Origin of the sequence: Chachezhania antarctica, assembly GCF_003646465.1 — a bacterium.
GTDB classification, from domain to species: Bacteria; Pseudomonadota; Alphaproteobacteria; order Rhodobacterales; family Rhodobacteraceae; genus Chachezhania; species Chachezhania antarctica.
In genome coordinates this window covers 55669-110455 of the sequence record NZ_QZEX01000004.1, presented here as the reverse complement: position 1 = coordinate 110455, position 54787 = coordinate 55669, and the positions used below count along the sequence as shown (strand labels likewise).

The 54787-nt window shown below is 65.6% G+C and carries 59 protein-coding genes (2 of these 59 running past the window's edge); 27 read left to right on the top strand and 32 right to left on the bottom strand.

The window, feature by feature from the left end; all coding sequences use genetic code 11:
* The 3 genes from D4754_RS09585 to D4754_RS09575 all read left to right on the top strand — a co-directional run.
* Positions 1–289, top strand: partial view of an adenylate/guanylate cyclase domain-containing protein gene (locus D4754_RS09585; RefSeq protein ID WP_240453824.1) — the final stretch only. Its footprint begins 1397 nt before the window's first position; the window shows 289 of its 1686 coding nt (coding positions 1398–1686); its start codon lies off the left edge, out of view; its stop codon occupies positions 287–289.
* Positions 290–478: 189 nt separating this feature from the next.
* Positions 479–2206: a bifunctional sulfate adenylyltransferase/adenylylsulfate kinase gene (locus tag D4754_RS09580; protein WP_121062902.1), complete on the top strand. Its 1728-nt coding sequence runs from the start codon at positions 479–481 to the stop codon at positions 2204–2206.
* Between the two features lie 132 nt (positions 2207–2338).
* Positions 2339–3166 (top strand): hypothetical protein, encoded by an 828-nt coding sequence (locus D4754_RS09575; protein ID WP_121062900.1) that lies wholly within the window; start codon positions 2339–2341, stop codon positions 3164–3166.
* Between the two features lie 5 nt (positions 3167–3171).
* Here D4754_RS09575 and D4754_RS09570 read toward each other — a convergent pair whose 3' ends face one another.
* The gene (locus D4754_RS09570) at positions 3172–3396 is read right to left on the bottom strand and encodes a DUF1150 family protein (protein ID WP_121062898.1); all 225 of its coding nucleotides are present in this window, start codon (positions 3394–3396) and stop codon (positions 3172–3174) included.
* A 3-nt stretch (positions 3397–3399) separates the two neighbouring features.
* Positions 3400–3813 carry an Hsp20 family protein gene (locus D4754_RS09565; protein ID WP_121062896.1) on the bottom strand — a complete coding sequence of 138 codons (414 nt, stop codon included), beginning with the start codon at positions 3811–3813 and terminating at the stop codon, positions 3400–3402.
* Between the two features lie 171 nt (positions 3814–3984).
* Between D4754_RS09565 and D4754_RS09560 the strand changes: the two genes are divergently transcribed.
* From D4754_RS09560 to D4754_RS09550, 3 genes are all read left to right on the top strand, one after another.
* Positions 3985–4209: a YdcH family protein gene (locus D4754_RS09560; RefSeq protein ID WP_121062894.1), complete on the top strand. Its 225-nt coding sequence runs from the start codon at positions 3985–3987 to the stop codon at positions 4207–4209.
* A 76-nt stretch (positions 4210–4285) separates the two neighbouring features.
* On the top strand, positions 4286–4774 hold the full coding sequence (gene purE, locus D4754_RS09555; protein WP_121062892.1) for a 5-(carboxyamino)imidazole ribonucleotide mutase: 489 nt from the start codon (positions 4286–4288) through the stop codon (positions 4772–4774).
* Complete coding sequence (locus tag D4754_RS09550; protein ID WP_121062890.1) at positions 4767–5837, top strand: 5-(carboxyamino)imidazole ribonucleotide synthase; 1071 nt, start codon at positions 4767–4769, stop codon at positions 5835–5837. Before purE ends, D4754_RS09550 begins: the two co-directional genes overlap by 8 nt.
* Here D4754_RS09550 and D4754_RS09545 read toward each other — a convergent pair.
* From D4754_RS09545 to D4754_RS09530, 4 genes are all read right to left on the bottom strand, one after another.
* Entirely contained in the window at positions 5834–6988 is a 1155-nt protein-coding gene (locus D4754_RS09545) for an alpha-D-ribose 1-methylphosphonate 5-triphosphate diphosphatase (protein WP_121063381.1), read from the bottom strand. The genes D4754_RS09550 and D4754_RS09545 overlap by 4 nt on opposite strands.
* Positions 6989–7102: 114 nt before the next feature.
* Complete coding sequence (locus tag D4754_RS09540) at positions 7103–8233, bottom strand: polymer-forming cytoskeletal protein (protein WP_163025863.1); 1131 nt, start codon at positions 8231–8233, stop codon at positions 7103–7105.
* 184 nt (positions 8234–8417) lie between these two features.
* Positions 8418–10067, bottom strand: coding sequence for a chaperonin GroEL (gene groL, locus D4754_RS09535; protein WP_121062887.1), 1650 nt, complete (start codon positions 10065–10067; stop codon positions 8418–8420).
* A gap of 48 nt (positions 10068–10115) precedes the next feature.
* Entirely contained in the window at positions 10116–10427 is a 312-nt protein-coding gene (locus D4754_RS09530) for a co-chaperone GroES (protein ID WP_121062885.1), read from the bottom strand.
* Positions 10428–10665: 238 nt separating this feature from the next.
* On the opposite strand from D4754_RS09530, the gene D4754_RS09525 reads away from it, so the two are divergent.
* Positions 10666–11073, top strand: coding sequence for a hypothetical protein (locus tag D4754_RS09525; protein WP_121062883.1), 408 nt, complete (start codon positions 10666–10668; stop codon positions 11071–11073).
* Positions 11074–11150: 77 nt separating this feature from the next.
* Here D4754_RS09525 and D4754_RS09520 read toward each other — a convergent pair whose 3' ends face one another.
* A complete protein-coding gene (locus D4754_RS09520; protein ID WP_121062881.1) occupies positions 11151–11822 on the bottom strand; it encodes a DUF2161 domain-containing phosphodiesterase in 672 nt (223 codons plus the stop codon).
* Between the two features lie 170 nt (positions 11823–11992).
* On the opposite strand from D4754_RS09520, the gene D4754_RS09515 reads away from it, so the two are divergent.
* Complete coding sequence (locus tag D4754_RS09515) at positions 11993–12913, top strand: manganese-dependent inorganic pyrophosphatase (protein ID WP_121062879.1); 921 nt, start codon at positions 11993–11995, stop codon at positions 12911–12913.
* Positions 12914–13139: 226 nt separating this feature from the next.
* Here D4754_RS09515 and D4754_RS09510 read toward each other — a convergent pair whose 3' ends face one another.
* From D4754_RS09510 to D4754_RS09500, 3 genes are read right to left on the bottom strand one after another with little or no spacing between them, the layout of a single operon-like run.
* Positions 13140–13910: a LamB/YcsF family protein gene (locus D4754_RS09510; protein WP_121062877.1), complete on the bottom strand. Its 771-nt coding sequence runs from the start codon at positions 13908–13910 to the stop codon at positions 13140–13142.
* Positions 13907–14962 carry a 5-oxoprolinase subunit C family protein gene (locus D4754_RS09505; protein WP_121062874.1) on the bottom strand — a complete coding sequence of 352 codons (1056 nt, stop codon included), beginning with the start codon at positions 14960–14962 and terminating at the stop codon, positions 13907–13909. The genes D4754_RS09510 and D4754_RS09505 overlap by 4 nt, the downstream gene beginning before the upstream one ends.
* Positions 14959–15711: a 5-oxoprolinase subunit B family protein gene (locus D4754_RS09500; protein WP_121062872.1), complete on the bottom strand. Its 753-nt coding sequence runs from the start codon at positions 15709–15711 to the stop codon at positions 14959–14961. The genes D4754_RS09505 and D4754_RS09500 overlap by 4 nt, the downstream gene beginning before the upstream one ends.
* A gap of 155 nt (positions 15712–15866) precedes the next feature.
* Between D4754_RS09500 and D4754_RS09495 the strand changes: the two genes are divergently transcribed.
* The 6 genes from D4754_RS09495 to D4754_RS09470 all read left to right on the top strand — a co-directional run bounded on the left by D4754_RS09495 (position 15867) and on the right by D4754_RS09470 (position 21004).
* Positions 15867–16742 carry a TIGR01459 family HAD-type hydrolase gene (locus D4754_RS09495; RefSeq protein WP_121062870.1) on the top strand — a complete coding sequence of 292 codons (876 nt, stop codon included), beginning with the start codon at positions 15867–15869 and terminating at the stop codon, positions 16740–16742.
* A gap of 103 nt (positions 16743–16845) precedes the next feature.
* Positions 16846–17289, top strand: coding sequence for a MaoC family dehydratase (locus D4754_RS09490; protein ID WP_121062868.1), 444 nt, complete (start codon positions 16846–16848; stop codon positions 17287–17289).
* A 90-nt stretch (positions 17290–17379) separates the two neighbouring features.
* Positions 17380–18312, top strand: a complete 933-nt coding sequence (locus D4754_RS09485) for a bifunctional riboflavin kinase/FAD synthetase (protein ID WP_121062866.1) — start codon at positions 17380–17382, stop codon at positions 18310–18312.
* Positions 18309–18797, top strand: a complete 489-nt coding sequence (locus tag D4754_RS09480) for a YcgN family cysteine cluster protein (protein ID WP_121062864.1) — start codon at positions 18309–18311, stop codon at positions 18795–18797. The genes D4754_RS09485 and D4754_RS09480 overlap by 4 nt, the downstream gene beginning before the upstream one ends.
* Positions 18797–19837: a threonine aldolase family protein gene (locus D4754_RS09475; RefSeq protein WP_121062862.1), complete on the top strand. Its 1041-nt coding sequence runs from the start codon at positions 18797–18799 to the stop codon at positions 19835–19837. Before D4754_RS09480 ends, D4754_RS09475 begins: the two co-directional genes overlap by 1 nt.
* Before the next feature lie 147 nt (positions 19838–19984).
* Positions 19985–21004 (top strand): ribose-phosphate pyrophosphokinase, encoded by a 1020-nt coding sequence (locus tag D4754_RS09470; RefSeq protein ID WP_121062860.1) that lies wholly within the window; start codon positions 19985–19987, stop codon positions 21002–21004.
* Positions 21005–21276: 272 nt separating this feature from the next.
* Here the strand turns inward: D4754_RS09470 and D4754_RS09465 are convergent, their stop codons facing one another.
* The 5 genes from D4754_RS09465 to argH all read right to left on the bottom strand — a co-directional run bounded on the left by D4754_RS09465 (position 21277) and on the right by argH (position 27809).
* Complete coding sequence (locus D4754_RS09465; protein ID WP_121062858.1) at positions 21277–23847, bottom strand: TIGR02302 family protein; 2571 nt, start codon at positions 23845–23847, stop codon at positions 21277–21279.
* A gap of 85 nt (positions 23848–23932) precedes the next feature.
* Positions 23933–25198 (bottom strand): diaminopimelate decarboxylase, encoded by a 1266-nt coding sequence (gene lysA, locus D4754_RS09460; RefSeq protein WP_121062856.1) that lies wholly within the window; start codon positions 25196–25198, stop codon positions 23933–23935.
* A gap of 244 nt (positions 25199–25442) precedes the next feature.
* Positions 25443–25874, bottom strand: coding sequence for a L,D-transpeptidase (locus D4754_RS09455; RefSeq protein ID WP_205589613.1), 432 nt, complete (start codon positions 25872–25874; stop codon positions 25443–25445).
* 107 nt (positions 25875–25981) lie between these two features.
* Positions 25982–26302: a DUF2834 domain-containing protein gene (locus D4754_RS09450; RefSeq protein ID WP_121062854.1), complete on the bottom strand. Its 321-nt coding sequence runs from the start codon at positions 26300–26302 to the stop codon at positions 25982–25984.
* A 115-nt stretch (positions 26303–26417) separates the two neighbouring features.
* On the bottom strand, positions 26418–27809 hold the full coding sequence (argH, locus tag D4754_RS09445; protein WP_121062852.1) for an argininosuccinate lyase: 1392 nt from the start codon (positions 27807–27809) through the stop codon (positions 26418–26420).
* Positions 27810–27837: 28 nt separating this feature from the next.
* Between argH and D4754_RS09440 the strand changes: the two genes are divergently transcribed.
* Positions 27838–28401: a TlpA family protein disulfide reductase gene (locus D4754_RS09440; RefSeq protein ID WP_240453823.1), complete on the top strand. Its 564-nt coding sequence runs from the start codon at positions 27838–27840 to the stop codon at positions 28399–28401.
* Positions 28402–28514: 113 nt separating this feature from the next.
* Here the strand turns inward: D4754_RS09440 and D4754_RS09435 are convergent, their stop codons facing one another.
* Entirely contained in the window at positions 28515–29087 is a 573-nt protein-coding gene (locus D4754_RS09435) for a DNA-3-methyladenine glycosylase I (protein ID WP_121062848.1), read from the bottom strand.
* 164 nt (positions 29088–29251) lie between these two features.
* Between D4754_RS09435 and D4754_RS09430 the strand changes: the two genes are divergently transcribed.
* The 4 genes from D4754_RS09430 to yddG all read left to right on the top strand — a co-directional run bounded on the left by D4754_RS09430 (position 29252) and on the right by yddG (position 33457).
* Positions 29252–30145, top strand: a complete 894-nt coding sequence (locus tag D4754_RS09430; protein ID WP_121063377.1) for an EAL domain-containing protein — start codon at positions 29252–29254, stop codon at positions 30143–30145.
* Positions 30146–30348: 203 nt separating this feature from the next.
* Entirely contained in the window at positions 30349–31524 is a 1176-nt protein-coding gene (locus tag D4754_RS09425) for an acetyl-CoA C-acetyltransferase (protein ID WP_121062846.1), read from the top strand.
* A 147-nt stretch (positions 31525–31671) separates the two neighbouring features.
* Positions 31672–32394, top strand: a complete 723-nt coding sequence (phbB, locus tag D4754_RS09420; protein WP_121062844.1) for an acetoacetyl-CoA reductase — start codon at positions 31672–31674, stop codon at positions 32392–32394.
* A gap of 160 nt (positions 32395–32554) precedes the next feature.
* Positions 32555–33457, top strand: a complete 903-nt coding sequence (gene yddG / locus D4754_RS09415; RefSeq protein WP_121062842.1) for an aromatic amino acid exporter YddG — start codon at positions 32555–32557, stop codon at positions 33455–33457.
* Here the strand turns inward: yddG and D4754_RS09410 are convergent.
* The 3 genes from D4754_RS09410 to D4754_RS09400 all read right to left on the bottom strand — a co-directional run bounded on the left by D4754_RS09410 (position 33426) and on the right by D4754_RS09400 (position 34652).
* Positions 33426–33590 carry a DUF465 domain-containing protein gene (locus D4754_RS09410; RefSeq protein WP_121062839.1) on the bottom strand — a complete coding sequence of 55 codons (165 nt, stop codon included), beginning with the start codon at positions 33588–33590 and terminating at the stop codon, positions 33426–33428. The two genes, yddG and D4754_RS09410, sit on opposite strands and share 32 nt — an antisense overlap.
* Before the next feature lie 67 nt (positions 33591–33657).
* Positions 33658–34440, bottom strand: coding sequence for a tRNA1(Val) (adenine(37)-N6)-methyltransferase (locus D4754_RS09405; protein WP_121062837.1), 783 nt, complete (start codon positions 34438–34440; stop codon positions 33658–33660).
* Positions 34437–34652 carry a putative signal transducing protein gene (locus D4754_RS09400; RefSeq protein ID WP_121062835.1) on the bottom strand — a complete coding sequence of 72 codons (216 nt, stop codon included), beginning with the start codon at positions 34650–34652 and terminating at the stop codon, positions 34437–34439. Before D4754_RS09400 ends, D4754_RS09405 begins: the two co-directional genes overlap by 4 nt.
* Positions 34653–34772: 120 nt before the next feature.
* On the opposite strand from D4754_RS09400, the gene D4754_RS09395 reads away from it, so the two are divergent.
* A complete protein-coding gene (locus D4754_RS09395) occupies positions 34773–35771 on the top strand; it encodes a polyprenyl synthetase family protein (RefSeq protein WP_121062833.1) in 999 nt (332 codons plus the stop codon).
* A gap of 23 nt (positions 35772–35794) precedes the next feature.
* On the opposite strand, the gene D4754_RS09390 is transcribed toward D4754_RS09395, so the two are convergent.
* The 3 genes from D4754_RS09390 to D4754_RS09380 form a co-directional block, all read right to left on the bottom strand.
* Positions 35795–36619, bottom strand: a complete 825-nt coding sequence (locus tag D4754_RS09390; protein ID WP_121062831.1) for a 4-(cytidine 5'-diphospho)-2-C-methyl-D-erythritol kinase — start codon at positions 36617–36619, stop codon at positions 35795–35797.
* The gene (locus D4754_RS09385) at positions 36603–38309 is read right to left on the bottom strand and encodes a tetratricopeptide repeat protein (RefSeq protein ID WP_121062829.1); all 1707 of its coding nucleotides are present in this window, start codon (positions 38307–38309) and stop codon (positions 36603–36605) included. Before D4754_RS09385 ends, D4754_RS09390 begins: the two co-directional genes overlap by 17 nt.
* Positions 38310–38594: 285 nt before the next feature.
* The gene (locus D4754_RS09380; RefSeq protein ID WP_121062827.1) at positions 38595–40247 is read right to left on the bottom strand and encodes an electron transfer flavoprotein-ubiquinone oxidoreductase; all 1653 of its coding nucleotides are present in this window, start codon (positions 40245–40247) and stop codon (positions 38595–38597) included.
* Positions 40248–40687: 440 nt separating this feature from the next.
* On the opposite strand from D4754_RS09380, the gene D4754_RS09375 reads away from it, so the two are divergent.
* Entirely contained in the window at positions 40688–40996 is a 309-nt protein-coding gene (locus D4754_RS09375; RefSeq protein WP_121062825.1) for an EthD family reductase, read from the top strand.
* Here the strand turns inward: D4754_RS09375 and soxR are convergent.
* Positions 40993–41463: a redox-sensitive transcriptional activator SoxR gene (gene soxR / locus D4754_RS09370; protein ID WP_121062823.1), complete on the bottom strand. Its 471-nt coding sequence runs from the start codon at positions 41461–41463 to the stop codon at positions 40993–40995. The genes D4754_RS09375 and soxR overlap by 4 nt on opposite strands.
* Positions 41464–41545: 82 nt before the next feature.
* Between soxR and D4754_RS09365 the strand changes: the two genes are divergently transcribed.
* The 4 genes from D4754_RS09365 to D4754_RS09350 all read left to right on the top strand — a co-directional run bounded on the left by D4754_RS09365 (position 41546) and on the right by D4754_RS09350 (position 45236).
* Positions 41546–41923: a VOC family protein gene (locus tag D4754_RS09365; protein ID WP_121062821.1), complete on the top strand. Its 378-nt coding sequence runs from the start codon at positions 41546–41548 to the stop codon at positions 41921–41923.
* Positions 41924–42142: 219 nt separating this feature from the next.
* Positions 42143–42613 carry a transcription elongation factor GreA gene (gene greA, locus D4754_RS09360; RefSeq protein ID WP_121062819.1) on the top strand — a complete coding sequence of 157 codons (471 nt, stop codon included), beginning with the start codon at positions 42143–42145 and terminating at the stop codon, positions 42611–42613.
* Positions 42614–42626: 13 nt separating this feature from the next.
* Positions 42627–43739, top strand: a complete 1113-nt coding sequence (locus D4754_RS09355; protein WP_121062817.1) for a hypothetical protein — start codon at positions 42627–42629, stop codon at positions 43737–43739.
* A gap of 174 nt (positions 43740–43913) precedes the next feature.
* Positions 43914–45236, top strand: a complete 1323-nt coding sequence (locus tag D4754_RS09350) for an MFS transporter (protein WP_121062815.1) — start codon at positions 43914–43916, stop codon at positions 45234–45236.
* Positions 45237–45423: 187 nt separating this feature from the next.
* Here the strand turns inward: D4754_RS09350 and D4754_RS09345 are convergent, their stop codons facing one another.
* From D4754_RS09345 to D4754_RS09330, 4 genes are all read right to left on the bottom strand, one after another.
* Positions 45424–47580 (bottom strand): molybdenum cofactor synthesis domain-containing protein, encoded by a 2157-nt coding sequence (locus tag D4754_RS09345; RefSeq protein ID WP_240453821.1) that lies wholly within the window; start codon positions 47578–47580, stop codon positions 45424–45426.
* Positions 47577–48068 (bottom strand): molybdopterin-guanine dinucleotide biosynthesis protein B, encoded by a 492-nt coding sequence (gene mobB, locus D4754_RS09340; protein ID WP_121062813.1) that lies wholly within the window; start codon positions 48066–48068, stop codon positions 47577–47579. Before mobB ends, D4754_RS09345 begins: the two co-directional genes overlap by 4 nt.
* The gene (gene mobA / locus D4754_RS09335; RefSeq protein ID WP_121062811.1) at positions 48065–48682 is read right to left on the bottom strand and encodes a molybdenum cofactor guanylyltransferase MobA; all 618 of its coding nucleotides are present in this window, start codon (positions 48680–48682) and stop codon (positions 48065–48067) included. The genes mobB and mobA overlap by 4 nt, the downstream gene beginning before the upstream one ends.
* A gap of 90 nt (positions 48683–48772) precedes the next feature.
* Positions 48773–49660: a formate dehydrogenase accessory sulfurtransferase FdhD gene (locus tag D4754_RS09330; protein WP_205589612.1), complete on the bottom strand. Its 888-nt coding sequence runs from the start codon at positions 49658–49660 to the stop codon at positions 48773–48775.
* Between the two features lie 55 nt (positions 49661–49715).
* Between D4754_RS09330 and D4754_RS09325 the strand changes: the two genes are divergently transcribed.
* Together D4754_RS09325 and D4754_RS09320 are read left to right on the top strand one after the other, a co-directional pair.
* On the top strand, positions 49716–50435 hold the full coding sequence (locus tag D4754_RS09325; RefSeq protein WP_121062807.1) for an AzlC family ABC transporter permease: 720 nt from the start codon (positions 49716–49718) through the stop codon (positions 50433–50435).
* On the top strand, positions 50432–50788 hold the full coding sequence (locus D4754_RS09320; RefSeq protein ID WP_121062805.1) for an AzlD domain-containing protein: 357 nt from the start codon (positions 50432–50434) through the stop codon (positions 50786–50788). Before D4754_RS09325 ends, D4754_RS09320 begins: the two co-directional genes overlap by 4 nt.
* A gap of 9 nt (positions 50789–50797) precedes the next feature.
* Here D4754_RS09320 and D4754_RS09315 read toward each other — a convergent pair whose 3' ends face one another.
* The 5 genes from D4754_RS09315 to D4754_RS09295 all read right to left on the bottom strand — a co-directional run.
* On the bottom strand, positions 50798–51445 hold the full coding sequence (locus tag D4754_RS09315) for a hypothetical protein (protein WP_121062803.1): 648 nt from the start codon (positions 51443–51445) through the stop codon (positions 50798–50800).
* A gap of 2 nt (positions 51446–51447) precedes the next feature.
* Positions 51448–51588: an aa3-type cytochrome c oxidase subunit IV gene (locus D4754_RS09310; RefSeq protein WP_121062801.1), complete on the bottom strand. Its 141-nt coding sequence runs from the start codon at positions 51586–51588 to the stop codon at positions 51448–51450.
* Positions 51589–51817: 229 nt separating this feature from the next.
* Positions 51818–52258, bottom strand: coding sequence for a DUF6173 family protein (locus tag D4754_RS09305; RefSeq protein ID WP_240453820.1), 441 nt, complete (start codon positions 52256–52258; stop codon positions 51818–51820).
* A complete protein-coding gene (locus tag D4754_RS09300) occupies positions 52255–53298 on the bottom strand; it encodes an MBL fold metallo-hydrolase (protein WP_121062792.1) in 1044 nt (347 codons plus the stop codon). The genes D4754_RS09305 and D4754_RS09300 overlap by 4 nt, the downstream gene beginning before the upstream one ends.
* A gap of 4 nt (positions 53299–53302) precedes the next feature.
* Positions 53303–54787, bottom strand: partial view of an acyl-CoA dehydrogenase gene (locus tag D4754_RS09295; RefSeq protein WP_121062790.1) — the 3' portion only. It continues 240 nt past the right edge of the window; the window shows 1485 of its 1725 coding nt (coding positions 241–1725); its start codon lies off the right edge, out of view; it ends in the stop codon at positions 53303–53305.

Below are 54787 nucleotides of genomic sequence, written 5' to 3'. Positions count from 1 at the left end.
CCTGGGCCTTCTGGTGCTGGGCGAGATCGGGGCGGCAGGCAACGCGCCCCGCACCCTGATCGGCGACACCGTCAATACTGCCAGCCGGCTGGAAGCGCAGACCAAGGTCGAAGAGGTCGAGCTTCTGATTTCGGACGACGTCCTGACCGCCGCGGGCATCGACACCAGCGGCCTGCCGCTTCAGGACTTCGACCTCCGGGGGCTGGACACGCCGCTGCGCGCGCTGGCCGTGCCGCAGTGCAGCAATCTGGACGCAAATCTGGCGATTGACGCCCGGAATGAGGAATAATTTCCGAGAATCTTGGAACCCAGCCTTCGCAGTGGCAGCATTTTTGACACTTCAGGCAGGACAAAAGCACGCATTCGTGGCCTTTCCCGCCTCCCGTGCTGGACATATGCGCGACGAGAGGTCTAAGGCACACTTGGCCGCGTCTCGACCCACCGGCCGCTACGTAACATGCATTTATCGAGAGACGTAATGACTATGCTGAGCAATCTGGCCCCGGTACCCGAACTATATGTTTCCTACGATTCCGCGCAGAAACTGAAGGTCGAGGCTGCAAGCCTGAAAAGCCATGATCTGTCTCCGCGCCAGATTTGCGACCTCGAACTGCTGATGAACGGCGGCTTCGCCCCGCTCAAAGGCTTCCTGACGGAAGACGATTACAACGGCGTCGTCGACAACATGCGCACCGCCGACGGTTCGCTGTGGCCGATCCCGATCACGCTGGACGTGACCCAGGAATTCGCCGACAGCCTCGAGCTGGGCGAAGACATCGCGCTGCGCGACCGTGAAGGCGTGATCCTGGCCACCATGACCGTGACCGACCGCTGGACGCCGGACAAGTCGAAGGAAGCCGAAAAGGTCTTCGGTGCGGACGATGAAAAGCACCCGGCCGTCTACTACCTGAAGCACCAGGCCGGCCCGGTCTACCTGGGTGGCCCGGTTGTCGGCATCCAGCCGCCCGTGCACTACGATTTCCGCGGCCGCCGCGACACGCCCAACGAACTGCGCAGCTACTTCCGCAAGCTGGGCTGGCGTCGCGTCGTTGCGTTCCAGACGCGCAACCCGCTGCACCGCGCGCACCAGGAACTGACCTTCCGCGCCGCCAAGGAAGCGCAGGCCAACCTGCTGATCCACCCCGTTGTCGGCATGACCAAGCCGGGCGATGTCGATCACTTCACCCGCGTGCGCTGCTACGAGGCGGTGCTGGACAAGTACCCGGCATCCACGACCACCATGTCGCTCCTGCCGCTTGCCATGCGCATGGCCGGCCCGCGCGAGGCCGTGTGGCACGGTCTGATCCGCAAGAACTACGGCGTGACCCACTTCATCGTCGGCCGCGACCATGCCGGCCCCGGCTCCAACAGCCAGGGCGAAGATTTCTACGGCCCCTACGACGCACAGGACCTCTTCCGCGAGCATCAGGAAGAAATGGGCATCGAAATGGTCGACTTCAAACACATGGTTTATGTGCAGGAGCGCGCCCAGTACGAACCCAATGACGAGATCGAGGACAAGGACAACGTCACGATCCTGAACATCTCGGGCACCGAGCTGCGCCGCCGTCTGGCGGAAGGCCTGGAGATCCCGGAATGGTTCTCGTTCCCCGAAGTCGTGACCGAACTGCGCCGCACCAAGCCGCCGCGCGCGCAGCAGGGCTTCACCGTCTTCCTCACCGGCTTCTCGGGTTCGGGCAAGTCGACCATCGCCAACGCGCTGATGGTCAAGCTGATGGAAATGGGCGGCCGCCCGGTGACGCTGCTCGATGGTGACATCGTGCGGAAGAACCTCAGCTCGGAACTCGGCTTCTCGAAAGAGCACCGCGATCTGAACATCCGCCGCATCGGCTATGTCGCCTCCGAGATCACCAAGAACGGCGGGATCGCGATCTGTGCGCCCATCGCGCCCTACGCAACCACCCGCCGCGCCGTGCGCGAGGATATCGAATCCTACGGTGCCTTCGTGGAAGTGCACGTCGCCACCTCGATCGAGGAATGCGAACGCCGTGACCGCAAGGGCCTCTACAAGCTGGCCCGCGAAGGCAAGATCAAGGAATTCACCGGGATCTCGGACCCCTACGACGTGCCGGAGAACCCGGAACTGCGTCTGGAGACCGAAAACGTGGACGTCGACAACTGCGCCCACCAGATCGTGCTGAAGCTGGAATCCATGGGCCTGATCGGCGCCAGCCTGAACTCCTGATCCTGATCTGATCACCAACTGATCTGATCGCTATCTGATTTGAACCGCCCCGGCCCTGCGTCGGGGCGGTTTCTTTTATTCGGCGCGCGTCTCGGCTAAGTCACGTCTCGGTACCATCACGGGCGGGACGACATGAAACTGGCAAGCTTCTGGCATTCGGGCCGCATCCACAACCTGGGCGCGCTGTGCCTTGCCTCGTGGCTGGAAAACGGGTTCGAGGTCGATCTTTATGCCTTCGAGCCGCCCGAAAACGTGCCCGATGGCGTGACGGTGAAGGACGCCGAACCGGTCCTGTCGGCGGCCTATGTCGACCGGTTGAAGCCGATCCTCCACGCCCACCGCGCCGGCCCGCAATCCATCGCCAATTTCAGCGACCTGTTCCGCATCCGCATGATGGAGCTGGACCTGGGCCTGTGGCTCGACACCGATATCCTGCTGTTCCGCCCGTTCGACGTAGACTCGTCAAAGCCCTTCTTCGCGTGGGAGGACAGCCACCGCATCGGCTCGCCCGTGTTCTACCTGCCGAAGGACAGCCCGATGATCGCGGATTACAACCGTGTCTACGACGATCCCGACCTTATGCCCCATTGGCTGGGCTGGCGCCGCCGGGTGCTGAAGCCGCTGGTCTGGCGGTTGCAGGGCAAGGCGTTTTCCCCCCGCGATCTGGGCATCACGATCTATGGCAACGACGCGTTCACGCAGCTTGCCAAGACGCATGGGCTGACGAAATACGCGCTTGGGACCAAGCCGTTCTACATCTGGAACGGGAAGGAAACCGAACGTTTCTACGACCCGGCAGAGCCTTCACGGATCGACGAGGATCCGGAGGTGCTGGGCCTGCATGTCCATCACAAGATCAACATTCACAGGCGCCCGCCCGAAGGCAGCCTGTTTGCCCGCGCACTGGCGCGGTACGAACACAGGCTGCCGGCCGATATCGTGTGGGAGGACGCCGTTTAGCGGCGTCAGTGCACCGTCACGGGTGAAAAGTCGTGCTGGCGGGCCAGGTCGAACGCCAGGTTGCGGTCGGCGACAAGCGCCAGCTGCTGGCCTTCGGCATCGTGCACGGCATAAACCCGGTCAAGGTCCTGCATCTGCGATTGCACTTCGTCCGGCAGGTCTTTCGCGTCCACGGCTTTCACGTAGACGATAGCCTTGCCGCCGGCATTGAAATCGAATGGCGTATTCATGGCTTACCCCTTCCTGATATTGATCGTCTGAACGACGGGTTCCGGCACGGCGCGGGTCAGATCGACATGAAGAAGACCGTTCTCGATCACTGCTTCGCCCACTTCGACGCCATCGGCCAGCACGAAACTGCGCTGGAACTGACGGGCGGCGATGCCGCGATGCAGGAAGATCCGGCCTTCGCTGTCATCGGTCTGCCGTCCCCGGATCACCAGCTGGCGGTCCTCGACGACGATCGACAAGTCGCTTTCGGAAAAGCCGGCAACCGCCAGCGTGATCCGATAGGAATGATCCGAGGTCTGTTCGATATTGAACGGCGGATACCCTTCGTTGCCGGTCTTGGCCGTGCGTTCAAGCAGCCGTTCCAGCTGTTCGAAGCCAAGCAGGTGCGGATACGCGCCCAAGGTAAGTTTCGACACCTTTTTCGTCCTTCATGTCCAAAGCGACGGTTGGCACGGTCCCGTTTCGGCAACCGCGCTTGTGTTAATATGGGTAGAAATCATGTCGGTCACAAGGGCTAGGCGGAACCGGGTTCGCCAAGTATCATGTCCCTTACCGAAATCGCTTCACCGTTCTTGCCGAGGATTGGAATGAACGCTCCGACAGATCTATCGATGAAGACGGACGATGTGCTGGCCGTGGAACTGGAAGTGTTCCGCCGACAGCACCGCGATCTTGACGAGGCCATCATGGCGCTGACCGAACGCGGCACGGCCGACCAGCTGACGGTGCGCCGCCTGAAAAAGCAGAAGCTGGCGCTGAAGGACAGGATCGCCCTGATCGAAGACCGGCTGACCCCCGATATCATCGCCTGATCCCCGTCCTCCCATTGCGCCGCTGCCGCATTTGCCGTAAGCGAACCGCCTGATTTTACCCGAGCGAGTGACGTGTATGGCCAATCCGGACGTAGGGATCATCATGGGCAGCCAGTCCGACTGGCCGACCATGCGGGAAGCCGCGCGCATGCTCGACGAACTGGGCGTGTCCTACGAATCCCGCATCGTGTCCGCCCACCGCACGCCCGACCGGCTGTGGGAATACGGTAAGACCGCCGCCTCGCGCGGGTTGAAGGTGATCATCGCCGGCGCCGGCGGGGCCGCGCATCTGCCGGGCATGATGGCATCCAAAACCCGCGTGCCCGTGATCGGTGTGCCTGTGCAGACGAAAGCGCTGTCCGGCGTCGATTCGCTTTATTCCATCGTCCAGATGCCCCGCGGCTTTCCCGTGGCCACCATGGCCATCGGGGCCGCCGGTGCCGCCAATGCCGGGTTGATGGCCGCCGGAATCCTTGCGATCAGCGATCCCGCCCTGGCCGAACGGCTGGACGCGTGGCGCGATGCGCTGTCGGCCTCGATCCCCGAGACACCGCAAGATGACTGAGCCGCTCCCCCAAGGCGCCGTGATCGGCATTCTGGGCGGTGGCCAGCTGGGCCGCATGCTGTCGGTCGCCGCCTCCCGTCTGGGCTATCGCTGCCATATCTTCGAACCCTCGGCCAACCCGCCCGCGGGCCACGTGGCCGACAAGGTCACGACGGCGTCCTATGCCGACACCGACGCGCTGAGGGCCTTCGCCAAAGCCGTCGACGTCATCACCTACGAATTCGAAAACATCCCGACCCAGTCGCTGGACCTGCTGGAAACGCTCCGCCCCATCCGTCCGGGGCGCGAGGCGCTGCGCGTCAGCCAGGACCGGCTGGTCGAAAAGACTTTCCTGAAGGATCTGGGCCTCTCCACCGCGCCCTTCGCCGACATCGCGTCGACCGCCGACATGGACGCCGCGATGGAGAGCATCGGCGCCCCCGCCATCCTGAAGACCCGCCGCTTCGGCTATGACGGCAAGGGCCAGGCACGGATCACCGATCCGGCACAGGCGGCCGATGCACTGGCCGCCCTTGATGGCGCCGCGGCGATCCTCGAAGGCTTCGTCGATTTCGACCGCGAGATCTCGGTCATCGCCGCCCGCGGGCTCGACGGCTCCGTCGCTTGCTATGACCCGGGCGAGAACGTCCACAGCGACGGCATCCTGCGCACCACCACCGTTCCGGCCACGCTCAGCCCCGCGCTCCGCACCGATGCGGTGCTGCTGGCCGCGCGCATCCTCAACGCGCTCGATTATGTCGGCGTGATGGGGGTGGAGCTCTTCGTGACCAAATCCGGCCTCGTCGTGAACGAAATCGCGCCGCGGGTCCATAACTCTGGCCACTGGACGCAGAACGGCTGCGCCGTGGACCAGTTCGAACAGCACATCCGCGCCGTGGCGGGGCTGCCCTTGGGCGACGGCCAGCGCCATGCCGATGTGGTTATGGAGAACCTGATCGGCGAAGACATGGCCCGCGTGCCCGACCTGCTGACCGCGCCCGACACCGGCGTGCACCTATACGGCAAGGCCGAGACGCGGCCCGGCCGCAAGATGGGCCACGTGAACCGGATCGTGCGCGGCTAGGCCAGGAAGCGCGTCGCCAGTTCCCCCGACAGGTAGCTGACCTGCCCGCCGGCAATCGTCCCACACACGCGGCGGGTTTTGGGATCGACGATGGTGATATCCGCCCGCAGCCCGGCCCGCAGGCTGCCTCGGTCGTCCAGCCCCAGTGCCTTCGCAGGACCGGAGGAAAGAAGCCCCCAAGCGTGCTCGAACGAGCAGACGCCCCTGTCGGCCAGCATGAACGCCGCCCGGCGCATGGACGGGTAGTGGTAGTCCGATGCCAACGCATTGACGATTCCCGCCGCCACAAGGTCATCAACCCCTACGTTCCCTTTATGTGACCCGCCCCGCACCACGTTAGGAGACCCCCCGACAACCGTGCCGCCACTGTCCATCGCGGCCTGAGCGGCCTCCATCGTCTCCGGGAACTCCGATATCTGCGCCCCGCGGGACGCCCACAGCGCCCGGTCGGCAGCCGTGTGTTCGTCATGACTGCCCAACCGGACCCCCGCTGCGGCCAGCGTGGCCATCAGCGCCTCCACAGCCTCCGGGATCTGCAGGCCGTAACCGTGCAACTTCTGCAGCAAGGCCCAATGATCCTCCGGGTTCCGGCCCGCTTTCAGCGCCTGCCCGGTCAGCTGCTTCGGGCGACGGCCTTCGGCCAGACGGTCGTGCTGCAGGTGGTCGTTGAAGACGACGTAGGGCACCTCCCACCCGGCGATCTTCTCGGGCAGGCCGGGGTAGTCGTCCAGCATGTTGAACTCGAACCGCAGCTGCGGGATCAGGTCGGACGGCACGGCGCGCTTCACGCGCTTGATCGCTTCGAACACGGTGCCCGCGAATTCGGGGCCGCGCAGGCCGCCTTCCCACGAATAGAACTGCGCCAGCACGGCGGTCGTCACCCCGGCGGCGGCAAGCTCGGCCTCGGCCGCGACGATCCCGTCATCGACATTCGTGTTGGCCCCGCGCCGCGGCGCGACATGGCGTTCGAACGCGTCGCCGTGCATGTCGACCATCCCGGGCAGGACCCAGAAGCCCGACAGATCCACCGCCCGGCCCACCGGCGCATCCACGATCAGGCCATCCGCGATCGACAGCGTTCCGGGCGCCATCCCGGCGCCGTCGGGCAGAAGAATCGGGGCACGGGTCAGGTCCAGGGCAAGCGCAGTCATCGGCATAAGGTCCATCCGGGGGCGTTGGCGGTGCCATACCCAAGGCAGCAGGCAAGAGCTACCCAAAGAAAAGGGGCGCCCCGAAGGACGCCCCTGAAATGGTGCTGGATCGGCTCAACCGTGGCGGCGTGTCTTGCCGGGGAACAGCCACGCGATGATGCCGCCGATGCCCACAAGGAACAGCGCCATGTAGAACAGCCAGCCCACGAACGGGATGGCAAAGATCAGCCCGGCGATCAGCGCACCGACAAAGGCCGACAGCGCGCGGTCCTTGAAATCCGCCGGTTCGCCCTTGCCCGCGAAGGCCAGCAGCCGCACGCCCAGCGCATAGGCGCCCACGACGTGACCCAGGAAGGCCGCAAGGAACGCCAGGACGATGACGGCGGGCAGCAGCAGGATGCCGATCAGCGTCATGACCAGCAGCACGCCGCCGCCGATGATGGTGCTTTCCGCAATGAAGCCCCGGATGAAGGCGCGGCCCGGCTGGTTGACGATGGCCCGGCGCATCTTGGCCATGCTGTCGGGCATGAAGCCCGCGATCAACGCCGCGATAACGGCAATGGTCAGAACCCCGCCAAGGAAGGACAGGACAACCGACGCCGTGGACGGCAGCACATCCGACGCCCCGGGCATGCTGTCCTCATCCAGCGGCACGCTTTCGACATCGCCGCGATCCCGCAGGCGTTCGGGCAGGTGCACATCGCCCGGGTCCTCTTCGTGCAGGGTCACCTTGCCGGTCACCTCTCCATCCGGCCCGAAATCGAGCGTCCGCCCCCCGAAGACCAGATCGCCCGAGACCACGCCGTTGATCGTCAGCGTTTCGGCAAAGACCATCGCGTAACCGCCGATATCGCCCTGAAGCACGACCTCGCTGCCGGTCGCGCGGACGTTGCCCGCGACATTGCCTTCGATGTCGACATTCATGGCCATCGTGGTGACGTTGCCGGCCACGTCGCCCGCCACGGTCACGTACTGGCCCGCGGCATAGACGTCCTGCCCGACCGCGCCCTCGACCGTGACCCGCCGCGCGAAGATATGCGCCCCGCCCGTGATGTCGGCGGTGGAAACGGCGGTTTCGCCGAACAGGAAGATGTCTGCCTTCCCGGTCTGGGACTGGTCGATGGACGACCCCGCCTCGAACACGTCGCTGCCGATGTCATAGATCTTCGGCGCGTCGTCATCGTCCTGCGCCAGGGCCGCCGTGCCCAGAACGCCTGCTAACAGAATACCTAAGAATACACGCATATCGTCGTCCCCCAGAACGGTTTGCACCATGAATGGATGCCCTTACCATTGCCGCCCTGCCCCCCGTGACGCAAGCCGAACCTTTGCCGCGGGTGCACAACGACGGCGCCCGCAAGGGGGGACCGCGCAAAAGAAAAGGGAGCCCGAAGGCTCCCTTTCCCGGATCTCTGGAGTGCAGAGCAGCTTACATCATGCCGCCCATGCCGCCCATGCCACCCATGTCAGGCATGCCGCCGCCGGCGCCGGACTCCTTTGCCGGGAGGTCCGCCACCATAGCCTCCGTCGTGATCAGGAGGCCGGCGATGGAAGATGCGTCTTCCAGGGCGGTCCGAACGACTTTGGCCGGGTCGATGACACCGAAGGCAAACATGTCGCCATATTCGCCGGTCTGAGCGTTGTAGCCGAACTTCACGTCGTCCGATTCACGGATCTTGCCGGCAACGACGGACCCGTCGACGCCTGCGTTTTCCGCGATCTGACGCAGCGGAGCTTCCAGCGCGATGCGCACGATCGCGATACCGCGGTCCTGATCGGCGTTCACGCCTGTCACGCCGTCCAGCGCCTTCGCACCCTGGATCAGGGCAACGCCGCCGCCAACGACAACGCCTTCCTGCACAGCAGCGCGGGTCGCGTTCAGGGCGTCGTCGACACGGTCCTTACGCTCTTTCACTTCCACTTCGGTCATGCCGCCCACGCGGATGACGGCAACGCCGCCCGCCAGCTTGGCAACACGTTCCTGCAGCTTCTCGCGGTCGTAGTCGGACGTGGTTTCTTCGATCTGGTTGCGGATCTGGGCCACGCGGGCTTCGATCTCGGACTTTTCGCCAGCGCCGTCGACGACGGTGGTTTCGTCCTTGGTGATCGAGACCTTCTTGGCGGTGCCAAGCATGTCCATGGTCACCGATTCCAGCTTCATGCCCAGATCTTCCGAGATCACCTGGCCGCCGGTCAGGATAGCAAGATCCTGCAGCATGGCCTTGCGGCGATCGCCGAAGCCCGGTGCTTTCACGGCTGCGATCTTCAGGCCGCCGCGCAGCTTGTTGACCACGAGGGTCGCCAGCGCTTCGCCTTCGACATCTTCAGCAATGATCAGCAGGGGTTTCTGCGACTGGATCACCTGTTCCAGCAGCGGAACCATCGGCTGCAGCGACGAGAGTTTCTTCTCGTGCAGCAGGATCAGGCAGTCTTCCAGCTCGACGGTCATCTTGTCGGCGTTGGTCACGAAGTACGGCGACAGGTAGCCGCGGTCGAACTGCATGCCTTCGACGACATCGGTCTCGGTTTCCAGACCTTTGTTCTCTTCGACGGTGATGACGCCGTCGTTGCCGACTTTCTGCATCGCGTCGGCGATCTGCTGGCCGATGGCTTCTTCGCCGTTGGCCGAGATGGTGCCGACCTGTGCCACTTCGGCCGAATCGTTGACTTCACGCGAAGCCGCCTTGATCGCTTCGACGACCTTCAGGGTCGCCAGATCGATGCCGCGCTTCAGATCCATCGGGTTCATGCCAGCCGCAACGGCTTTCATGCCCTCTTTCACGATGGCCTGGGCCAGCACGGTGGCGGTGGTGGTACCGTCGCCGGCTTCGTCATTGGTGCGGGAAGCAACTTCCTTCACCATCTGCGCGCCCATGTTCTCGAACTTGTCTTCCAGTTCGATTTCCTTGGCAACCGACACACCGTCCTTGGTGATGCGCGGGGCGCCGAAGGATTTGTCGATCACGACGTTCCGGCCCTTGGGGCCCAGCGTGACCTTGACCGCGTCGGCCAGGATGTTCACGCCTTTCAGCATGCGATTGCGCGCATCTGTGTTGAACTTGACGTCTTTAGCAGCCATGTTCCGTTCTCCTGTTATGTCTGGGATCTATCAAACGAAGCGAGGCGTTCAGGCTGCTTTCGCAGCTTTCGCGTCACCCATGATGCCCAGAATGTCGCTTTCCTTCATGATCAACAGCTCTTCGCCGTCGATCGTGACTTCGGTGCCCGACCATTTGCCGAACAGGACGCGGTCGCCCGGCTTGACGGCCATGTCGATCAGCTCGCCCGAATCCTTGCGCGCACCTGCGCCGCAAGCCACGACTTCGCCTTCCGAAGGCTTTTCTTTTGCGCTATCGGGGATGATCAGACCACCAGAGGTCTTTTCTTCGCTTTCCACGCGGCGCACGAGCACCCGGTCATGAAGCGGAGTAAATGCCATCTTTGCAGCTCCTTAAGGCTCAAAGTTTCTCCCTAGGTCCCGGTTTGGCCCCGGGAATTAGCACTCACACCCGGTGAGTGATAACGAGCCGTAAGTAGGGAGATGGCATCCGTCTGTCAACGATTCAGTTCGCAAAATTTTTTCCGACCGCGGACGTTAGCCTTTTCGGGCCTCGCTGGGGACGGGACCGTTAACCTGTGTTAACGTGGGGACTGATTTCACCAGTGAAACCGGTCCCATGAACGAACTTGCCCTTGCAGCGATCTATTGCGTGCTCATGCTCGGCGGCGAAACCGAGCAGCGTCACACCTACAGCGTTGCCGACGAAACCCGCCACATCGTGATCGACTGCGAAACACCCACGCAGGTGGTCGAGGTCGGCTGGGACAATCGCGGCGCGCTCGACAGTATCCAGCAGGCCCTTTTCGCGGCCGAGCTCAGCGGCAAGGCGCCCGCGATCCTGCTGATCGACACCGATGGGCGCATCGGCCCGTACGAGACCCGCATCCGCACCGTCGCCAAGCGCACCGGTGTCGAGTTCAAGACAATCGAGATGGACCGCCTGATCCGCTGGCAGATGACAAGCTGGCTGCGGGAAAGGCGGCTTTCCGGGCCGGGCAGCGAAAACACCGAACCCGGGTTCTGACGGAGGAGCAATGGCGAACCGGATCACAAGTGATCCGGGGGGCTGCGTTTTCAGTGTCCGTCCAGGATTCGGAGTATTCAGGTTGCATCGTCCCAACTGTAGGCCCAGTGCTTCAGCCCGTCGCGACCCACGTCGGTGATCCCGTAGATCCCCTTTTCCACCCGTTCGAACCAGCCATAGTGGTTGTCGGCCATGACCCGCGTCGCCGCCTTCACGCCCGTGGCCTTCGCCACGACGGCGCCCTTGGTCGGCCCCGCCTCCACCAGATGCGCCGCGCAGCGCAACGCGTCCTGCCGGTAGGCCGTGACGATCCCGTGCCGCGTGGCGCCGCCTGCGTTGGGATCGCCCTCCAGCCGTTCGAACTCGCGCAACAACCGCGCCGCCTTCACCTTCGACTTCCGCGGCGCATAGGGTCCCGGATCGCACTGCACCTCGGTCCGGCCGTCCGCCAGCACCGTGATCAGCCCCAGCCCCAGCCGCCGGCACAATGCGATGTTGTCCTTCAACGCCCGCCGCGCAGTCCTTCCCTTGGGCTTCGGCACGGCGATATACACCAGTTCCGTCACCTTCAGCCGCTCGACCGCCTGATGGTACAGCGCCAGCGCAAAGCCGCGCTTCAGCTCTACGATCACCGGATCTTCAGTACCGCGGCACGCCATCACGTCGGCGGCGCCGACCTCTCCCTTCACGACATAGCCCTGCCGTTCCAGAAGGGCCTTGACCGGGGCATAGAGATCCTGTTCGCGCATGGCCCGGGATCCTAACGGCAAAGCCCCGCCCGTCCAGTGGGCCCGCACCGAACCAGGCCAGCCGGTCGCGTCTATTTGACACCGCCAGCGCCCAAGCGCGCCGCGTGACAAGGTGATACCCCGCTCCTATAACGCGCCAAATTTCCGCATGTGCGAATAGGACCTCTGCCATGACCACTCTCATTCTGGGCCACAAATCGCCCGACACCGATTCCACCGGCTCGCCCATCATCTGGGCCTGGTACCTGAACAACGTGAAGAACGTGCCGGCCAAGCCCGTGCTGCTGGGCGAGCCCAACACCGAAGCCGCCTTCATGCTGAGCCACTGGGAGCTCGACAAGCCCGAGATCGTCTCGGACGTCGCCGCCGACACGCCCGTCGTGATCGTCGACACCAACAACCCGGCCGAACTGCCCGCCGGCATCAACGATGCCGACATCCAGGGCATCATCGACCACCACAAGCTGGTCGGCGGGCTGGAAACCAAGGGCCCGATCGACATCACGATCAAGCCCGTCGCCTGCACCGCCACGATCATGTACGATCTGATCGGCGACGCCTATGCCGACATGCCCAAAGCCGTGAAAGGCGCGATGCTCACCTGCATCCTGTCCGACACGCTGGCCTTCCGCTCGCCCACCACGACGGACCACGACACCGCCGTCGCGAAAAAGATCGCAGGCGATCTGGGCGTCGATATCGATGCCTACGCGTCGGACATGTTCGCTGCCAAGTCGGACGTCTCGGCCTTCTCCGAAGCCGAACTGATCCGGATGGACAGCAAGGAATACGAAGTCGGCGGCAAGAAATTCCGCGTCTCCGTGCTGGAAACCACGTCGCCCCAGACGGTGCTGTCCCGCAAGGAAGCGCTGATCGCCGCGATGCCCACCGTTGCCAACGAAGACGGCGTCGATGACGTGCTTCTGTTCGTGGTCGACATCCTGCGCGAGGAAGCCACCCTGCTGATCCCGGGCGAACTGACCAAGACCGTGGCCGAGAAAAGCTTCGGCGCCAGCGTCACCGGCGACGAAGTCGTCCTGCCGGGCGTCGTCAGCCGCAAGAAGCAGATCGTCCCTGTCCTGACGCTCTGATTACGGGCCGCGCCGGTCCGTCCGGCAGTCCCTTCGATCCCGAACGTGCCCGTCCTTCGGGCACGTTTCGCTGAACCAACGGTTCAGACCCGACACCGCGACACGCCACGAAAGCCCATCCCGACCTGGCCCCGCCTTCGGGCCGGCAAGGAGGATCGCGCCAGCGATCCGACGGGGGTGGGCGGGCGGGCCGGCCCGAAGGCGGGGCCCGGCGTTGGGCCGGTCCTCAGGTCGCGCGCCCCAAAGGCGCCACCACGACGCCCGATGCTTCCAGTCCCGAACGGACCGCGCGGGCCAGCTCCACCGCTTCCGGCGTATCGCCATGGACGCAGATCGTGTCGATCGAGGCTTCGATCTGGACACCCTTGTCCGTCATGATCGCATCCGCCTTCACCATCTCGACCATCCGTGCCGCGGCAATCTCGGGATCGTGGATCACCGCGCCCGGATCGCGCCGGTCCACCAGCAGCCCGTCCTCGCGATAGGCGCGGTCGGCAAAGATCTCGCCCGCCCAGGCGCAACCAAGGTCGCGCGCGGCCTGCTCCATCGGGGTCGCCGCCAGCACCATGATCACGATATCCGGATCGACAGACAGCGCCGCATCGAACAGCCCCTTGGCCATCTCGATATCTTCGCAGGCCATGTTCGAAAGCGCCCCGTGCAGCTTCAGATGCCGCACCTCGGCGCCCACGGCCTTCGCCATGCCGATCGACGCCGCAAGCTGGTACCGCACCCAGTTCTTCAGCGTCGCCATCGGCACGTCCATGCGGCGGCGCCCGAAGCCCTGCACATCCCGGAACCCGGGGTGCGAGCCGATGCCCACCCCGTTCAGATGCGCCGTGCTCATGACATGGGCCATCACGTCCGGATCGCCCGCATGAAACCCGCAGGCGATATTGGCCGAGGTCACGATCTCCAGAAGCGCCGCATCATCGCCCATTGTCCACGCGCCAAAGCTTTCGCCCATGTCCGCATTCAGATCGACCGTTCGTGTCATGTCGCGTCCCCCGTGTTGAAGCCTGTATCGTAGCCCCATGTCTGGTCGTCGGGCGCGGAAACCGCGCCGCCCACCAAGCGATAGGCCAGAAGATCGGGAATGTCGTGCACATCCCGCACCAGTGGCCGCACCTTGCCGGGCAGCGTCTTCAGATGCGCGCGGCGCGCCGACTCGATCTCCAGCGCCGTGTCCATCCCCACGAACCGGAACCGGATCTCCGCCCCCGGCGGCGTCTGCGCCACTTTCGGCAGATCAGACGGGATCACCGTCCCGATCCGGGGATAGCCCCCGGTCGTCTGGCTTTCCGGCAGCAGCACATAGGGCTGCCCCGACCCGGTCATCTGGATATCGCCGGGCACGATCACCTCCGACAGGATATCAAGCTGGCCCGAGGCCGAAAACCCGTCGCCCTCCGACAGCATCTCCACCCCCATCCGGTTGGCGCGACCGCCGCGCTTGAATGCCGTCGCCTCGAACCGCGCCAGAGTTTTGTCATCGAACAGCGCCGTCTGCAGACTGGCTACAACGCGGACCTCCCCGCCGAAAAAGCGGTCGTCCACGTCCAGCACCAGCCCGGACTTGCCCGCAGCCCCGGCCCCGGCTGCCAGCCGCGCGCCGCGCTCCACCGGTTTGCCCAGACCGGCCGCCAGATGCGCGGCACGGGCGCCCAGAACGGGCGCGGCATCGATCCCGCCCGCCAGGTGCAGGTAGCCATAGACGCCCGCCTTTGCCCCGCCGATCTGCAGGATCTGCCCGGCCGAGACGGCGTGCGAGGCGTTCCACGCAATCGGCCGGTCTTCCAGCGTAGCCATCATCGGCGCGCCGGTCAGGGCGATCCGCAGATCGCCTTCCGCTTGAAACTTGCCCCCGGTCGCGGGCATCTCCAGCGCGGCAAGGTCGGCCCCCTGCCCCAGCAAGGCCGCCCCTTCCGCCAGCGCCAGCAGATCCGCCGCCCCGCTGGGCGACAGGCCCTGATCGCGGTAGCCGGGACGGCCTTGGTCCTGAATGGTCGCGGCGGGGCCGATGGATTGAACGATCAGGGCCGGTGTCATGCGATATCCTCGACCCGTGCGCCGCCCATGCCGTCTGCATTGTCCGCGCGGATAGTTTCCAGATCTTCGGGCGTTATCGGCTCGAACCGCATCTCATCCCCCGGCAGCAGCGCAAAGGGCGCGTCCGCCTCGGGCCGGAACCCGCGGAAGGCCGTCTGGCCGACATGACGCCAGCCGGTGGGCGTTTCGGCGGTGAAGACGATCACCTGCCGGATCGCCAGCACCAGCGCACCTTCGGGCACGCGCGGCGTCACGGCCTTCAGCCGCGGAATGTCCCACGCGGATTTCAGCGGCCCCATGTAGGGCTGCCCCGGCGCGAAGCCGATGGTCAGGACGCGCACGCGCGACGACGTCAGATCCTCGATCGCCTCGGCCTCGCTCATCCCCGCCTCGGACGCGGCCTCCGCCAGTTGCGGCGCAAGCTCGGTGCCGAAGACCGTCGGCACGGTCCATAGCCTGCGGCCCTCCGGCAGATCCGCCTCCATCCAGTCCTGCTCGGCCAGCAGGTCCTGCAACCGATCCTGCAACGCGTCATGCGACAGCGCGAGCGGGTCGAACCGCAGGTAGACCGACGTCAAAGTCGTCGCTGTCTCGAAAATATAGTCCACCCCGGACCTATCCACCGCGGCGCGGAACGCCAGCGCGGCCCGGTTGGCGCGGTCTTCCAGCACCGGCGCGAAGGTCACCAGCATGCCGTCGATGCCGACGGTCCTGATCTTCGGAAATGTGTCGCCGGTCCCGTCCGCCATGGTCCGCCCCCTGTTTCAGGGGCCGACTCTGCGTCCCCTCCGGCGCAGAGACAACCGCCAATCGCCGCACGATGTTCCGGAGGTTTGCCGCGGCTGCGCCACCGCGCTAGAAGGCAGCGAACGACAGTGCGCCCCCCGCGCCCCGAAAGGACGCCATGACCCGGATCATCTCATCGCTCAGCGACATCTCCGACCGTTACGACGTGCTCTACGTCGATCTGTGGGGGTGTCTTCATAACGGGATCGAAGCATTCCCCGATGCGGTCGCCGCGCTTCAGGGCTACCGCCAACGCGCCGGCACGGTGGTGCTCGTCACCAACTCCCCCCGCCCGCGCGACAGCGTGGCCGAACAGATCCGCGGCTTCGGCGTGCCCGACGATTCCTATGATGCCATCGCCACGTCGGGCGACAGCGCCCGCGCCGCGATGTACCAGGGCGCCGTGGGCCGGAAGGTCTATTTCATGGGCGAAGAGGACCGCGACGAAGATTTCTTCAAGCCGCTCCAGATCCTCGACAACCCCGTCGAAATCGAACGCGTGCCGCTGGACGAGGCCGAGGGAATCGTCTGCTGCGGCCCCTTCGATCCGCTGGCGGACCCGGCCGTGAACCGGGCCGATTTCCTGTATGCCAAGACCAAGGGGCTGAAACTGCTCTGCGCCAATCCCGACATCGTGGTCGACCGCGGCGAGGAACGGCAATGGTGCGCCGGCGCGCTGGCGCAGCTTTATACCGAGATGGGGGGCGAGAGCCTGTATTTCGGCAAGCCCCATCCGCCGATCTACGATCTGGCGCGGCGGCGGCTTCTGTCGCTGGGCAAGGACGTGAACCCGTCGGCCATTCTGGCCATCGGCGACGGCCCCCATACGGATATCGACGGCGCGATGGGCGAGGACATCGATTCGCTCTTCATCACCGGCGGTCTGGCGGCGGCCGAGACGATCACGAAGGAACAGCCCGACGCGGACGCGCTGAAAGAATATGTCGCGAAGGAAATGATTTCGCCGACCTTTGCCATCGGTTTCCTGCGGTAGGTGCATTTCCCTCTTGATTTTCTGCAGCTGCGAAGTAATAAAGTTACGCACTGTAGCCGGGTGAAGGCATTTTATTACCCGGCGGTGATCTCAAGAGGATGCCATGCTGGATAATCTGCCGCGCGGAACGATCTGCATCGAAGACATCGAAATGGGCATGTCGCGGTACCTGCAGAAACAGGTGACCGACGAGGATATCGAGCTGTTCGCCAAGGTATCCACCGATCATAACCCGGTGCACCTGGACGAGGACTACGCCCAGGACACGATCTTTCACGGCCGCATCGCCCACGGCATGCTGACCGCGGGGCTGATTTCCGCCGTGATCGGCGAACAGCTTCCCGGGCATGGCACCGTCTACATGGGCCAGTCGCTGAAGTTCCTGGCCCCCGTCCGCCCCGGTGACATGGTCCATGCCGAAGTCACCGTGACGGCCATCGACCACAAGAAACGCCGGGTGACGCTGGATTGCGTCTGCCGCGTGGGCAACACCAAGGTCCTGGTGGGCGAAGCGACGGTCATGGCGCCTTCGCGCAAGTTCGACTGACGGTCTTCAGGGCACGCGCTGAACGCCGTCCCCTGAATGCCCTTTGAGTCCCGCTTGAACCTTCCCCGCAGTGCCGCTACGGACGGGCCCATGCGCATCATCCGGGACTATCGTTACGTCGCCCCCGAAGATCGCGGCGCAACAGTCGCGATCGGTAACTTCGACGGGGTGCATCTGGGCCATCGCTCGGTCATCGACCTGGCCCGCCAGGCGCGTCCCGATGCGCCTTTGGGCGTTCTCACGTTCGAACCCCATCCCCGCAGCTATTTCGCCCCGGATGCACCGCCCTTCCGGCTGATGAACGCGGATGCGCGTGCCAGCCGGCTGGAAAAGCTGGGTGTCGACAGGCTGTATGAGCTGAACTTCAACGCGGCCCTCGCCGGCCTGACGCCCGAGGCCTTCGCCCGGGATATCATCGCCGGCGGGCTGGGGCTGACGAACGTTGTCGTCGGCGCCGATTTCCGCTTCGGCAAGGACCGGGCCGGCGGGGTCGAGGATCTGGTTCGCTTCGGGGAGGAGATGGGCTTTGGCGTCACCATCGCCCCGCTGCTGGAGCAATCCGACGAAACCGTCTCCTCGACCGCGATCCGCACCGCGCTGAGCGAAGGCCGCCCTAGGGATGCCGCCGCGATGCTGGGCCACTGGCACCGGATCGAAGGCACCGTGGTCGGCGGCGAACAGCGCGGGCGCGAACTGGGTTATCCCACCGCCAACATCTCAATCGCCGGGCTGCACCGCCCGGCCTTCGGGGTCTATGCCGTGCTGGTCGACGTGCTGACGGGCCCGAATATCGGGTCGTATCATGGCGCTGCCTCTCTTGGCATTCACCCGATGTACGGCGTCGAAACGCCAAACCTGGAACCGCATATCTTCGATTTCTCGGGCGATCTCTATGGCGCGCGCGTCTCGGTCGGACTGGTGGAGTTCCTGCGCCCCGAGCAGAAATTCGACGGAATCGAGCAGTTGATCGCCCAGATCGAGGCCGACTGCGCCCGTTCGCGCGACATACTGGTCGCGCTATGACCGCCCGCAGGTCCGACGACGATCCAATAGACCGGACCGGCCTTGGCCGCCGGTTCTGGGAAAAGAAGTCGCTGGACCGGATGAACCGCGACGAATGGGAAGCGCTGTGTGACGGCTGCGGCAAGTGCTGCCTCAACAAGCTGGAGGATTTTGAAACGGGCGAGGTTGCGCTGACCCGCCTGGCCTGCCGGCTGTTCGACGATTCCACCTGCCGGTGCAGCCAGTACCCGATCCGCCACAATTTCGTGCCCGAATGCATCGTGCTGTCGCCCGAGACGATCGAACAGCACGCCTACTGGCTGCCGCGCACCTGCGCCTACCGGCTGCTGCACGTGGGCGAGCCCTTGCCCAAGTGGCACCCTCTTTTGACCGGCACCGCGCAATCGGTGCACGATGCCGGCATTTCGCTGCAAGACCGTACCATCCCGGAGTTCGACGTCGACGAAGACGACTGGGAGGACTTCATCATCGAGGAGCCCGTCTGATGTTCTTTGCCTCTGACAATTCCGGCCCCGTCCATCCGGAGGTTCTGACGGCGCTCGCCGCCGCCAACGAAGGCTATGCGATGGCCTATGGCGCCGATGCCCAGATGGCCGAGGTGACAGACCGCATCCGGACGCTTTTCGAAGCGCCCGAAGCCGCCGTTTACCTTGTGGCCACCGGAACGGCCGCGAATGCGCTGGCGCTGGCGACGCTTGCGCAGCCCTGGCAAACGGTCTTCTGTTCCCCCGTTGCCCATATCCACGAAGACGAATGCAACGCGCCCGAATTCTTCTCGGGCGGGGCAAAGCTGACACTGGTGCCCGGAACCGACAAGATGGACCCGGACGCCCTGCGCACCAGCATCGAGGGCGAAGAAACCCGCGGCGTCCACGGCCCCCAGCGCGGGCCGGTCTCGATCACGCAGGTGACGGAACGCGGCAGTGTCTACACCCTGGCCGAGATCGAAACGCTGTGTGCGGTGGCCAAGAACTTCGCCCTGCCCGTCTACATGGATGGCGCAAGGTATTCGAACGCATTGGCGCGGCTGAACTGTTCTCCGGCCGAGATGACATGGAAAGCTGGCGTCGATGTCGTGTCCTTCGGCGGCACCAAGAACGGGCTGATGGGGGTCGAGGCCGTGATCTTCTTCGATTCCGCCCACGCCTGGGAATTCGAACTTCGCCGCAAGCGGGGCGCGCAGCTGTTTTCCAAGCACCGCTACCTGTCGGCGCAGATGCTGGCCTATCTGGAAGACGATCTGTGGCTGCGCTCGGCCCGGAAGGCCAACGCGGCGGCGGCGCAACTGGCTGACGGGCTGCGCGCGCGCGGCGTGACCTTTGCCCATTCGCCCGATGCCAACATGCTGTTCCCCGTCTTCCCCCGCCGCATCCACCAGCGCCTCCACGACGCCGGAGCCGCCTATCACATCTGGGCCGGCAGCCTGGACGGCGACGACCCGGAAGAAGGCCTGACCGCACGGCTGGTCTGCGACTGGTCGGTCACGCCGGACGCGGTCGACACGTTCCTGGGCCATTTCGACTGACTTGCAGCGGCCCGGGCCCGCATGCGACACCTGCCATGCAACCGGCGTTTTCCGCACCGCAGCAGCTTTGCCCCTGCAGGCCACCATGCTAAGCGGAACCCACATCACGAATCTGTCACAGACGGCACGAGACAGGGGCCCCATCGCATGACCACCTTGACCGAACCCAAGCTGATTGCTGGGAACGCCAACCTGCCTCTCGCCGAAGCGATCGCGCGGCGGATGACACTGCACCGCGGCGTGCATACCGGGCTCGTCAACGCCCGGGTCGAACGCTTCAATGACGGGGAGATCTTCGTCGAGGTGTTCGAGAACGTCCGCGGAGAGGACATGTTCATCGTCCAACCGACGTCGAACCCCGCCAACGACAACCTGATGGAACTCTTGATCATCGCCGACGCGCTGAAACGGTCATCGGCCTCGCGGATCACGGCCGTCATCCCCTATTTCGGCTATGCACGGCAGGATCGACGCACCAAGGCGCGCACGCCGATTTCCGCAAAGCTGGTGGCGAACATGCTGACGGGATCGGGCATCGAACGGGTCCTGACGATGGATCTGCACGCCGCCCAGATCCAGGGATTCTTCGATATTCCCGTGGATAACCTCTATGCCTCGCCGATCTTCAGCCTGGATATCCGGACGCAGTTCCGCGACAGGCTCGACAAGCTGACGGTCGTGTCCCCCGACGTGGGCGGCGTGGCGCGGGCGCGCGAGCTGGCGAAACGGATCAACTCACCGCTGGCCATTGTCGACAAGCGGCGCGAAAAGCCCGGCGAAGTGGCCGAGATGACGGTGATCGGCGATGTCGAAGACCGGATCTGCCTGATCGTCGACGACATGTGCGATACGGCGGGAACGCTCTGCAAGGCGGCGGACGTGCTGCTGGAAAACGGCGCGAGCGAGGTGCATGCCTATGTCACCCACGGCGTGATGAGCGGCCCGGCGGTGGAGCGGGTGACAGGCTCTCAACTGAAGACGCTGGTAATCACCGACACGATCCAGGCGCCCGAACCGGTGAAATCCACGCCCAATGTCCGCATCATCCCCACGGCGCCGATCTTCGCGCAGGCGATCATGAACATCTGGAACGGCACCTCGGTCTCCTCGCTGTTCGAGGACCGGACGCTGACGCCGATCTACGAATCCCTCTACACGATGGACTGAGCCCGACCGGGCGTCGGTTTCTGCCCCGCGGCGCGGCACGCGCCGCATCGCGCCCGAGGGGGCCGGCGGACACCGCAGGTGGCCGCCGGGGCTGGGCGGGTGGGCTCCCGAGGGCGCGATCTGCCCTCCGCGAGACATGGCCTGACCGTCAGAACGGGGGTTCTGTCCCCGCCGCGCCTGTGGCGCGTCTCCCCCGAGGTATTTGTGGACCAAAGAAGCCCCGGGACGCCCTGGGATTTCACCGTAGGGTGCGTGGTCTCCACGCACCATCGTCAGAACCGCTCAAGCAGACGTTTCAGGTATTCCAATTCGACGTCCGGTCGTTCGCCCTGTCCCGACCGGCGGCGGATTTCGTCCAGAAGCTCGCGCGCGCGGCGGTAGACGTCTTCGCCCTGAAGCAGTCCGTCCTCTGTCGACATCGTGCCGTTTGTACCTGATCGGCGGCCCAGCGGATCGCGGTTCTGGGCCTGCTGGTTGCCCTGCTGGTTGCTTTGGCCGTTCTGGTTCTGCTGCTGTTGCTGGGCCATGGCTTCGCCCAGTTGCCGCATGCCTTCACGCAGGGCCTCCATCGCTTCGGCCTGGCGGTCGATGGCGCCGGCCAGATCGTCGCCTTCCAGCGCCTCTTCGGCGCCTTCCATGGCCCGGCCCGCGCGATCCAGCGCGTCGCGCGCCGCGTCGCCTTCCGGCGTACCCGCGCCCGGCAGGTTGCCCTGCTGGCGGTTCAATTCGTCCCGCAACGCGCGCTGACGTTCCGTCAGCGTGCCTTCATCCGGCATGCCGTTCTGGCCCTGACCGTCGCCGGGTTGCCCCTGCTGGCCCTGACCCTGCCCCTGGCCATGCTGCTGGCCGCGCCCCATGTTGCCGTCACGGCCCTCGTTGCCCTGTTGCTCGCCGGAGCGTGCGTTCGGGTTGAACTGTTCCTGCAGGTCGCGGAACGCCTCGTCCGACAGGCCCTGCTGGTCGCGCAAGGTTTCCGCCAGATCTTCCATCGCCTGCTCGCCCGGCGACTGGCCGCCCTGCCCCTGGCCTTGCGTGACGCGCATGTTCTCCATCATCTGCTGAAGCTCCTGCAGCGCCTGCTGCGCTTCGGCCATGCGGCCCTGCTCCATCAGCTCCTGGATCCGGTCCATCATCTGCTGCAGATCGCCTTGCGTCATCTGCATCATCTCGCCGGATTGCTGGCCTTCCTGCTGTTCGCCCTGGTTCTGGGCCTGCCGCGACAGCTGCCGCAGGTAATCGTCGGTCGCCTCGCGCAACTCCTGCATCAGTTCGGCGATCTCCTGATCGCTCGCCCCGTTGCGCATCGCCTCGCTCAGCCGCTCCTGCGCCCGGCGCATCCGTTCCAGCGCATCGCCCAGATCGCCGTCTTCCAAGAGCAGGGCCAGATCCCAAAGCGCCTGCGCGATCTCCTCGCGCTGCGGTTCAGACATGCCATATTGTGTGAAGGTCTCCATCCGCCGCAGGACAACGCGCAGCCGCAGGTATGCGGTTTCCGAACGGAACACGTCCTCGGGCCGGTTGGAGACAGCGCGCAGGATCATCGCCACGTCCGGCGCGTTCGACATCGACCACAGAAGATCGCGGCGCATCTCGATCACCGCCGCGGCCATCGGATCGAAGAACCGGCGGCCCGCCAGCCGTGTTTCAAAGGGCGCGGCCTCCCCCACCTGTTCAAGATCGTCGATGGCCGAAAGCGTTACCGTGACCGGCAGGTTGGCCCATGGATGTTCCGAGAAATCCTCGATCAGCGCTTCTTCGAACGCTTCACGACCGCCGGTCAGGGGCATCGGCAGATCCACGGTGATCTCCTCCCTCGGATCGGGCTCCGCCGCCAGCCCATAGCGGCGGTCGATATTGTCGAGGTCGAGAGCGATGGTCGCCTGCCCGCTCGACACACCGTAATCGTCGGCGGCGGCGAAGGGCAGTTTCATGGCCCCCGTGGGCTGCACTTCGGCCTCGCCCGTGACCTCGATCTCCGGGTTTGCGTCATCGACCACGGTCACGTCCCAGCTGCGCCCGCCTGCGCCGTCAATCGACAGCTCGCCCGGTTGCGCGACCTCGAAGCTCTGCTGCGCATCGGCCGCAGAAGGCACGTCTTCCGTCCGGCCCGACACGGTTTCCGATACGGTCAGGTCGCCGACCTCGCCATACAGGCGCAACGTGATCCGGCTTCCTTCGGGGACCGACAGGTCCGAGCCTTCGATGTCGGCCAGATAGAGCGTCGGCAGCCCGGTATAGCGCGGCGGTTCCACCCAGCCTTCCCAGGCCGGGCCGCCCGCGATGGCAGCACCACCCGGCGTCAATTGGCGTACGCTTTCCACCTTCCAGATCGATCCGAAGAGGAACGCGATGACCAGAAACAGCAGCGCCATGTAGCGCAGGCCGAACGGATCCTGCCGGTTCAGCTTCAGATCCGGCTCGACCGCTTTGGCGCCTGCCGCGCGGGCTTCCATCCGGGCCTGGTGCGCCCGCCACAGCGCGCGCGATTGCGCATCGGCGCCACCCGTGGCCTGCGCGTCCAGCATCGCCTGGATCGGCCGCCCCGGCATGGCCGCATCCAGCCGCACCAATGCATCGGCCCGGTTGGGCCAGCGCAGGCGCCAGATGCCATAGCCGAGACCCGCGAGCGCCCCCACGGCCAGCAGAACGGCGACGCCCCAGACGACTTCCAGAGGCAGGATCTCGTGCGCGCCCAGCATCGGCAGGGCAAAGGCCAGCATCACGACCGACAGGAACGGCCAGAACGCCCGCAGCAGACGTTCGGCGATCAGGCCGGCATGGGTCAGCCCCAGCACAAGCCGAAGCGGGCGCAGGCGTGGATCGGAACCGGAACGGTCAGCCATCAGATCTCCCGAGAGCGGATGGAATGTTCGGGGCCAGTCTCCCGAAACATTGTTTAGATCGCGCGCGACGGCGCGATATGTCGCATCATAGCCACTCGGGGAGGCTATCGCGATTTATCATCTCGTCAATGGTCGGACGTGGGCGGATAACCGCGAATTGATCATCTTTCACCAGAACTTCCGGAATAAGCGGCCTGGCGTTGTATTCGCTTGCCATGACGGCACCGTATGCACCGGCCGACCGGAAGGCGACGAGCGCGCCCGGCAGCACAGGCGGCAGCATGCGCTGGCGGGCGAAGGTGTCGCCGGTCTCGCAGACGGGGCCCACCACGTCGAAGGCGCGCTGTTCGATGCCGGCGGCAGGTTCTTCCACCGGCACGATATCGTGATGCGCGTCGTACATGGCCGGGCGGATCAGGTCGTTCATGGCCGCGTCAAGGATCAGGAAATCCCGGTCCTCCCCCGATTTCAGGTAGATCACGCTGGCGACCAGCAGCCCGGCATTGCCCGCGATCAGGCGGCCCGGCTCGATCTCGATCTCGCAGCCCAGGTGGCCCAGCGTGCGCTTGATCATCGCGCCGTATTCCACCGGCAGCGGCGGCGCGGTATTGGCGCGGGTGTAGGGAATGCCCAGGCCGCCGCCCAGATCCAGCCGCCGGATATCGTGGCCATCGGCGCGCAGAACCTCCGTCAGTTCGGCGACCTTGGCGTAGGCCAGCTCGAACGGCTCCAGCTCGGTCAGCTGGCTGCCGATATGGACGTCAATCCCCACCACGTCGATCCCGTCCAGCCTCGCGGCCTGCGCATACACGTCCCGCGCGCGGGAGATCGGGATGCCGAACTTGTTCTCCGACTTGCCGGTGGCGATCTTGGCATGGGTCTTCGCATCGACATCCGGATTGACGCGGATCGTGATCGGCGCGCTGACGCCCAGCGACAGGGCGACCCGGTTCAGCGCCTCCATCTCCGGCTCCGATTCGACGTTGAACTGCCGGATCCCGCCTTCAAGCGCGGTACGCATCTCGGCCTCGGTCTTGCCGACGCCCGAGAACACGATCTTGTCGCCCGGCACGCCGGCGGCGCGGGCGCGGGCATATTCCCCGGCCGAAACCACGTCCATGCCGGCGCCAGCCGCGGCCAGCGTCTTCAGGATCGCCTGGTTGCCGGCGGCCTTCATCGCGTAACACACAAGATGGTCGATCCCGTCCAGCGCCTCGTCGAACAGCCGGTAATGCCGCAGCAACGTCGCGGTGGAATAGACATAGAACGGCGTACCGACGGCCGCGGCAATCTCCGGGATGGGCACATCCTCGGCATGCAGGATGCCCTGGGCGTAGTTGAAATGATCCATCCCGTACCGTCCGCCCTTCTGCGCAGCCCGTCGAAACCCGTCCCGGGGCGCGGCACGCGCCCCATCGCGCCCGAAGCGGGTGCGGCGGATCCCGGAGGGATCCGACGTGGGTGGGCGGGTGGGCCCGCCGAGGGCGCGATCCCCCGGCCTGCCACCTGTCCCGGTCCCCGGATTCCCGGACGGGCGTTTCAACTCTTCAGCCACGGGACGTAGACTGAAACCACGGGCCGCTCAACCCGGAAGCCTACTGCACGATCACGACACGCATGTTCTGCGTGCCCGCCTCTTGCGTCATTTGAAAAAGCATCGCGGCGTGATCGGGATGCAGCCGGATGCACCCGTGCGATGCCGGCCGTCCCAGCCGCGCCAGATCGTTCGTGCCGTGGATCGCGTAGCCGCCATGAAAGAAGATCGAATGCGGCATCGGCGCATTGTTGTATTTCCGCGACCGGTGATGCCTCGACAGCCACTGCGCCGAGTACTGGCCCACGGGCGTGCGGTACCCGCTCCGCCCGCTGGACACCGGCCAGTCGTACAGCCGGTAGCCGTCGCGCATTACCGTCATTCGCTGATCCGACAGATCAACATAGGCGATCAATGACGACGCCCGCACGGCCGGTACCCACAGGCACAGGATCAGGGCTGCAGACAAGAGCATTCGCATGATGACAGGCATACCGTTTCCCGCGCCTTCCGGCCGGCCTCCAGTTTCAGGATACCCGCCACAAAGCGAAAAACGGTCCTGTTAATCAACCGAAAGCAGGAAACGCGGTTTCGCACCCGTTAAGAGCGATCCGCTGTCCGGAAGCTCCGCAGAAAGAGAAACAGCGGCAACCCGCAGCTGACCCCGATACCGAAGGTAGCGGGGATTGCGATCAGCCCGATCCAGGCCCGCCGCGCCGCGCAGTCGGCGATCACGAAGACGGTCAGGGCAATCGCGGCAATGGTCAGGTCCCAGACCAGACCGCTGGTGGCCGCGTTCGCGTGCCAGGCATCGACCATGCCGCCCAGATCCACACCGTTATCGCGGAACCAGCGCACGAACCACGCCATCGGGTGCACCGCACCCCAGATCGCCAGCGCCAGGTACACCCAGCGCAACATCAGGCCACCCGCGTGGCGTCAGCCGACAGCGCCGCGGGTCGCTCGGGCTCCCCGTCCACGCCGCAACCTGCCATCGCCAGCGCGCCCAATGCCAGAAGTCCGATCAGAAGTCGCGTCATCCCAGCACCGATCTCCACCGTTCGGCCTGCGCCTGCACCTGCGCGGGCGCCGTTCCTCCATAGGACATGCGCGAGTTGACCGAGTTTTCCACCCCGAGCACGGAAAAAATGTCCTCGGTGATGCCGGCGCAGACGCCCTGCATGTCGGACAGGCTCAGATCCGGCAGATCGCAGCCGCGGCTTTCGGCCATGGCCACAAGGCTCCCCGTGACGTGGTGCGCCTCGCGGAAGGGCAGGCCCAGCACGCGGACCAGCCAGTCGGCCAGGTCCGTCGCGGTGGAAAAGCCCGCCCCGGCCGCCGCGGCGAGCGCGTCACGGTTGGCGCTCATGTCGCGGACCATGCCTTCCATCGCCGCCAGCGCCAGCATCCAGTTGTCGGCAGCGTCGAAGACCTGTTCCTTGTCTTCCTGCATGTCCTTGGAATAGGCCAAGGGCAGGCCCTTCATCACCATCATCAGCGCCGCGTTGGCACCGAAGATCCGCCCCACCTTGGCGCGGATCAGCTCGGCTGCGTCGGGGTTCTTCTTCTGCGGCATGATCGACGATCCGGTCGAGAACCGGTCGCTGAGCGTCACGAAGCGGAACTGCGCCGACGACCAGATCACCAGCTCCTCCGCCAGCCGCGACAGGTGCATGGCCGAGATCGACGCCACCGACAGGAATTCCAACGCGAAATCCCTGTCGCTGACCGCATCCAGTGAATTCGCCGACGGCCGGTCGAACCCAAGCGCCTGGGCCGTCATGTCCCTGTCTATCGGAAAGGACGTCCCGGCCAGGGCCGCCGCCCCCAGCGGGCATTCGTTCATCCGGGCGCGGGCATCGCGGACACGGGTCAGATCGCGACCCAGCATCTCGACATAGGCCATCATGTGATGGCCCCATGTCACCGGCTGTGCGGTCTGCAGATGGGTGAAGCCCGGCATCACCCAGTCGGCGCCGCTTTCCGCCTGCGCGACCAATGCCCGCATCAGGGCCTGCAGCCCTTCCGCAGCGGCATCCAGCTGATCGCGGACCCATAGCTTGAAGTCGGTCGCCACCTGGTCGTTGCGACTGCGCCCTGTATGCAGGCGTCCGGCGGGTTCGCCGATCAGCTCCTTCAGGCGGGCTTCCACGTTCATGTGGATGTCTTCCAGTGCCGTCGAATAGGCGAAGGTCCCGCCCTCGATCTCTGACAACACCGTGAGCAGCCCTTCCCGGATCGCGTCCACATCTTTATCGCTGAGGATGCCCGTCGCCGCCAACATCGCGGCATGGGCCCTCGAACCGGCAATATCCTGGGCGGCCAGCCGGCGGTCGAATCCGATGGAGGCATTGATCGCCTCCATGATCGCATCCGGCCCGGCGGCAAAGCGTCCGCCCCACATCTGGTTCGAGGTCGTGTCTGACATGTTCTGCAATCCTTTGGGAGATCGTCTCGTGCGCCTGATCCGCTTCGCCGCTCTTTATCTCTCGCTCGCGCTCTGTGCAAATGGCGCGCTGGCCGCCGACCTGTCCTCGGTCGAGGCCCTCCGCGAGGGTGACATGCAAAAGCTTGTCTTCTCAGCGCCCCAGCCGGTGCCGCTGGTTCCGTTCTTCGCCCCCGACGGGGCCGAGGTGACGCTGGGCGATTATTCCGGCAAGTACGTGCTCGTGAACTTCTGGGCCACATGGTGCGCGCCCTGCCGCAAGGAAATGCCGGAGCTCAACGCCCTGCAACAGGAATTCGGCGGCGAGGATTTCGAGGTGGTGACAATCGCCACGGGCCGCAATTCGCCCGAAGGCATCACCAAATTCTTCGATGAAAACGGCATCACCGACCTGCCCCGCACGCAGGATCCGAACTCGGCTCTCGCGCGCGAGATGGGGATCCTGGGCCTGCCCATCACCGTGCTGATCGACCCTGACGGCCAGGAAGTCGCCCGCCTCCGCGGCGATGCTGCATGGCATTCCGACAGTGCCCGCGCCATCGTCGCCGCCCTGATCGCCGGCCCCGAAAGCTGAAATCCCCCCGCGCGATGGCCGCGCGCGCCCCGGACGGCGAGGAGGCCTGTCCCGCAGGGTCAGGCCGACGGGGGTCGGGCGGGCGGGCCGCCCGGGGCGCGTGTGGCCTTGCTCTAACGCCGGGCCAATGCCGCCACCTCCGCGTGACGCGGGCAGCCCAGTTCATGATCGTTGACCATCCCCACCGCCTCCATGAAGGCATAGACGATGGTGGGCCCGCAGAACTTGAAGCCCCGTTTCTTAAGATCCTTCGAAATTTGAAGGGATAAATCGGTCGAGGTCGGCACCTCGGCCATCGACCGGAACCGGTTCTGCAGCGGCGTGCCGCCCATGTAATCCCACAGGAACCGGTCGAATCCGCCGTCTTTCTCGATCTCCAGCCACGCTTGCGCATTGGTGATCGTGGCCTCGATCTTGCCGCGATGGCGGATGATGCCGGCATTGGTCAGCAGCCCTGCCACCTCGTCCTCGCCCCATCCCGCCACGATCTCGGGGCGGAACCCGGCAAAGGCCTCGCGGAAATTTTCCCGCTTTTTCAATATGGTGATCCAGCTCAACCCGGCCTGGAACCCGTCCAGCACCAGCTTCTCCCACAACGCTCGGCTGTCCCATTCCGGCACGCCCCATTCCTCGTCGTGATAGGCGATGTAGATCTCGTCCGAGCCCACCCAGGCACACCGTGTCATTGTCTCACTCCACCAGTCCCGAAGGCGCGCGCGTCTCGGCAGCCCCTGCACCGCGACTATGCCCAAGCCATCCGGCCCAGGCCACCGGTTAAGCCGGGATTGATGTTTTCAGGCGATGCTGCGGCCCTGGACGCAAGCAAGGTGACCCCGCAGCCATGTGGCGCATGAACTCGAACACTTCGCCGCGCGATGGCGCCTGGCCCGGTGGCGCGCCGGCCGATTCCGGTGCGGCCCACGCCCGCCCCGAACGCAAACGTGGCCATTCGGTCAGCCCGCTCGACATGGCCGTCGAACTGCGCGACCGCGACCTGATGCGCACGGTGTCCGAGGCGGTGAAGCACCAGAACTGCCTGCTGGCCTACCAGCCGGTCGTCGAAGCCCGCCCGCCGCATCGTACCGTCTTTCACGAAGGGCTGATCCGCGTGCTGGACCCGGCGGGCCGACCGATTCCCGCACGGGATTTCATGGACGCGGCCGAAACCGCCGAACTGGGGCGGGAGATCGACTGCGCCGCGCTGGCATTGGGTCTGCGCGCGCTGGAACGCACCCCGGGTCTGCGGCTTTCGCTGAACATGTCGGCGCGATCTGCCGGGTACCGCCGATGGACGCAGATCCTTGACCGCGCGCTCCGCCGCGATGCGTCGCTCGCCGCGCGTCTCACGCTGGAAATGTCGGAACCGTCGCTGGCCGTCGTGCCGGATCTTGTCGGCGACTTCATGCACCGGATCGCAGGCTATGGCATCGCCTTCGCGCTGGATGAAGTCGGCGCCGGGCCGACCATGTTCTGCACCTTGCGCGACAGCCTGTTCGATGCGGTCAAGATCGACAGCCAGTTCGTTCGCGACATCCATCTGCAACCCGACAACCAGTCCCTTGTGCAGGCGCTGACCGCCACCGCCCGCGCCTTCGACATGGGCGTGATGGCGGTGGGCGTCGAATCGAAGGAAGAAGCACTCTACCTGGCCCAGGCCGGTATCGACCTGCTGCAAGGCTATGGCTTCGGTGCGCCGACAATCCGGCCGCCATGGGATTCCCCGGGCGGCGAAGATCGCGCCTGACCCGGGCAAACCGGATCACGATTCGATGCTGCAGCGCCATCGCGGATGCAGCCTGCAGTTGCCGCAGGTGCAGCATTCCGGTAACACCGTTAATCATGGGCGCGGGAGGAACGGTGCCGAACAAAGGCCCCGTTCGACGGAGGACCGATTGCCCGCACAAGCGCTCAGGGTAATTCTGACCCCAGGTTGGCAGAGGACAAAACATGACCAATGTAGTTATCGCATCCGCGGCGCGTACCGGCGTCGGCAGTTTCGGCGGCACGCTCGGCACCACGCCGGCCCATGACCTTGGCAAGGTCGTACTTGAAGCCATCGTGGAACGCGCCGGCATCGACAAGGCCGATGTCGACCAGACGATCCTGGGCCAGGTCCTGACCGCGGCGCAGGGCCAGAACCCCGCTCGCCAGGCCCATATCAATGCCGGCCTGCCGCAGTCCAGCGCGGCCTGGGGCATCAACCAGGTCTGCGGTTCGGGCCTGCGTGCCGTGGCGCTTGGCGCCCAGCATGTCCAGCTGGGCGACGCCGATATCGTCGCCGCCGGCGGGCAGGAAAGCATGTCGCTGAGCCCCCATGCCGCGATGCTGCGCACCGGGCACAAGATGGGCGACATGACCTATATCGACACCATGATCCGCGACGGTCTGTGGGATGCCTTCAACGGCTACCACATGGGCCAGACGGCCGAAAACGTCGCCGAGAAATGGCAGATCGGCCGCGAAGCGCAGGACGAATTCGCCGTCGCCTCGCAGAACAAGGCCGAAGCCGCCCAGAAGGCCGGCAAGTTCAAGGACGAGATCGTCCCGGTCACGATCAAGTCCCGCAAGGGCGAGATCATCTTCGACCATGACGAATACATCCGCGAAGGCGCCAATATCGAGACGATGCAGAAACTGCGCCCGGCTTTCACCAAGGACGGCACCGTGACCGCGGCCAATGCCTCGGGCCTGAACGATGGCGCGGCTGCCGTTTTGCTGATGTCCGCCGACAATGCCGAAAAGCGCGGGATCGAACCCTTGGCGCGAATCGTTTCCTTCGCCACGGTGGGTCTCGACCCGTCCATCATGGGGGCGGGCCCGATCTATGCCTCGCGCGCAGCCCTGGAGAAGGCGGGATGGAAGCCCGAAGATCTCGATCTGGTCGAAGCGAACGAGGCTTTCGCCGCGCAGGCCTGTGCCGTGAACAAGGACATGGGCTGGGATCCGTCGATCGTGAACGTGAACGGCGGCGCCATTGCCATCGGTCACCCGATCGGCGCCTCGGGCGCGCGGGTCCTGAACACGCTGCTGTTCGAGATGAAACGCCGCGACGCCAAGAAGGGGCTGGCGACGCTCTGCATCGGCGGCGGCATGGGTGTGGCGATGTGCATTCAGCGCGACTGATCGCGCCCACAGCACGAAAAACACGCACTATGCTTTTGGAGACCTGCGGCAATTGCCGCAGGTTTCTTTTTGCGCACGAAAGATTATTGCGCAGATAGCCGGTAACGGCTTAACAAGATTACACAGCCAACTTGGAGGACCAACCATATGTCTCGCGTAGCACTAGTGACCGGCGGTAGCCGCGGAATCGGCGCGGCCATCAGCAGGGCCCTGAAGGACGCCGGATACACGGTGGCCGCCAGCTACGCCGGTAACGATGAAGCGGCGGGGAAATTCACCGACGAAACCGGCATCAAAACCTACAAGTGGAACGTGGCCGACTACGAGGAATCGAAGGCCGGTCTGGCGCAGGTCGAAGCCGATCTGGGCCCGATCGAAGTGGTCGTGGCCAATGCCGGCATCACCCGTGACGCACCGTTCCACCGCATGACGCCGGACCAGTGGCACGACGTGGTGAACACCAACCTGACCGGCGTTTTCAACACCGTGCACCCGCTGTGGCCGGGCATGCGTGAACGCGGCTTCGGCCGGGTTGTGGTGATCAGTTCGATCAATGGTCAGAAGGGCCAGTTCGCGCAGGTGAACTATGCCGCGACCAAGGCGGGCGATCTGGGGATCGTGAAGTCTCTGGCACAGGAGGGTGCGGCCAAGGGGATCACCGCAAACGCGATCTGCCCTGGCTACATCGCCACGGACATGGTCATGGCGGTGCCGGAAAAGGTCCGCGAGTCGATCATCGCGCAGATCCCGACGGGACGACTGGGGGAACCGGAAGAGATCGCACGCTGCGTGGTGTTCCTGGCCTCGGACGATGCCGCGTTCATCAACGGCTCGACCATCACCGCGAATGGCGGTCAGTTCTTCGTCTAGTAGGGTCCCGCGGCGGGCGGCGCAATCGCGCCCTCGCCGGCCCCAACCCGTCCACCCCGGCAGCGCGCGCTTTGCGCGCGCGCCGGGCCATCTCGGCCGCGATCCGGCGCAGGGGCGCCGGGGGCGTGTACTTCCCGCCCCAGCCTGATATCCGCCCGACATGACACGATCCCGCGCGACAGCCATCGGTTTCATTGCCGTCCTTCTGTGGGCGCTTCTTGCGCTGTTCACCGTGGGATCCGCCCCGGTGCCGCCGCTTTTATTGAATGCGCTGTGCTTTGCCGTGGGAGGAGCGATCGGCCTGATCTGGACCGCAATGGACGGCGGGCTGAGGCAGCTGCGCGCCGTGCCGCTGCGTATCTATGCCTTCGGAACCATCGGTCTGTTCGGCTATCATGCGCTTTACTTCTCGGCCCTGCGCCTGGCACCCGCAGCGGAAGCGGGGCTGATCGCCTATCTCTGGCCGCTGTTGATAGTACTGCTGTCGGGATTGCTGCCCGGCGAACGCCTGCGGCCGGGCCACCTGACCGGGGCGCTTCTGGGCTTTTCCGGAGCGGCCGTCATCATCTCGGGCGGGGCGACGGGGTTCAGCGCCACATACCTGCCCGGCTACGGGCTGGCGATGCTCTGCGCGCTGACATGGTCGGGCTACTCGGTACTGTCCCGCCGTCTCGGCGATGCGCCAACGGCATCCGTCGCGGTGTTCTGCCTGGCCAGCGCGGCCCTGTCGGCCGCACTGCACCTTGTTCTGGAAGAGACCGTCTGGCCACAGGACGCCCTTGGATGGGCCGCGACGCTGGGTCTTGGGCTGGGCCCGGTGGGCCTTGCCTTCTTTGTCTGGGACATCGGCGTGAAACGCGGCGATATCCAGCTAGTGGGCACGGCGTCCTACGCCGCACCGCTGATGTCTACATTGATACTTGTCGTGACCGGCATCGCAGCGCCAAGCTGGTCACTGGCGCTGGCCGCCGTTCTGATCACGGGCGGCGCGGGCCTAGCTGCATTGGCCAGCATGCGCGCCGGGAGGTTTGCTAGTGCGAAAGCCTCTGGATCTCGTCCTTGAGTTGCAGCTTCTTCTTCTTCATCTGGGAAATTGCCAGCCGGTCCGCCGCAGGAGACCGCTCCTCGGCCTCAAGACGATGTTCCAGATTTTCGTGCTTTTTCTTCAGCTCGACCAGATGCGATTCCATGCTCATGGGACTCTCCATTCCGTTGCTGCCGAAGGAAAGTTGACCACAGGTCAGCGATTCTGTCATCAAAGAGTTACGTGAAAGGTTGCGAAGGCCATAACAACGCCGCTCCCTCACGTAAAACTGCCGCAATTTCAGGCCGGTAATCGTCGGCACCATCCTGCACGTGCCTGTCGCCGTCGTGCAGGATCACAGGCGCGTGAAGTCGAAACGGCGCGCGACCGTCTTTCCGCATACGGAGAATCACCAATTCGGGTGCTCTCCCCAAGCGTGCAGACAGAGGCAGCGCCTCGATGGATCCCAGATGGGCCGTTCCGACCGCCAGCATCTCTGGCAGCCGGTCGGTGCGGTTGATCAGGTGCAGATAGCCCCTTGGTTTCAGCCTCCGCGCCGCCACCTCGATCCAGAGCGGCAGGGGCGCCGTATCGCCAAGCGCCATCGCGCGGCCCGCATCATCGGCCGGCAGATGGGCGCCGGCGCGGAAATAGGGCGGGTTGGCGATCACGTGATCGAAACTTCGCGCCTTGAGCGGCCGGGGCAACGCCGCCAGATCGGCGGTATGAACCTCGATCTCCAGCCCGTTCCGCGCCGCATTGCGGCGCGCAAGATCGGCGTAAGGGTCCTGCACTTCGACGCCCGTCAGCGACAGCCCGGGCACACGGGACCCCAGGCTCAGGATCGCGGCCCCCGCGCCGCACCCCAGTTCCAGAACGCTCTGCCCCCGCGTTGCAGGCACCGCCGCTGCCAGCAACAACGGGTCCACCCCGGCGCGATAGCCCCGGCGCGGTTGCAGCAGCTTCAGCGCGCCGCCCAGGAAGGCATCCTCGCTCAGGTCACTATCGGCAAACCCGGTCACAGCCCGCGCGGGATATCGTTGTCGGCCAGCACGATCAACGCTCGATCGAAATCGCTTTCGCGCACCATCATCCGCCGCGGCAATGCGCCTATGCCGCCTTCAAGGACGCTCATATTTACGTCCAGTGGAAACGACTCTATACCCTCGCCTTGGAGAAGGGCCGAGGCGAAGGCCATGATGGTCGGGTCGGTGCTGCGCAGAAGCTCTTTCATGGGAACGGGAATAGGCCGCTCCCGGGCGCCTGTCGAGCCCCGCCGGGATAGGCCGCCGGCGGCGTCCACGACCGGAACGGACAGCCGTCACGCTCGCGTGAGATTTTGGATAGGGAACCTATGGATACCCGCACGATTGCCAAACCGCAGGACCGGCTGGCCGATGCCCTCGCGAGCGAGATGGACGCCGTCAACACCCTGATCCGCACCCGCATGGGCTCGGAACACGCGCCGCGCATCCCCGAGGTCACGGCCCATCTGGTGGAAGCCGGCGGCAAGCGGCTGCGGCCGATGCTGACGCTCGCCGCCGCGGGCATGTGTGGCTACGAAGGCCCCCACGCGGTGACCCTGGCCGCGACGGTCGAATTCATCCATACCGCCACGCTGCTGCACGACGACGTGGTCGACGAAAGCCACCAGCGGCGTGGACGGCCCACGGCGAACCTGCTGTGGGACAACAAGTCGAGCGTTCTGGTCGGCGATTTCCTCTTTTCACGCAGCTTCCAGCTGATGGTCGAGGCCGGGCGGATCGAGATCCTGGGCGTGCTGGCCAATGCGTCCGCCACGATTGCCGAAGGCGAAGTGCTGCAACTGACAGCCGCGCAGGATCTGGCAACGACCGAAGCGATCTACATGCAGGTCATCAGGGGCAAGACGGCCGCGCTCTTCGCCGCGGCGACCGAGGTCGGCGGCATGATCGCCGATGCCGCGCCCGAGACGATCAATGGCCTGCGCGATTACGGGGAGGCGCTGGGCATCGCGTTCCAGATCGCCGACGATCTTCTGGATTACCAGGGCGACAGCGCCGCCACGGGCAAGAACGTGGGCGACGATTTCCGCGAACGCAAGCTGACGCTGCCCGTGATCAAGGCCATCGCCGCCGCAGATGCCGAGGAGCGTGCGTTCTGGCAGCGCACCATCGCCGACGGAAAGCAACAGGACGGCGATCTCGACCATGCGCTCGCGCTGATGAACCGTCATGGCACGCTGACGGCAACACGGGACGAAGCCTATCGCTGGGCTGCTGCCGCCCGTTCCGCGCTTGCCCCCTGCCCTGCGCACGAACTGCGCGATATCCTCTCCGACCTCGCGGACTTCGTGGTCTCCCGCCTGGCCTGACCCGTCACAAGGACCGCGCGCGACTAGCGCAATACGGTTGGCGCCACCCACCAGACCGGGTTTTCCGATGCCAGCGTCCATGACGCCGCATCTGCCTGCTCTCGCGTTTCGAAGATCCCGAAACAGGTCGCGCCTGATCCGCTCATTCGCGCGAGTGCCGCACCCGCCTGCCGCAACGCGCCAAGCACATCGCCAATTGCCGGTGCAACTTTCAAGGCCGGTGCTTCCAGATCGTTCCGCTGCCTGTCCAGCCATGCAACCAGCGCCGGGACATCCGTCCACGAAACCAAGTCTTCCATCAGTTGGCCGTCGCGCCGCTGCAAGCCGGCAAAGACCGCCCCTGTCGGCACCTCGATCCCGGGATTGACCAGCACGGCCGGCACATCCGGGAACCCGTCCAAAGGCTCCACCACCTCGCCGATCCCCGACATCCGCGCCGCGCGCGCGGTCATGCAGACGGGCACATCCGCCCCCAGCGCCAGCACATACGGCAAACCCGCACCGAACCGCTCCGCGCAGGCACGCAAGGTCGCCGCCGCATCCGACGACCCGCCCCCGATTCCGCCGGCGGCGGGAAGATGCTTTTCCAGTGTGATCGCGGCATCCCTTACGCCCGCAGCCGTCGCTGCGCGCAGCACAAGGTTTTCGGGTCCGGTTGGAACGCCTGCCGCACGCGGCCCGGTGACAGACAGGGTCAGCCCCTTGCCATCGTCCACGAAGATCCGGTCACCGATATCGGCAAACGCAACAAGCGAGTCGAGCAGATGGTACCCATCCGCCCGACGCCCGGTGACATGCAGTGCAAGGTTGACTTTCGCCGGTGCGAAAGCCTCAGTTCTTGTTGCCATCCGCCACTTTCAGCGGCGGCGCGCCTTCCTCGGCCAGTGTCGCGTCCAGCCCGATCTCCAGCTTGCGCCGGATCCGGTCGGGATCGGCCTCGCCGTTTTCATCCGTGGTATCGACGAAGGAGAGCGCGCGCTTCCACTGGAACTCGGCCTCCCGCATCCGGCCCACGGCCCAGTAGACATCGCCCAAGTGGTCGTTGATCACCGGGTCCACCGGTTCCAGCGCCACCGCGCGTTCCATATGTGCCACCGCTTCCTCGTACCGTGACAGGCGATAGAGCGCCCATCCCAGCGAATCCACGATGAAGCCGTTCTCGGGCCGGGCGGCCACGGCCTCCTCGATCATCCCCAGCGCCTCTTCCAGGTTCTGCTGCTTCTCGACCAGCGAATAGCCAAGGTAGTTCAGCACCATCGGATGGCCCGGCTGCATGTCCAGCGCGGCCCGGAAATCGGCCTCGGCCCGCTCCCATTCCGACATCCGCTCCAGCGCGATCCCGCGGGAATACAGGTAGGCCCAGCGGATCGCGCTGTCCTCTTCGGTGTACTCCAGCGCCCGGTCATAGGCGCGCGCGGCGTCGGCAAACCGACCCTCGGTCCGGTAGAAATCGGCCAGCGATGCATGGACGGTCGGCAGAGTCGGATAATCCTTCGACAGGCGTTCCAGCACCTCGATCGCGGCATCGGGCTTACCGGCGCGGCCCAGCACCTCGGCCCGGCCCTGTTCGGCGGCGTAGAAATCCGGGCTGTCACGCGGCACGTCGCGATAGGTGTCGACCGCAAGGTCGTATTGCCCCAGCCCGTCCAGCATGTCGGCCGTCAGCAGAACCGCGTCGACATGATCGGGCCGCAGGTGCGCCGCCAGCCGCGACTGGATCATCGACAGAAGCTCCGTCTCCTTCGAATCGAGCATCAGCGACAGCGCGAAATGCAGTTCGGCAATGCCGTCCTGCGGTGATTGTACCGTGGTGAAGGGCAGTGTCTCGCCCGCCGCGAGCTCGTCCGCCATTGCCGTCAGGCCCGGATCGAACCCGCCGCTGAAGGCTTCGGCCAGCCGTTCCAGCGCCTCGTCGTTCCGGCCAAGCTGCGACAGGATCTCGGCCCGTGCCATGGCCCCGCGACGGGTCCGGAAAAGGCTGCGGTCGACCTCAGCAAAAAGCTTGGCCGCCGCATCGTATTCTTCCAGGTAGGCATGAGCCAATGCCTTGTGGAACTGTGCCAGCACCGCGAGACCCGCGTCGGATTTCATATCCTCGAACAGGGGCATGGCCGCATCGCGATCCCCCTTGCCGACATAGGCCCAGGCCGCCATCAGCTTGCGGCTGATCGGATCGCTGTCCGGTGCGTTCGTCGCAATCTCGAGGATGCCGTCCCAGTCCCCGGCCTTGGCGAGGTTGGCCAGGATCGTCAAACGTGCCAGCGGCCGGTCGCCGCCAGCCTCGTGGAGCGCTTCGGCATAGGGCAGCGCATCGGCAACCCGCCCCAGGGCCAGCAACGAGATGATCGTGTTCTCGGTCAGGAAACTGTTGTCGGGATCGACTTCCAGCGCCCGGCCATACTGGCGGGCGGCCGTATCGAAATCGTTCGCCATCAGCGCCTGCCGGCCCGCCAGATACGCGCCAGAGCGCACATCGGCAGCGACCACCTGCGGCAGTGAAAGTGAAGCCAGGACCGCGAAAGCGACCCCCCGGAGCATACCTGTCGACACGGATGTCATTCCCTGAAGCTTAACCATGCTGCACAAGCTAGGCCTGTCACCGCCGGGTAGCAATGCCCGCGGCCCCCACAATCGGGCCGGGATACGGCAAAGTTCAGCCAAATGTGACAGATCTCACGCAGACCTGACCGGCCGTGCGTGCTGTGCAGGACATCCCTGAACACCCGGATCGCGCGCGCGGGCGGCTGGGCGGATGCGTCAGCATCCGCCCGAGGGTCGGGTGGGCGGGCCGCCCGCGCGCGCGATCCGCGGCCCGACGCGGCTTTACATGTTCGGGTAATTCGGCCCGTCGCCGCCCTGCGGCGTGGTCCAGTCGATGTTCTGGCTCGGGTCCTTGATATCGCAGGTCTTGCAGTGCACGCAGTTCTGGAAGTTGATCACAAAGCGCGCGGGCTTGCCCTCTTCCTCGACGAACTCGTAGACGCCCGCCGGGCAATACCGTGCCGACGGCCCCGCGAAATCGGGCAGGTTGACCGCGACAGGGATCTCCGGATCCTTCAGCTTCAGATGCGCCGGCTGGTTCTCCTCGTGATTGGTCATCGAGAAGCTCACGTTCGTCAGCCGGTCGAAGCTCAGCACGCCATCGGGACGCGGATAGTCGATCGGCTTGTGCCATTCCGCGCGCTCGGTTGCCTTCGCATCGGTCTTGCCGTGCTTGATGGTGCCGAACAACGACCCGCCGAAGATCGTCTGGACCCACATGTCGAAGCCGCCCAGGGCCAGACCGCCCAGCGGCCCGAACTTGCCGTTCAGCGGCGCTACGTTGCGCACCGTCTTCAGATCCTTGCCCACCGGGCCTTCACGCAGCGCGGTGTCGTAGTCTTCCAGCACGTCGCCACCACGGCCCGCGCCGATCGCGGCAAAGGCCGCCTCGGCCGCCTCGATGCCCGAATGCATGGCGTTGTGGTTGCCCTTGATCCGCGGCAGGTTCACCAGCCCGGCCGAACAGCCGATCAGCGCGCCACCCGGGAAGGCCACCCGCGGGATCGACTGGAAGCCGCCCTTGGTCACCGCCCGCGCGCCATAGGCCACGCGCTTGCCGCCCTTCAGCAGCTCGGCGATCTTCGGGTGATGCTTGAACCGCTGGAATTCCATGTACGGGTACAGGTACGGGTTCTTGTAGTTCAGATCGACGATGTAGCCGACATAGACCTGGTTGTTGTCCAGATGGTAGACGAAGCTACCGCCCGAATTCTTCCAGCCCAGCGGCCAGCCCATCGTGTGGGTGACCTCGCCTTCATTGTGCTTGGCCGGGTCGACCTCCCAGATCTCCTTCATGCCCAGGCCGAACTTGGGCACGTCGCAATCCTTGGCCAGATCGTATTTCGCCAGCACTTCCTTCGACAGCGATCCGCGCACGCCTTCGCCCAGGAAGACATACTTGCCGTGCAATTCCATGCCGGGCTCGTAGGATGGACCCGGCGTGCCATCGGGGTTCCGGCCGAACTCGCCTGCGACCACGCCCTTCACTTCGCCGTTCTCCCCATAGACCACTTCCGAACACGCCATGCCCGGGAAGATCTCGACGCCCATTTCCTCGGCCTGTTCGGCCATCCAGCGGCAGACATTGCCCATCGAAACGATGTAGTTGCCGTGGTTGTTCATCAGCGGTGGCATCATGAAGTTCGGCAGCCGCAACTGGCCCGCCTCGCCCAGCACGTAGAAATTGTCTTCCTTGACGGGCACGTTCAGCGGCGCGCCCTTTTCCTTCCAGTCCGGGATCAGACGGGTCAACCCCGACGGGTCCAGCACGGCGCCCGACAGGATATGCGCCCCCACTTCCGAGCCCTTCTCCAGCACCACCACGTTCAGATCGGCGTCGAGCTGCTTCAGACGGATCGCAGCCGACAGACCTGCCGGTCCGGCGCCGACGATCACCACGTCGTATTCCATTGCCTCGCGTTCGATCTCGGCCATTCCGGCACTCCCTCCTGTGGCGCCTGACATCTGTCAGTGTTGCTTGTGGTCGCGACTGACTATCGTTGCTTCATTGCTAAGGTCAATTGCTTCGCGCAACTTTCCTGCGCGGCAAAGAGACCTGATCGCCTGCATTTTCTCATCTTCGCGTCTCATGCACAACGCCCCACCACCCCGCCCGGTTCCGCGACCCGTTCAGACGTCTCGCGGATCGGTCTGCCTCCGGCAGGAGTACTTGGGAAGAAAGAAGAACGGGAGGGCGCCTGCCCTTCTTCTTTCTTCGAAAAATACTCCGGGGGAATCCGCGCCGCCGGCGCGAGCGGGGGCAGAGCCCCCATCGGACCGGTGGACTTTGACGCGCGGCATGCTCTCTGTCTTAGTGCTACCAACCGGGACACTCCCGGCCGCGGCGCAGATGCCGCCCCAGGGAGGAGCCAGAAATGCCCGTATCCATGCAAGTCATCTACCCCGCCACCGAAGGCAGCACCTTCGATCACGACTATTACCTGTCCACCCATATGAAGATTGTCGGCGAAACCATGGGCCCGCACGTAGAGACGACCATCGTCACGAAAGGCGTCGCCGGCGGCCCCGGCGTGGCGCCGGGTTTTCACGCCATCGCCACGATGACGTTCAAGGATCAGGCCACCATGGACGAAGCCCTGAAGGCCTCGGGCGCCGCGGTGAAGGATATTCCGAACTTCTACAACGCCCAGCCGCAGATGCTGTTCGGCGAAGTGGTCGCCTAACCGGGCGCCTCGGCCGGTTCGTAGGCGTCCCCCAGCAGGAACCGCGGGCCGGTCCCCCGCGCCGCCATCCTGTCTTTCGGGTTGTAGAGCGCGCAGCTCGGCAGGCTCAGGCACCCGCAACCGATACAGCCGTCGAGATTGTCGCGCAGGTGTTCCAGTTCCGCGATCCGGGCGTCCAGATGCGCCCGGAAGGCCGCGGCCATCTTTTCCCAGTCGCGCTTGTTGGGCGTCCGTCCGCCGGGCAGCGTGTCCAGCAGCGCGCGGATTTCGGGCAGGGTCAGCCCGATCTTCTGGGCGATCATAACGAAGCTCAGCCGCCTGATATCCGCGCGCCCGAACCGCCGCTGGCCGCCGGCGTTGCGCCAGGGCCGGATTAGTCCCTGCTCCTCGTAGTACCGGATCGCCGAGACGGCGAGCCCGGTCCGTTCCGCCAGCATTCCGATCGCCAATCCATCCGATACTGCCATGCCTCAAAACCCCTTGACCTCAAGTTAGCTTGAGGAATTACGACTGGGAGTGCAACCCGATTTCCATGAAAGGAAAAGTCCCATGTCTGGCACTCTCGAACACGTCAATTTCACCGTTTCCGACAACGACGCCACCGCCGCCTGGATGTGCGATGTCTTCGGCTGGAAGATCCGCTGGGCGGGCAAGGCCCGTGACGGGCGGACGGTCCATGTCGGCACCGATGACGCCTATCTCGCGCTTTCCACGCCCAGTTCTGCGGAAAAGCGCGAAGGACCGGCCCCAGGCGGCATGGGCAGGATGAACCATGTCGGTGTCGAAGTGGCCGATCTGGATGCCACCGAATCCCGCGTTCGGGCCCACGGCTTCGATACGTTCAATCACGCCGATTACGAACCGGGCCGGCGGTTCTATTTCAACGACGGCGACGGAATCGAATTCGAGATCATCTCGTATACCTGACCGGCGCCGCACAACCGGCATTCGGGCGCCGATCGGGCTGATTCCAGCCCGGCTTCCGCCCCAGCTTGTGCCGGGACCCGTGGCACTCCCCTTGCAAAACCGCCTCAGACTTGTTCAGATATCTTCCGACTGAACATTCGCCCCGTCGCCTTGTCGCGGCGGGGCGCACCATTTGCGCGAACAAGAAAGTCGCGCGGCACCAAGCGTGGAAGAGAGAGAATGGAAAAAGTACCGATGACCCGGAAGGGCCATACCGCGCTCGAGACCGAACTGAAGCAGTTGAAGTCCGTCGAACGCCCCGCGATCATCAAGGCGATTGCCGAGGCACGCGAACATGGCGACCTGTCCGAGAACGCCGAATACCACTCGGCGCGCGAAAAGCAGTCCTTCATCGAAGGCCGCATCAAGGAGCTGGAAGGCGTTCTGAGCCTGGCCGAGGTGATCGACACGGCGAAACTGTCCGGCACGATCAAATTCGGCGCCACGGTGACGGTGGTCGACGAGGACACCGAAAAGGAAACGACCTGGCAGATCGTGGGCGAGCACGAGGCCGACATCGAGAACGGGCTTCTGAACATCAAGTCGCCCATCGCCCGTGCCCTGATCGGCAAGGAGGAAGGCGACAGCGTCGAGGTCCGCACGCCCGGCGGCGACCGGGCCTACGAGATCCTCAAGATAATGTACGTTTAAGGGAGGCCGGGGCATGGAAGATCCCGCCCCTTTCCCGAAACAGGCCCCCGACAAGGCACTGGGGATCTATGACCGTTCGTCCCGCGCAGGCGGGGGGGGACGCGAAGGGTTTGGCTTGCTGTTCACCATCCTCTGGCTGGGGGCATGGATCGGCTATTTCGTTCTGGTCGATCCGGTCTGGCGGCAGAGCATGGCGGGCCTGTCGGCCATCGTCGTCGTCCTGGCCGCGGTCCTGCCCCTGATCGGCACCTGGGCGCTGATCGGCATGCTCCGCGCCCAGGACGAGATCCGCGAAGATAGCCAGAAACTGCAGGAGGCTCTGGCCGCGATCCGGCAGGCCTCCATCGCGCGGCAGCAGCGGCAGACGGCGGGGTTCGAGACGAAACTCGCTCGCAAGATCGACGATCTGGCCGAACGGATGACAAGCCTGGAACTGGCCCTTGCCGCAACCCAGGCCGTGCCGGAGGAAGACGCACACGAGCCAGAGGTCCCAGAGCCGGATCCCTACGCCGATGCCGACGATCCCGACATGCACGCGGCACTCGATGCGCTCGACGCAGAGCCCGCACCGGCACCCGCGCCGAAGGAGACCGCCGCGCCCGCGCCATCACAGGGCAGCCTCGCGCTCGGCCTGCCCATGGCAGACGCGCCGCGGCGGCCGGAGACCGATGATTTCCTGCGCGCGCTGAATTTCCCGGAAACCGTGGATGATGCCGAAGGCTTCGCCGCCCTGCGCCGCGTGATGCGCGACCGCCATTCCTCGCAGTTGATACAAGCGGCCGAAGATGTGCTGACGCTGCTGGGGCAGGAAGGGATCTACACCGACGAACTTCGCCCCGACATGGCCCGGCCCGAGGTGTGGCGGCTGTTCGCGAAGGGCGCGCGCGGCCGGACTGTGGCCGACCTGGGCGGCATTCACGACCGCGAGGTGCTGGCCCAGGTGGCGCTCCGGATGCGACAGGACGCGATCTTCCGCGACGCCGCGCACCATTTCCTGCGCCTCTTCGACCGCGCGGCGGCTGAATTCGAGCCCACGGCGTCGGACGCCGAGATGTCGGCCTTCGGCAATACCCGCAGCGCCCGCGCGTTCATGATCTTCGCCCGCGCGGCCGGCACCTTCGACTAAAGCACGAAGGACCGCGCCCGCTGCGGCCAAGGAGGATCGCGATCAGCGATCCGACGGGGGCGGGCGGGCGGGGCCGCAGCGGGCGCGGTTCGGCGCCGACGCACGAACCGGCGGCAGGACAGAGCCCATCCCTCCTGCTACACTGGGTAAAACCCGGCCCGAGCCCGAACCGCCATGCTCCACCTCCTGACCCATCCCGTCTTCGCCCGTCTCTTCGCCGCGCAGGTCGTGGCGCTGATCGGCACGGGTCTGCTGACCGTGGCCCTTGGCCTTCTCGCCTTCGATATCGCCGGTGCCTCGGCGGGCGTCGTGCTCGGCACGGCTTTCGCCATCAAGATGGTGGCCTATGTCGGCCTCGCCCCGCTGGCCAATGCCGCCGCCGAACGCCTGCCCCGCAAGGCCGTCCTCATCGCCGCCGACCTGCTGCGCGCCTCGGTCGCGCTCGCTTTGCCCTTCATCGACGCCGTCTGGCAGATCTACGCTCTCATCTTCGTGCTGCAGGCGGCGTCTGCCACCTTCACGCCCGCCTTCCAGGCCACGATCCCCGACATTCTGAAAGACGAGGCCACCTATACCCGCGCCCTGTCGCTGTCGCGGCTGGCCTACGATCTGGAAAACCTGCTCAGCCCCGCGCTGGCCGGGGTGCTCCTGCTGATCACCAGCTACAGCACCCTCTTCGTCGGAACGACGCTGGGTTTCCTGGGCTCGGCCGTGCTCGTCCTCTCGGCCGCGCTGCCACCGCGCACCCAAGCCCAGGCCCCAAGACCGTTCCTCGACCGCGCCACCCGCGGCATCCGCATCTACCTCGCCACCCCGCGCCTGCGCGGCCTGCTGGCGCTTTCGCTCACCGCGGCAGCCTCCAGCGCCTTCGTGCTGGTGAATACGGTGGTGATCGTGCGTGCAACCTACGGCGCCGGCGCCACCCCCGTGGCCATTGCGCTCGCTGTCTATGGCGGAGGCTCGATGCTCGCGGCCCTCGCCCTGCCCCCTCTGCTCGACCGGGCCCCAGACCGCATCGTCATGATCGCCGCTGCATGGGCGCTCACCCTCACGCTTGCCGCGACCGGCCTGGCCTTCGCAAGCGACACCCTGCCGCCCTGGCCCGGCTTTCTCGCGCTCTGGATGCTTCTGGGCCTCTTCTTCGGCGCGGTCACGACGCCTTCGGGCCGCCTGCTGCGCCGCTCGTCCCGGCCCGAGGACCGCAGCAGCCTTTTCACCGCGCAGTTCACCCTGTCCCATGCCTGCTGGCATTTCACCTACCCCTTGGCGGGATGGCTCGGTGCGACCATAGGCATGTCCGAAACGCTCCTCGTCTTCGCTGCCATAGCGGCCCTGGGCGCGCTCCTTGCCGTGCGCTTCTGGCCCGCAAGGGCACCTAGCGTTCTGCCGCACGCCCACCCCGACCTTCCCGCGGACCACCCGCATCTGAAAGCCCATGGCCTGCAGCGACACAGCCACATCTACGTGATCGACGACCTGCACCCGACTTGGCCCTGATCGGCCAACCCCTTCAGCCTTGCTGTCGGATGCCTCCGGCGGGAGTATTTTGAGAAAGAAGAAACCACGCGCCGATTCTTCTTTCCCCAAATATTCCGGGGGAGGCCGGACCGCAGGTCCGGGCGGGGGCAGGGCCCCCTCTCCCGGCGCGCCACGATCTGCGCAAGGAGCTTTTGAGAAGCGTGTCTTAAAGACCGAAGCTGCCGTAGGGCAGGAAACGCACCGGGTCGCCCGGGCGAACATGCGCCTCTCCGTCGGGCAGTTCGACCAGCCCGTTTGCCCAGCCCAGCCCGCTGATGCGGCCCGATCCTTCCGAAGCGAAGGGCGCGGCCCGGCCGTCCTGCAACCGCGCGCGGATGTATTCGCGGCGTCCCGGTTTCTTGCGCTTCTCGAAGGCGGCGGGCACGTCGAAGGCCATGGGCTCGGCCCAGCCCGCGCCGGACAGTAGCGACAGGGCGGGCCGCGCGAAGATCAGCGCGCAGACAAAGGCCGCGACCGGGTTGCCGGGCAGCCCGAAGACGGGCTTGCCGGACCAGAGACCCAACGCCAGCGGGCGACCCGGTTTCATCGCGATCCGCCAGGTCTCCATCGCGCCTTCGGCGGTGAGAAGGGCCGAGACGTGGTCCTCCTCTCCCGCCGACGCCCCGCCCGATGTCAGGATCGCATCGACCCGGTTGTCGGTAACGGCGCGTGTCAGGCATTCGGCCAGCGTGTCCCGATCATCCGCTGCGCGGCCGAGATCGACGGCGACATGTCCGAACCGTTCGATCAGGCCCAGAAGCATCGGGCGGTTGGCGTCATAGATCTTGCCCGGTCCGGCTTCGGTTCCCGGCTCCAGCAGTTCGTCGCCCGTCGACAGCACGCCGACCCGCAAGGGACGGCGGACCTGCACGGTTCCCACGCCGACGGCGGACAAGAGCGCCAGATCCTGCGGCCCGAGCACGCGGCCTTCGGTCAGCGCGATTTCGCCTTCAGCCACGTCTTCCCCGGCCTTGCGGGTGTTGGCGCCGCGTTTCAGGGGCCCGTTGAAGGCGACATGACCGCCTGACAGGGCCACGTCTTCCTCCAGCACCACCGTATCCACGCCTTCGGGCAATTCGGCCCCCGTCAGGATCCGCAGCGCCTTCTTACTGGGCACCGTCCCGTCATAAGGCACACCGGCGGCCGACCGTCCGGCGAGCAGTTCCATCACGTGGCCGCCCGTATCGGCGCCACCTGCGAAGCCATAGCCATCGACGGCGGAATTCGGCGCAGGGGGGTGAGACCGCCGCGCGACCGCGGGCGCCGCCAGAACACGCCCCAGGGCACCTGTGACGTGAAGCGTCTCCTGCCCGGTCACGGCGTGAAGGCCCGCCCGCAGCCTGTCCAGAGCCGCATCGACCGGGGTCCAGTCGACGCCGGGCGGCAGGGCGAAGCAGTCGTTCGTCAGGGGGGGCGGACTGGGGAGCGCCGCCTTTTGCAGGGCCAGCGATTTGCGCGCAGCATCCGCAAGTTTCGCCTCGTGCCCTATGCCAAGGATCCAGCCCTCTTCGGGCGCGTCCACGTCGACCATGTCGGCAAAGTCATCGCCCGACAGGGCGGCCAGAGCCCCGGCCACAAGCTGGACCTGCAGCGCATCGCGCACCGGTGCCAGACCTGCGTCCTGTTGGCGGATCAGTTCTTCGTTCACCACGTCGGCAATCAGCGACGGCCATGTTTCCATCAGAGCGACGGGACGCGTCAGAGGTTCAAACGGCCAGACGGCGACAGCATCCGCGAACCGCTTGCGCAGGCGCGACAGGACCGGCAGGCCGGTCATGACCTGCCCGCCCACCGCACCGGCACCGGCCATCTGCCAGCAGGTGAAGGTGCCCTTGGCCTGCGCCTCGGCCTCGCGCCGCTCGGGAAACGGGTTGACGTAGTCTTGCTTCGTGCGCGGCAGGCCATCGATATCGCGGTTGCGCAGGCCGTTGGCCCAGAACGGGCCCTTCCCCGCGCCCAGAGTGCGGTTGATTTCTCCCGCCAGATCGAAGCGGGTGTTTTCTTTTGGCGAATCCGACAGGCGGGTTTCCAGCCAATCCCATACCGCGAAAGGATCGGCCTGCCCCGTCAGCGCCTGGGCGAAGCCTTTCGGATAGGCGAAGGGGAAATCAAACCCGATGCACAGCCTGCGTCCCGCCGCCAGTTCTTGCGCGATCAGCGTCGCGATCCAGACTTCGGCCAGTTCCCGGTTGCGGAAATACTGCGGCGCCTGCACGCCGTCCGCCGTGGCGAGGCAGGCCCAGATCGCGTCCCGCCGCGGGCGCGGGCCTGTGTCGTTGCCGCCGGACCAGTCGATCATCGCGTAGGTGTCGAAACGGGTCACAGGGTCAGCTCCGCCAGGATGAAATCGGCAATGGCGGTCGTGTCGTCCAGATCGAAGACCGGGCGATCCACGTCGATGGCCACGTCGCTGGCAATGGCGCGGATCGACGGATCGCCGGGGGCTATCAGGTCGTGCCCGGCCTCGGCGCGGTAGGCCTCGATCTTGGGATGTGCCTCGCGCTTGTAGCCTTCGACAAGCACCAGATCGACAGGCTTCAGACGGGCGAGCAGTTGGGTAAAGGACGGCTCTTCCTCTCCCCGCAGTTCGCCCATCAGGGCATAGCGGGCGGCGCCTGCAACCAGCACTTCGGACGCCCCCGCCTCGCGGTGGCGATAGCTGTCGCGGCCCTTCTGGTCGACGTCGAAGGTGTGATGCGCATGCTTCAGGGTTGAAACTGTCAGCCCCCGCCCCGCGATCTCGGAGACCAGCCGCGTGACAAGCCCCGTCTTGCCCGCGTTCTTCCAGCCGGTGACACCGTAGACCTTCACGCCATCTCCTCCAGCAACCGTGTGGCGCGGGCGAGGTCTTCGGGCGTGTTCACGTTGAAGAACGGATCGAAGGGCGTGGCGTGGAACACCGCCAAGGCCGCGCCATGCCGGTCGGTCCACTGCACGACCTTGCGGAGGCCGTCCGTCAGCGCCGCGCGCAGATCGTCACGCAGCGCCACGGGCCAAAGCCCGAAGGTCGGATGCCGCGACAGGCCGCGTTCCGGGTCGGGTGTGGCGGCAAGGGCCAGCGGGTGGTCCATGTCCATCGCCGCGTCCTGCAGCCGCGCGACCAGATCGGCCGGGAAAAACGGTGTATCGACGGCGGCCGACACGATGGAGGTGGCGCCTTGCGACGCGGCCCAGTCGAGCCCGGCCAGAACGCCCGCCAGAGGCCCCGCGAAACCATCGATGGAATCGGCCAGAACCGGCAGGCCCACGTCGTCGAACCGCGCCGGATCGCCGTTCGCGTTCAGCGCCATGTCCCCAACCTGCGGGCGCAGACGCTCCACGACCTGCGACATCAGCGTGCCGTCGCCAAGCGCCAGCCGCCCCTTGTCGCCACCGCCCATGCGCCGCGCCTGTCCGCCGGCAAGGATCAATCCCAACGGTTTCATTCGGTCACCACGCCTGGGCGTCCGGCTACGTCTTTGTCGATCATCACGTCACTGTTTTCCTTGGCGCCGGGTTTAATGTGCGGGGCAACATCATGCATTCGATGCCGCCTTCCGCCCGCTCCCGCGCCGCTCCTCGGGCACCGATGCGACATCGGCATCGCGGATCAGCCGCTCCTCGCCCGACAGGCAGACAAACCGCGCGCCCTTCATGCGGCCGATCAGCGTCAGGCCCACGTCGCGGGCGATCTCGACCCCCCATGCGGTGAAGCCCGACCGCGAGGCCAGCACCGGGATGCCCATCAGCGCCGTCTTGATCACCATCTCCGACGTCAGGCGGCCCGTGGTGTACAGGATCTTGTCCTCGGGCGTCGTCCCGGTCGAGAACATCCAGCCCGCGATCTTGTCCACGGCGTTGTGGCGGCCGACATCCTCCATGTAGACCAGAGGCTGGTCCTGGTGACACAGCACGGTTCCGTGGATCGCCCCGGCCTCAAGATACAGCGACGGCGTCCGATTGATCTTGGCCGACAGGGCGTAAAGCCACGAGGTTCGCACCGGGGTTGCCGGCAGTTGCAGATCCTCCAAGCCCTCCATCATGTCGCCAAAGACGGTGCCCACGGCACAGCCCGACGTGCGGGTCTTCTTCGACAGCTTGGTCTCGTGCGAGGTCTCTGACTTCGTGCGCACGACGACGGTTTCGACTTCCTCGTCATAGTCGACGGCCGTCACCTCCTCATCGTCGCCCAGCATGCCCTGATTGCGCAGGAATCCAAGCGCCAGATACTCGGGATAATCTCCGATGGTCATTGCCGTCACGATCTCGCGGCGGTTCAGGTAGATGGTTAGGGGGCGTTCCTCGACCACCGAAAGCGCTGTCTCCGCACCGGTCTGATCGGTGCCCGTCACCGCCCGCGTCAGGCGCGGCGCCTTTGGATCCGGCGCGATGATCCACCCCTCTGCCGACTCGATCCTGGCCATTTGCATCCCCCTTGAGCGCCCGCTAATGCTGACCTGTTCAAGTTAGGAAGTTTGCATGGCCGTCTCCACCCCATTCTCCAGTTTTCTCCGTGGCATGCGCGACAGTCTTCCCTTCATCCTCGTGGCCGGGCCCTTCGGGCTGCTGTTCGGGATCCTTGCCACCGAAGCCGGGCTGAACCTGTTCGAAACGGTGGTCTTCACCGTGTCGATCTTCGCAGGCGCCGCACAACTGACCTCGCTGGGCCTCCTGCAGGAGCAGGCGCCGACGATCATCGTCCTTCTGTCCGGACTGGCGGTGAACCTGCGGATGGCGATGTATTCCGCCTCTCTCACGCCCTACCTGGGCGATGCGCCGGTCTGGAAGCGGGCGATTGCGGCGTACCTGACGGTGGACCAATCCTATGCCCTGTCGATCATCCGGTTCGAGCAGGAGCCGGAGATGACGGTGGCCGAGCGCTATGCCTACTTCTTCGGGACGAACAGCGTGATCGCCCCGGTCTGGACCCTCTCGACGATCCTGGGCGCGCTTGTGGGTGCGCAATTGCCGCAATCTTGGAACCTGGGCTTCGTCATGCCGATCGCCTTTCTGGCGGTCGTGGCGCCGATGCTGCGCACCCCGGCCCACCGGATCGCCGCGCTTGTCGCGGCGGTGGTGGCCCTGCCCGCGGCGATGCTGCCCTTCAACCTTGGCCTCATCGTGGCGGGTGCGGCCGGCATGGCGGCCGGCGCCCGGGCCGAACTTGTCCTGAATCGACGGTCGGAGGCCGCGGCATGACCCCTGAAACGGCACCACCACAGGTCTTCACCGACCTGCAATTCTGGATCGTCTGCATCGGGCTGGCCCTGGGCAGTTTCGTGCTGCGCTTCGGTTTCCTGGGACTGATCGGGAGCCGGGAAATGCCGGAATGGGTGCTGCGCCACCTGCGCTACACGGCCGTGGCGATCCTGCCCGCGCTGGTGACACCGCTGGTCCTGTGGCCCACGCATACCGGCGGCGTGTTCAGCCTGCCGCATTTCGTGGCGGCGGTTCTGACCGTGGTGGTCGGGTTCCTGACCCGCAGCGTACTGGGCGGGATCGTGACGGGGGGCGTCGTGCTCTATGCGCTGCAGGCGATGGGCGGCGGCTGAGGCGCCGCCTCAGCCCTCGGCGTCGACCGGTTCCTGCGTCTCGACCGCCTGTTTCTTGGCCTGCGCCGCGGCAATACCGTCCTGCACGTTGCCCTCGTCGTCTTCGTAGTATTTCTCCGTCGTCACGCCGGGGATCTGCGCGAACTGCTCCATCAGGGCCGTCGGTTGCAGAACCTTCTTGATCTGCCCGAACCCGGGGACCTGTTGCAGCAGCCCGGACGTGGCCGAGGTGCACAGGATCTGCCCCACACGCCCGTTCTGAAGCGCCAGCTGATAGGCAGTCTGAGCCTGTTCGGGCGTCACGGTCACGGTCTGCAGGACGACGTGATAGGTCGAACGCGAATGCGCGCTCTTGTAGTAGGACAGCACCTGCGGCGTGAGCCCGAACAGCACGTCCTCGCGCTCCGGCACGCCGTCCAGCTTGAAGGCACCGGCCGGATCGAACAGCACCCGTTCCGTCGGCGCATTGATCAGCAGCGCGGAATGGCTGCCGTTGCCTGTCCGGTTCGACACCATCGTGATGAGCGTGAGCGCATCGGGGCCGGGATGACGGTACCGCACGGCGGCGATCTCGGCATCGGTGGAGTTCGGCTGATCAGGCACGGCACAACCGGCCAGCGCCAGCAGAACGGCGCCGAGGCACAGGAGGACACGCATGCTTACGGGTGAATCCAGAAGATGGCCATGAGGATCAGCAACACGATGATCACGGCAATGACGCGGATCACGGCCCGTATGAACCCGTCGTAGGTTTCATAATGCTCGGTCATGTCCATCTCGCCGTGCTTGTGGTCCGCCATCGCAATGTCCTCGGTGCGTCAGTTGAATCTTGCCCGGACGGCAATACTAGATGTCGTCGCCCTTGTCATCCCGCCAATGCCGCCGTCCTGCGCGGCGATTTGCCCGTTCGAAGCCGGGCGCCCACCGGCGCAACCGGGCCCGCGCAGGCGGCGGGAAGGAGGATTGCGGAACGCGATCCGACGGGGGTGGGCGGGCGGGCCGCCGCCTGCGCGGGCCCACGGCATGCCCTCACGCGCCGTCGGTATCCTCTTCGATATCCGCGGCCAGCCGGAACCCGATCCGGTTCGCGGGTTCCTCCGGCCTGGGCTTCGGCACCGCTCGCAGCATCACGCTCAGCTGCGTGACATGCTGCACAAGTTGTGTCCGCGCGCCCGACATGTCGGTGCCGTAGAAGGTGACGATATCGGGATCGAAAAACCCCATCCCCGCAATACGCATCACGCCCACATCGCCGCCCGCAAGCCCCATCGCGACCTCGTGCTCGGCGTCCAGTTGCCCCTCGAAGTTCTTGATATACAGGATCATCCGCTCATAGGCCCACTGCGCCGGGCTCTTGCCCGACGCCGCCTCTGCCATCTTGTCGGACAACGTCCCGGGCGCCGGGCACGCGCTCGGGTCCGCCTGCACATCGTGGCGTCGCACCGGTTTCTTCGGTGGTTCGTCGCTCATGTTGCCCTCACATACAGCCATGCACCATCCGCGCGCCGTTCCCGTACCACCTGTCCCGTCAGATACAGGTGCTGCGCGTGGGCCATCGCTTCGAACAGCGCCAGCCCGTATTCGCCCTCGCCGATCTTGCGCTTGAACAGCGGCGGAAAGCAGTCGGACGCTGTCTTCGGTTCATCCAGATGCTCCAGAAGGCGGTCCAGCCCGTGGCGGTGATTGTCAATCATCTGACGCAATCGCACAGGCAGGCCGGTGAACACCATCTTGTGACCGCCCAGAACCATGTGACCGGGCAAGGCCAGCGTCGCCAGCCGTTCGCAGGATTCCAGCCAGTCGCCCACCGGATCAGCCTCAGGCTCGTTCGCGTAGATGCTCAGGTTGGGCGAGATCGACGACAGGATCTGGTCGCCTGCGATAACAAGGTTGTCGTCCCGGCTCCAGAAGGTCGCGTGTTCGGGCGCATGGCCATTGCCGATATGCACGTCCCAGTCGCGCCCGCCCATGCGGATAACGTCGCCCTGCTTCACCCGGGTGAAACCCGGCGGCATCTTCGACACCACATCGCGGAAATGGAACCCGTCGCCGGCGATGCGCTTTTCCAGCACCTCGGGCGTCATGCCAGCCGACCGCCAGAACGCGACCGTTTCCGCGGGCGGCGTTTCCTGCACATCCAGGCACAGCATCCGCGCCATCAGCCACGCCGTGCGCGTGGTGACCAGCTCGGCGCCGTGTTCCGTCTGGAACCAGCCGGCATTGCCGATGTGATCGGGGTGATGATGCGTGACCACCACCCGCGTCACCGGCTTGCCCGCCAGCGGCCCGGCCATCATCGCCGTCAGCAGCTCCCGCGCCTCGCGCGATTTGAAACCCGTATCGACAATCGTCCAGCCGTCGCCATCGTCCAACGCATAGACGTTTACATGATCCAGCTTCATCGGCAGGGGCAGCCGCATCCACAGCACGCCCTCTGCCACCTCGATCGCCTCTATGCCTGCGGGAGGTTTGTCCCAGGGATACCTCAAACCGCCTGCGCCACCATCCATGCGCTCAGGCCGCCATTTCGTCTGGCGTCAGTTCATAAAGGCCCTCGGCCCCGCCGCGGGATGCAATCAGCAGGCTTTCGTGCTCGGGCAGCAGGCGCTTGATGTAGAAACCCGCCATCTTCATGCGCGGACCCTCCGGGTCGGCTGCCGCGGCGCACAGGTGGTAGTGACCGCCCAGCACCCGCGCGAACGCCTTGGCAAACGGCACGGCGCCCGCAAAGCGTTCGTTCAGGTCGCTCTGCGCCACGAGCCATTCCACGCCTTCGCGCAGGGTTTCGGCGGCCTGCCAGACCGGTTCGGCCATCTCGGGCAGCTTGCACCGCACCTTCTCGGCATGCCTCTGGATCTCGTCCAGCAGACGGCCGGCGGCCTCGCCACCGTCCATCATCTTGCGCGCCACCAGATCCATCGCCTGGATCCCGTTGGTGCCCTCGTAGATCGCCGTCACCCGCACATCGCGCGCATATTGCGCGGCGCCGGTCTCTTCGATGAAGCCCATGCCGCCATGGACCTGCACACCGGTTTCGGCCACGGCCATGCCGGTATCGGTGCCGAAGCCCTTGGCAATCGGGGTGAGCAGCGCGGCCCGGGCCGCCCAATCGGCATCGCCCGTCGCCTTTTGCATGTCGATCGCCACGGCACAGGCCAGCGTGATCGCCCGCGCGGCGAAGATATCCGCCTTCATCGTCAGCAGCATCCGGCGGACGTCGGCGTGATCCACGATGCAGCCCGTCCCGCCCGGCTGGCCCTGCAGGACCGTCTTGCCCTGCTTGCGCTCGCACGCATAGGCCAGCGCGTGCTGGTAGGCACCTTCCGCGGCGCCCACGCCCTGCGCACCCACACCCAGACGCGCGTTGTTCATCATCGTGAACATCGCCGCCATCCCGGCGTTCTCCTCGCCCACAAGCCAACCGCGGGCCCCGTCGAATTCCATCACGCAGGTGGGCGAGCCATGCAGGCCCAGCTTGTGCTCGAGGCTCACCACCTTCAGCGTGTTCGCCACGCCGGGCTTGCCATTGTCGTCGGGGATGAATTTCGGCACCAGGAACAGGCTGATTCCCTTCGTGCCGGGCGCCGCATCGGGCAGTCGCGCCAGCACCAGATGCACCACGTTCTCGGCAAAGTCCTGATCGCCCCAGCTGATATAGATCTTCTGACCGCTGACCGCATAGGTCCCATCGCCGTTCGGCACCGCCTTCGACGACAGCGCACCCACGTCGGAACCCGCCTGCGGTTCGGTCAGGTTCATCGTCCCCGTCCACTCGCCCGAATTCAGCTTGGGCAGGTACAGGTCCTTCAGCTCGTCGCTAGCGTGATGCTCCAGCGCCTCGATCTGGCCATGGGTCAGCAGCGGGCACAGCTGCAGCGACAGGCAAGCGCCGGCCATCATGTCGTTGACGGCGGTGGTCACGGCAATCGGCAGGCCCATGCCACCATATTCGGGGCTGCCGGAAATCCCGACCCAGCCGCCTTCGGCAATCGCCTTCCA

Coding starts and splice junctions, on each gene's coding strand:
- D4754_RS09580 (WP_121062902.1), top strand. CDS start 479: ATGACTATGCTGAGCAATCTGGCCCCGGTACCCGAACTATATGTTTCC.
- D4754_RS09575 (WP_121062900.1), top strand. CDS start 2,339: ATGAAACTGGCAAGCTTCTGGCATTCGGGCCGCATCCACAACCTGGGC.
- D4754_RS09570 (WP_121062898.1), bottom strand. CDS start 3,396: ATGAATACGCCATTCGATTTCAATGCCGGCGGCAAGGCTATCGTCTAC.
- D4754_RS09560 (WP_121062894.1), top strand. CDS start 3,985: ATGAACGCTCCGACAGATCTATCGATGAAGACGGACGATGTGCTGGCC.
- purE (WP_121062892.1), top strand. CDS start 4,286: ATGGCCAATCCGGACGTAGGGATCATCATGGGCAGCCAGTCCGACTGG.
- D4754_RS09550 (WP_121062890.1), top strand. CDS start 4,767: ATGACTGAGCCGCTCCCCCAAGGCGCCGTGATCGGCATTCTGGGCGGT.
- D4754_RS09545 (WP_121063381.1), bottom strand. CDS start 6,988: ATGACTGCGCTTGCCCTGGACCTGACCCGTGCCCCGATTCTTCTGCCC.
- D4754_RS09540 (WP_163025863.1), bottom strand. CDS start 8,233: ATGCGTGTATTCTTAGGTATTCTGTTAGCAGGCGTTCTGGGCACGGCG.
- groL (WP_121062887.1), bottom strand. CDS start 10,067: ATGGCTGCTAAAGACGTCAAGTTCAACACAGATGCGCGCAATCGCATG.
- D4754_RS09530 (WP_121062885.1), bottom strand. CDS start 10,427: ATGGCATTTACTCCGCTTCATGACCGGGTGCTCGTGCGCCGCGTGGAA.
- D4754_RS09525 (WP_121062883.1), top strand. CDS start 10,666: ATGAACGAACTTGCCCTTGCAGCGATCTATTGCGTGCTCATGCTCGGC.
- D4754_RS09520 (WP_121062881.1), bottom strand. CDS start 11,822: ATGCGCGAACAGGATCTCTATGCCCCGGTCAAGGCCCTTCTGGAACGG.
- D4754_RS09515 (WP_121062879.1), top strand. CDS start 11,993: ATGACCACTCTCATTCTGGGCCACAAATCGCCCGACACCGATTCCACC.
- D4754_RS09510 (WP_121062877.1), bottom strand. CDS start 13,910: ATGACACGAACGGTCGATCTGAATGCGGACATGGGCGAAAGCTTTGGC.
- D4754_RS09505 (WP_121062874.1), bottom strand. CDS start 14,962: ATGACACCGGCCCTGATCGTTCAATCCATCGGCCCCGCCGCGACCATT.
- D4754_RS09500 (WP_121062872.1), bottom strand. CDS start 15,711: ATGGCGGACGGGACCGGCGACACATTTCCGAAGATCAGGACCGTCGGC.
- D4754_RS09495 (WP_121062870.1), top strand. CDS start 15,867: ATGACCCGGATCATCTCATCGCTCAGCGACATCTCCGACCGTTACGAC.
- D4754_RS09490 (WP_121062868.1), top strand. CDS start 16,846: ATGCTGGATAATCTGCCGCGCGGAACGATCTGCATCGAAGACATCGAA.
- D4754_RS09485 (WP_121062866.1), top strand. CDS start 17,380: ATGCGCATCATCCGGGACTATCGTTACGTCGCCCCCGAAGATCGCGGC.
- D4754_RS09480 (WP_121062864.1), top strand. CDS start 18,309: ATGACCGCCCGCAGGTCCGACGACGATCCAATAGACCGGACCGGCCTT.
- D4754_RS09475 (WP_121062862.1), top strand. CDS start 18,797: ATGTTCTTTGCCTCTGACAATTCCGGCCCCGTCCATCCGGAGGTTCTG.
- D4754_RS09470 (WP_121062860.1), top strand. CDS start 19,985: ATGACCACCTTGACCGAACCCAAGCTGATTGCTGGGAACGCCAACCTG.
- D4754_RS09465 (WP_121062858.1), bottom strand. CDS start 23,847: ATGGCTGACCGTTCCGGTTCCGATCCACGCCTGCGCCCGCTTCGGCTT.
- lysA (WP_121062856.1), bottom strand. CDS start 25,198: ATGGATCATTTCAACTACGCCCAGGGCATCCTGCATGCCGAGGATGTG.
- D4754_RS09455 (WP_205589613.1), bottom strand. CDS start 25,874: ATGCCTGTCATCATGCGAATGCTCTTGTCTGCAGCCCTGATCCTGTGC.
- D4754_RS09450 (WP_121062854.1), bottom strand. CDS start 26,302: ATGTTGCGCTGGGTGTACCTGGCGCTGGCGATCTGGGGTGCGGTGCAC.
- argH (WP_121062852.1), bottom strand. CDS start 27,809: ATGTCAGACACGACCTCGAACCAGATGTGGGGCGGACGCTTTGCCGCC.
- D4754_RS09435 (WP_121062848.1), bottom strand. CDS start 29,087: ATGACACGGTGTGCCTGGGTGGGCTCGGACGAGATCTACATCGCCTAT.
- D4754_RS09430 (WP_121063377.1), top strand. CDS start 29,252: ATGAACTCGAACACTTCGCCGCGCGATGGCGCCTGGCCCGGTGGCGCG.
- D4754_RS09425 (WP_121062846.1), top strand. CDS start 30,349: ATGACCAATGTAGTTATCGCATCCGCGGCGCGTACCGGCGTCGGCAGT.
- phbB (WP_121062844.1), top strand. CDS start 31,672: ATGTCTCGCGTAGCACTAGTGACCGGCGGTAGCCGCGGAATCGGCGCG.
- yddG (WP_121062842.1), top strand. CDS start 32,555: ATGACACGATCCCGCGCGACAGCCATCGGTTTCATTGCCGTCCTTCTG.
- D4754_RS09410 (WP_121062839.1), bottom strand. CDS start 33,590: ATGAGCATGGAATCGCATCTGGTCGAGCTGAAGAAAAAGCACGAAAAT.
- D4754_RS09400 (WP_121062835.1), bottom strand. CDS start 34,652: ATGAAAGAGCTTCTGCGCAGCACCGACCCGACCATCATGGCCTTCGCC.
- D4754_RS09395 (WP_121062833.1), top strand. CDS start 34,773: ATGGATACCCGCACGATTGCCAAACCGCAGGACCGGCTGGCCGATGCC.
- D4754_RS09390 (WP_121062831.1), bottom strand. CDS start 36,619: ATGGCAACAAGAACTGAGGCTTTCGCACCGGCGAAAGTCAACCTTGCA.
- D4754_RS09385 (WP_121062829.1), bottom strand. CDS start 38,309: ATGCTCCGGGGGGTCGCTTTCGCGGTCCTGGCTTCACTTTCACTGCCG.
- D4754_RS09380 (WP_121062827.1), bottom strand. CDS start 40,247: ATGGCCGAGATCGAACGCGAGGCAATGGAATACGACGTGGTGATCGTC.
- D4754_RS09375 (WP_121062825.1), top strand. CDS start 40,688: ATGCCCGTATCCATGCAAGTCATCTACCCCGCCACCGAAGGCAGCACC.
- soxR (WP_121062823.1), bottom strand. CDS start 41,463: ATGGCAGTATCGGATGGATTGGCGATCGGAATGCTGGCGGAACGGACC.
- D4754_RS09365 (WP_121062821.1), top strand. CDS start 41,546: ATGTCTGGCACTCTCGAACACGTCAATTTCACCGTTTCCGACAACGAC.
- greA (WP_121062819.1), top strand. CDS start 42,143: ATGGAAAAAGTACCGATGACCCGGAAGGGCCATACCGCGCTCGAGACC.
- D4754_RS09355 (WP_121062817.1), top strand. CDS start 42,627: ATGGAAGATCCCGCCCCTTTCCCGAAACAGGCCCCCGACAAGGCACTG.
- D4754_RS09350 (WP_121062815.1), top strand. CDS start 43,914: ATGCTCCACCTCCTGACCCATCCCGTCTTCGCCCGTCTCTTCGCCGCG.
- mobA (WP_121062811.1), bottom strand. CDS start 48,682: ATGAAACCGTTGGGATTGATCCTTGCCGGCGGACAGGCGCGGCGCATG.
- D4754_RS09330 (WP_205589612.1), bottom strand. CDS start 49,660: ATGGCCAGGATCGAGTCGGCAGAGGGGTGGATCATCGCGCCGGATCCA.
- D4754_RS09325 (WP_121062807.1), top strand. CDS start 49,716: ATGGCCGTCTCCACCCCATTCTCCAGTTTTCTCCGTGGCATGCGCGAC.
- D4754_RS09320 (WP_121062805.1), top strand. CDS start 50,432: ATGACCCCTGAAACGGCACCACCACAGGTCTTCACCGACCTGCAATTC.
- D4754_RS09315 (WP_121062803.1), bottom strand. CDS start 51,445: ATGCGTGTCCTCCTGTGCCTCGGCGCCGTTCTGCTGGCGCTGGCCGGT.
- D4754_RS09310 (WP_121062801.1), bottom strand. CDS start 51,588: ATGGCGGACCACAAGCACGGCGAGATGGACATGACCGAGCATTATGAA.
- D4754_RS09305 (WP_240453820.1), bottom strand. CDS start 52,258: ATGAGCGACGAACCACCGAAGAAACCGGTGCGACGCCACGATGTGCAG.
- D4754_RS09300 (WP_121062792.1), bottom strand. CDS start 53,298: ATGGATGGTGGCGCAGGCGGTTTGAGGTATCCCTGGGACAAACCTCCC.